A 57,671-nucleotide genomic window follows, 5' to 3' on the forward strand; every position below is an offset into this window, starting at 1 on the left:
GACATCGCAAAACAATTCAACTAATTTAATCATGCCTGTTCCTTGTTTATCCAATCGTTCTTGGTCGAAAGATCGGATCTCGGAACAGGCATTTAGTTCAATTTTCTTAAACGAGATTCAGGTTATTTAGCGCCTTTTTTATTGGCACAAATAAAAGCAGATAAATACGATTAAATAGTTTTCTCAAGCACTCTAATTTACGGCATGAGTGAATATGAGTACAATAGCGCTCTTTGTCATTTTAAAGCTAAGCCTATGTCTGCCACTACGTTCTCATCACTTAATCTCGACCCGTTGTTATTAACTGCGATTGAGCAAAATAATTACACTCAACCTACCGCAATTCAGATTAAAACCATCCCGCCTATTTTAGCGGGCAGTGATGTAATGGGCAGTGCACAAACTGGCACAGGTAAAACCGCAGCGTTTGTACTACCACTGCTACACAAACTTTTAAACACCCCTAAAAAAGATGAGCCAGGTGTTGCTCGCGTGGTAATTTTAACGCCAACTCGTGAACTTGCTCAGCAAGTATTTGCCAGCTTTGAAAAATATGCCCAAGGCACCAATATTAAAGGGGCATTAGCGTATGGCGGCGCAAGCATAGGCCCACAAATAAAAGCCCTAAAAGATGCGCAAGTAATAGTAGCCACCCCGGGGCGCTTACTCGATCATATTGTTAAAGGCAGTGTGGTGCTTTCAAGTGTTGACTCACTGGTGTTTGATGAAGCCGATCGTATGCTTGATATGGGATTTATTGACGAAATTAAACGTATATTGCGCCATATTCCAGGCGATCGCCAAACTTTGTTATTTTCGGCGACTTTTGATGACAGCGTATTTGCGCTTAGTAAAAAACTACTTAAAAACCCAGAATTAGTTGAAGTTGATAAACGCAACTCAGCAGCAGTTGAGGTTGAGCAAGTAATTTACTCAGTAGACGAGGATCGCAAGCGCGAGCTGGTATCGCACATGATCGGCATGAAAAATTGGGGCCAAGTGCTTATTTTTACCCGCACCAAACAAATGGCCGACCAACTGGCTAAAGAAATGTGTAAAGACGGTTTAAAAACCGAGTCAATCCATGGTGATAAATCACAAGGCGCACGCGACCGTGCACTACAAAACTTTAAAGAAGGCATTACCCGTGTATTAGTTGCTACCGATGTAGCCGCACGTGGTTTGGATATTCCGACACTTAGGTTTGTAATTAACTTTGAACTGCCATACATAGCCGAAGACTACGTACATCGCATTGGCCGTACAGGTCGCGCTGGTGAGCAAGGGCTTGCAATGTCGCTAGTAAGTATTGACGAGCAATGGTTACTTGAAGAAATAGAAGTACTGTTAGATACCCGCTTAACGCCACAGTGGCTAGCAGGCTACGAGCCAGATCCAAACAAAAAGCCAAAAGATAACCGCAAAAACACCAATAAATCACGAAAAGACCGCGATAAAAAACGCATTACAGGACAAAGAGAGCCAAGTAGAAGACGTAAATAACAGTTTTTTAGTCTAGCTATCAGCGGCCTGTAAGAGAAAAAGTGCCACGGCGTTAAATTCAGCGCCGTGGTTTGCTGCATATTCTTAACTCACTACCTCTACCAGTTAGTTCTTTTTAGCACACAGCTTAATAGTTAAGTTATTGTATTGTTTACATGGAATTAATAAAGTGTAATTATTTTACCGAGAATGAAATCAGATGATTAAAACGTAAAATATAAAAAGGAAGTAAATATGGATTATCTTAATTGGTTGAAAAAGGAATATTCTGGGTCAGTTACACAGAATCCGTTACAGGCTCTACAAAACTATTAATGACTATATAAACTCAGCAAAAATGGACTCTCAGCTATTTAGAGAGTTTATCAAAGTCTTAGGATTTTTAATTTTTGTGGTTCCATTCAATTTGTATCTATCTATTTCAGAGGTGGTCACTTTTAATAGTATTTACTATTGGCTTATTGTGATCTTTTCGAGTTTTATTGGAGTTCTTGTTGCATTATATTGCGAGCAAACCTTAATTAAAAAACAGCTGAAAAAAACAATCAATGCTAAACATTTAAATAAAATATAATTAAAAAATTTACTGAGTAACTACGTTACAAAAATAAAAAGGCAAGCCATAGGGCTTGCCAAAGAGTGTAAATACTAACTTGCTTATTCTGTGTAATTTATCATGATTGCTCGAACCTCGAACCCCGCAATTAAGCTATCAGTTTCTCCGCAAGATTTAATTCCATGGTGGCTTTTAATAAGCGGTATAAGTTAATTGATGCGTCAATTTCTTCTTTACGGTTAGTTAAGCTTTCTATATTTAAGCCCAGCGGCACGTTTAAATGCGCACAGCTTTTAAGTATTAAATCGAGGTTTTCGCGGCAAATACGTACCGATTCACTCAGCGTATTGTTCGCATCAAGCATGCGCCATTTAGTGGCCTCTGGCACTGAGATCCCCAACCATTGCATAAACTCTAAGGTTTTTTCGCCGCCGCACGGAGTAAAAGTTAAAATAAGGCGCTTAGGCTCAAGCCCTTGTGCTTTACAACTACGTGCATAGCTAGTAATTAACTCTATTGTTGCTTGTGCGTCGTAAACCGCTTGCGAAATAAAGAACTTACAGCCTTGAGCGGTTTTTTCTACTAGTCGCTCGTGTTCATTACGTTTATTAGAATGACGCTCTGCAATAGTAACGCCGCCTAAAAAGAAGTCATCAGATTGCTCTGCCAGCGTTTTATACGCATCTGGTAGGCTTAGTTTTATATCGCCTATCGCTGATGGGCTACCTACTAAAACAATATTTTTTAAATCGTAGTCGTTTTTAGTTTCACTTAGCCAATCTTTAAACTCGTTCGCACTGCGTTGCGCCACACTTTTATAGGTAATTACATCAAGGTGCGATAAGCCACGTAATAGGTTGCTGTATTCACGTGGATCGACAGTTTGCCTAAATGGAAACGGACGCGCTTGATTAGTACGGCTGCTTTCGTCTTGAATGTCGTAAATTATTACGCCGTCGTATTCAATTTCGTGTAGGCGACCCAATAGCTTTTCTGCAATGGTTTTTAGTTGCGCTTTATCGGTACCAATTTTTGGCGGCGTAGTACCAATAAGGTATACGCCTTGATTGCTATCTTCTATTTTCTCTTGAAGTGATAAAGCCATAATCCTCATTCCAGCTTAGTTTGTTACGATGGAATTAATATAGCAGCCATTTAGATGGCTAGATAGCTTTATTTAATGAAAGTTTTTCAATCGTAGTGAGGTTTATTCATACAAGCTCGTTACCAATTAGTAAATTTGATACAGTTGTTTACATAATAACAACGCTTTAGGCTCTTATTATTGGCGGCTTTGCGGCATAATTAGATGGTACTTTTTATTAAACTAGCTCAACGTTTAGCGATTAAAATTGATTGCTATAAAAGGAAAAACAATGAAATTTAAATTTTTAGCAACCAGTTTAGCGGTATCGCTGGCACTGTCGGGTTGCGCTATTGAACAAAATCAAACGAGCCAAGCAGTAACACAACAACAAACAAACACTACGGGCGAGGGCGTTTTTTCACAAGACTACTTACTAGAAGAGCTTGAAAATGGCTTGCGCGTTATGGTGGTTAAAACCGATTACCCTGATGTAGTCTCGTTGCAAATTCCTGTATCGGTAGGATCACGTAATGAAACGCAAGCGGGTAAAACGGGCTTTGCGCATTTTTTTGAACACATGATGTTTAAAGGCTCTGAAAAATTTCCTGAGGCTGTGTATTCAAGTATTTTAAAAAATTCTGGCGTTGATAACCGCGCTTACACCACCAACGATTACACTAACTATCATTTAAACTTTTCAAAGCAGCATCTTGATAAAGTACTTGAACTTGAAGCTGATATTTTTCAAAACTTAACCTATACCGAAGAGCAATTTAGAACTGAAGCGCAAACGGTAAAAGGCGAGTACTTAAAAAATAATGCCAGCCCAGTGCGTAAGTTACTTAGCGCAGTGCGCGAAGAGGCCTTTGAGCAACACACTTATAAACACACCACTATGGGCTTTTTTAAAGACATAGAAGCCATGCCTGATCAAATGGCTTATGGTAAAGAATTTTTTGCCAAATTTTATAAGCCCGAATATGTATCGCTTGTAATTGTGGGTGATGTAGACCCTAAAGCCACTATGGCTATGGTTAAAAAGCACTGGGGTGCGTGGAAAAAGGGTGACTATGTTGCCGACATTAAAGCTGAGCCAACACAACAAGCGCCAAAATATAGTCATCAACAAAACCCAGGTTTGCCAGGGCATTGGTTATTAGTGTCGTATAAAGGTACTGCGTGGGAGCCGGCTAAAAAAGACAGAGCTGCGCTTGATTTACTCTCACAGCTTTATTTTTCAAACAACTCAGATTTATACCAAGAGCTAGTGGTAGATAAACAAATTGCCAGCCAAATGTTTAGCTATAACCCAGAAACCAAAGATCCGGGGTTACTGCATGTATTTGTAAAAGTAGAAAAAGCAGACGATTTAGCCAAAGTACGCGATGCAATCAATCGTACCTACGCCCAAGCGCGTACTGAGTTAGTAGATAGCCAAAAACTCAGCGACTTAAAATCTAACCTTAAATACAGCTTTATAAATGGTTTAGATTCGTCGCAAGCAATTGCTGCAACCCTTGCAAGCTATATGCATTTTGAGCGTGACCCTAGGGTAATAAATCAGCTATATAAAACCTCAGATGAAATAACAGCTGAAGATATTAAAGCAATTGCTAACAAGTATTTTGTTGATAATGCACGCACTACCGTGACTATGTCGGCACTTGATAAAGCGCCAAACTTTGAGCAAGAGGTTGATTTAAACGCACTGGTTGCAAAACTGGAGCAAGCACCTCAGGCTGCTGCATTTAAAGTGCTAGATAAAACTAACAGCTCGCCATTAATTGACGTTAACTTTTTATTCAATACCGGAGCTGCTGCCGATCCGCAAGGTAAAAAAGGCCTTGGCGCATTAACTGCAGCTATGCTGGCGCAAGGTGGCTCACAATCAACAAGCTATAAAGATATTAAACAAGCACTTTATCCGCTGGCAGGTAGCTTTGGTTATCAAATAGATAAAGAAATGCTGTCGTTTCAAGGGCGTATTCATAAAGATAACGCTGCTAAGTGGTATGCATTAGTGAGCGATCAGTTACTTAATCCCGGTTTTAGAGAAGATGACTTTAAGCGCCTTAAAAAAGAGCTAATTGACGGTATTAAATCGGGCTTAAAAGCATCTAACGATGAAGAACTAGGTAAAGAAGTACTCTACAGCGCGCTTTACAAAGGCCATCCTTATGAAAGCTACAACTATGGTGATATTTCAGATTTAGAAGCACTTACGCTTGATGATGTCAAAACGTTTTATAACACAGAGCTTACGCAATCTAAGCTAACACTTGGCTTAATTGGTGCAGTACCGGAAAAACTAAAAGCCACTATGTTAGCTGATTTAGCAGGCCTGCCTAAAGGCGAGCAAAGCCGTTTAAGTATTCCTGATGCGCCTGAGCTTAAAGGCCATCATGCTACTATTGTTGAAAAGAGTGCGCAGTCGACAGCGGTATCGTTTGGTTTTCCAATTGATACAATAAGAAGTAGTGAGGACTGGACTGCACTGTGGTTAGTGCGTTCTTACTTTGGTGAGCACCGTAGTTCTAACAGCTTTTTATATGAGCGTATTCGTGAAACCCGTGGCATGAACTATGGCGATTACGCGTACATTGAATACTTTCCGCGTGGTATGTTTCAAACTAAGCCTGATGCAAACCTAGGGCGCTCTGAGCAAATATTTCAAGTGTGGTTACGCCCACTTCGCTCTAATAACGATGCGCATTTTGCGACTCGTACCGCCTTGTTTGAGCTTGATAAGCTAATTAAAAATGGCATGAGTGAAGACGACTTTGAAGCCACACGTAACTTTTTAATTAACTTTGTGCCGCAAATGGTGGCAAGCCAAAATCGCCAACTAGGTTATGCACTTGATAGCGAGTTTTACAACACCGACAGCTTTGTAAGTTACGTAACTAACAAACTTAAAACGCTAACAGTAAAGGATGTAAACCGCGTTATTAAAGATAATCTACAAACCGATAATATCCATTATGTATTTATTACCGGTGACGGCGCTGATATGCAAAAGCGTTTAGCGCCTGAGCAAACATCGCCAATGGTTTATAATACCGATAAACCAGCAGAGCTTGTTGCAGAAGATAAAGTGATTGCCGATTACAAATTAGCTATTCCGGCAAAAAATATTGCAGTAATAGCAGTAGATAAAGTATTTAAGTAAGTAATTAGTGCAACAATTAAAATTAACTTAGTAAAATACCCCGATATATTCGGGGTATTTTTTTAGTTAGTTAAAAACTGCTTTTTTGAGTTATTAATTACAGTAAATAAAGTGACATTAAATAGGTATGGAGGAGAGATGTTAGACGACAAAGTATTTTTACGATCGATATTAAATACCATACCTGATCACATTGTGGTTATTGATAAGGTTGGTGAAATTATTTATGAAAATAAAAGTTGGCAATCTTTTGGCGTACAAAATAGCAGTAATTATATAGCTATGTCACAACAGTATAATTATTTACATGAATGCAAAAAGGCGGCTGAACAAGGCGATGAGTTTGGTGTCAGTGCTTTGAAGGGAATTACTGCTGTAATAAGCCATAAACAGGCTGATTTTTATTTAGAATATCCATGTCACAGCGATGATGAACAACGTTGGTTTATGATGAGGGTGATGCCATTTAGTCATAATAACAGTGAATACTATGTTATTAACCATAACAATATAACCGAGCGAAAACAGGCCGAAAATAAAGCTAAACAGTTGGCAAGACTTGATGGGTTGACGAAAATTGCTAACCGCAGGTATTTTGATAGCGTATTAAATAGTGAGTGGAGGCGCTGCGAGCGTTTAGGTCTGCCTTTATCAATTACGATGATAGATGTAGATAATTTTAAACTGTTAAACGATACCTATGGTCATCAACAAGGTGATGTTTGCTTACAACAAATTGCTAACTTGTTAAAGCAATATAGTAAAAGGCCGAGCGACTTATGTGCACGTTTTGGAGGCGAAGAGTTTGTATTAATTTACGGCAATACAAACTCTTTACAAGCAACGGCCAACATAGATCGGATTGTTACGCAATTAAAGGCACTAAATATCGAAAATAAGCACTCATTACCAAGTAAAATAGTTACTGTAAGTGTGGGAATAGCGACCATAATACCAAGTAATAACAGCTGCGCTGAAGATTTACTTAATGAAGCAGATAAACTGCTTTATAAAGCAAAAATAGCCGGTAAAAATAGCGTGCAAGTGACAGATTTAAGCTAATGTGGGCTTTGCTGTACTACCTTATGCTCATTACGGTTATATCTAATAACCAGATAAAATAAAGAAGGAATTAACACCTTATCGGCTAAATCCGTTAAACTTAGCAAAAGGCTCTTTTTGATCAACAAAGGCAGTAATATGCGACATGAAATTTGGCAACAGCTTCGCAGCGAAGCAAATGAAGTAGTAAAACGCGAACCTCTTTTAGCGAGCCATGTTTATTCGTGTATTTTGAACCATGAATGTTTAGGGGCGGCGCTTAGTTTTATTGTTGCTAATAAATTGGCAGATGCGGTGGTGTCGGCATTTACTATTCGTGAGCTATTTGATCAGTCGTTTGTAAGGTGTGAGCGTATGCTAACGCACGTTGCTCATGATATTAAAGCGGTAAAAGATCGTGACCCTGCAGCCGAAACTTACCTTACGGTAATATTAAATTTAAAAGGTTTCCATGCTATTCAGGCGCATCGTTTAGCTAATTGTTTGTGGACGCAAAACCGTAAAGAGTTGGCGCGTTTTATTCAAAGCCGTAGCTCAGAAGTATTTGGCGTTGATATTCATCCTGCTTGTAAAGTGGGTAAAGGAATAATGTTTGACCATGCAACCGGTATTGTTATTGGTGAAACGGCGGTAATTGAAGATAACGTATCAATACTGCAGTCGGTTACTTTAGGTGGCACGGGCAATGAACAAGGCGATCGTCATCCTAAAATTAGAGCCGGGGTACTTATTGGTGCTGGGGCTAAAATATTAGGCAATATTGAAGTGGGTGCGGGCGCGCGTATTGGCGCAGGCTCTGTTGTGCTAAGTAATGTACCGCCACACACTACAGCGGTAGGTGTACCGGCAAAAATTATTGGTCGCCCAGATTGCGAATGCCCTGCAAAAAGTATGAACCAAAACTTTTTAGCTAAACCTGAGCCTGAAAATGAATCGCATACTAGCTCTATGCTATAAAGTAATGAGCAATTTAAAATGCTAAACAAAAGTAACTTACTTGGCCTGTGCTGTTTTATTCTAGGCGTAGGATTAACCAGTGGTTACTTTTTGTTTTTACATTCTATGCCTATTCAAGCGCAACAAAGCCAGCCGTTTCCTTATAAAAGTTTTGTTATAAAGCAAGCTAACGATGAGTCACTCAATAGTACTGAAGAGCATGTTAACACTGCCGATGGTAACTCCCAGGCTGAGAGTATTGCGCCATATACGCATAAAATTGCCACGCTTACCAATGAGCTTGAGCTTAAAACCAAACAACTGAAACGCGTTGAACAAGCGTTAAAATTAGCGCAACTAGATCAGCTTGATTTTGCTAAGCAGTTAGAAGAGAAGTTTATCGCTGAGGATGAAAATAGCCAGTGGAGCTACGAAGTAGAAACCGCGCTAACTGATTTTTTAATTACCAGCGATTTAAGTAATACCGCGCAACTAACTAGTTTAGAGTGCAAACAAACACTTTGTAAGTTTAGCCTAGTTGCCGATAAAACTAATCAGCAAGGACATGTGCAGTGGCGCGAGCTGAACGATAAATTAGCGCTAATGCCATGGTGGCAGCAATTTAAGCTCACTTCGTCAAATTCAACCGATGAACAGATAGATTTTATAGTGAGTACTAAAGAGTAAGACGCTGCTAACTTAGTACTTGCGAGTGTAGCGTGCCATCAACCAGTTCAGTAATTAAAGTATCTCCGACTTTTACATCCGCTACCGATTTAACCACCTTTTGCTTATCTGTTTTTGTAATACTATAGCCTCGCGCTAATACATTAAGTGGACTTACTGAATCTAGGCGACTTGCCTGCAGTGCTAAGCTATTATTAGCTTGCTGTAATTGCTGCTGTATTGCTTGGTTAAGCCGAGTTTGTAATTGCGCGAGTTGATGACTTGCTTGAGTGAGCTTTTTGTCGGGTGATTGGCGCATTAATCTAGGCGTTAAATTATTAAGGGTACGCTCTTGTTGATATAAACGATTACGCATAGCTTGTTGTAGCGCAATGCTTAGTTCATCCAAGCGCTGCGCTTTTTGATTTAACTGATTACGCGGATGGCATAAATTTAACCTGTGCTGTAGTTGTAATGCTTGAGCACGCTTTTCGCTCATATCGTGTTTAAACGCATTAGCAAGACGATTAACTAGCTGAGTTACTTTATTATGTAACTCTTGCGTATTAGGACTTACCAGCTCGGCTGCCGCAGAAGGCGTAGCTGCACGTACGTCGGCTACATAGTCGCTAATAGTAGTGTCGATTTCGTGGCCTACCGCGCTCACAATAGGCAGTTGGCTATTAAATATAGCGCGCGCCAGTTGCTCATGGTTAAAACACCATAAATCTTCTAAAGAGCCGCCACCACGCCCTAAAATAAGCACGTCTACTTCGCTGCGAATATTAGCCAACTCTATTTGTTGAATTAACTGCAGATGTGCGTCTTTACCTTGCACCATAGCAGGGTAAATAATAACTTCTAACTGCGGTGCGCGGCGTTTTAGTACGGTTAAAATATCTTTTATGGCCGCGCCAGTTGCAGAGGTTATTACCCCGATACGGTTAATGTTTTGCGGTAGAGGTTTTTTATAAACCGAGCTAAATAGCCCCTCAGCGGCTAAACGCATTTTTAGGGCGTCAAACTCTTGCTTAAGTTGTCCTTCGCCAGCAGGTTCCATATGTTCAACAATAAGTTGATAGTCGCCGCGTGGTTCATAAAGTGAAACGCGCGCTTTTACCGTTACCTGCGCACCGTTAATGGGTCGGTAACTTTGGTTACGATTATTGCCGCGCCACATGGCTGCTTTTATTTGTGCTTTATCGTCTTTTAACGAAAAATACCAATGCCCAGATGCCGGAGTAATAAAGTTCGAAATTTCGCCAGTTAGTACCAGCGAGGCAAAGCCTTGCTCGAGTAGGGCGCGTATTTCTCTATTAAGGCGTGACACGGTGTAAATCGTTTGCAAAGGCTTCGAAAACATAAAAAACTACCAAAAACTATTTATAACCCTAGTTTATCATAAATATTTACAAAATATGATTTACTAGTGCCAGCAACGCTGTTAAAATTTGGCCGCAATTCCTTATCTTAGATCCACCATGTGAGAAGTTGCCAAAATGCTTAGAATCGCTAAAGAAGCTCTTACCTTTGATGACGTACTTTTAGTACCTGGTCATTCTACTGTTTTGCCACATACGGCAAATATTTCAACTCGCTTAACGCGTGGAATCAAACTTAACTTGCCGCTTGTTTCAGCATCTATGGATACTGTTACCGAAGCTCGTTTAGCTATTGCCCTTGCGCAAGAAGGTGGTCTTGGTTTTATTCATAAAAACATGACTATTGCAGAACAAGCGAAAAACGTTCGTAAAGTTAAAACCTATGAAGCTGGTATTGTTACTTATCCTATTACAGTAACTGCCGATTTAACCATTGCAGATGCACTTGAGCTGTCGCAAGAAAAAGGTTTTTCGGGCTTTCCAGTAACTGATAGCGATAACAATCTTGTTGGTATTGTAACAGGGCGTGATATGCGCTTTGAAACTAAGCTTGAACAGCCTGTTTCTACTGTTATGACTAAAAAAGACAAGCTAGTTACTGTAAACGAAGGTGCTGCGCGCGAAGAGATTTTAGGCTTAATGCACGAACACCGCATTGAAAAAATTCTTGTGGTTGATGATGCGTTTAAACTAAAGGGCATGATCACCGTAAAAGATTACCAAAAAGCACAAGAAAAACCAGATGCCTGTAAAGACGACCAAGGTCGTTTGCGTGTAGGTGCTGCTGTGAGTGTTGGCGCAGGTACTGATGAGCGTATTGCTGCATTAGTAGAAGCAGGTATTGACGTATTACTTATCGATACTTCGCACGGCCATTCTCAAGGTGTTATTGACCGCGTTGCGAAAACCCGCAAAGAATACCCAGACTTACAAATTATTGCTGGTAACGTAGCAACAGCAGAAGGCGCTGTTGCGCTTGCAGACGCTGGAGCCGATGCGGTTAAAGTAGGAATAGGCCCAGGTTCTATTTGTACTACGCGTATTGTTACGGGTTGTGGTGTGCCACAAATTACGGCTATTTCAGATGCTGTTGATGGCTTAAAAGGCCGCGATATTCCGGTAATTGCCGATGGCGGTATTCGTTTTTCTGGCGATATTGTAAAAGCACTTGTTGCTGGTGCATCGTGTGTAATGGTGGGCTCTTTGCTTGCTGGTACTGAAGAAGCACCTGGCGAAGTAGAGCTTTACCAAGGCCGTTACTACAAATCATACCGTGGTATGGGCTCGTTAGGCGCGATGGATCAAAAAGAAGGTTCATCAGATCGTTACTTCCAAAAGTCAAACGAAGCCGACAAGTTAGTACCAGAAGGTATTGAAGGTCGCGTAGCGTACAAAGGTCCTATTGCAACGATTATCCATCAGCAAGTGGGCGGCCTGCGCAGCGCAATGGGCTTAACCGGTTGTGCCACTATTGAAGAGCTAAACACCAAACCACAGTTTGTACGTGTTACTTCAGCTGGTATGGGTGAGTCGCATGTACATGACGTGCAAATCACTAAAGAAGCACCTAACTACCGTTTAGGCTAATCAGCCGTAATTACATCAATTTATGGGCTAGTTTTACTAGCCCTTTTTAAATAGCTACTCACTATATCAGTAGCATTATTTAGCATCTGACTTTACGAGATACTCCATGAGCAAAGACATTCACGATTCACGAATTCTCATTTTAGACTTTGGTTCACAATACACTCAATTAATTGCCCGTCGTGTGCGCGAAATTGGTGTTTACTGTGAACTGTGGGCATGGGATGTGACCGAAGAGCAAATTCGCGAGTTCAACCCACAAGGTATTATTCTCTCTGGTGGCCCAGAGTCGACAACACTTGAAAACAGCCCACGCGCTCCTGAATATGTATTTAATGCTGGTGTGCCAGTACTAGGTATTTGCTACGGCATGCAAACTATGGCAGCTCAGCTTGGCGGCAGTGTACACAGCTCTGATAAAAAAGAGTTTGGTTACGCCCAAGTAGAAAAAGTGGGTAATTGTGCGTTGTTTGATGCGATAGAAGATCATATCACCGACGGCGGCAATGGCGTACTAGATGTATGGATGAGCCATGGCGATAAAGTAATGGATATTCCACAAAGCTTTAAAACCACAGCTAAAACATCTACGTGTCCGCATGCGGCAATGTCGAACGAAGAAAAACGCTTTTACGGCGTACAGTTTCATCCAGAAGTAACGCACACACATCAAGGGCAGCGTTTATTAGAGCGCTTTGCTATTGATATTTGTGGTTGTGAAAAATTATGGACTGCAGCAAAAATTATCGATAATGCCATTGAGCGCATTAAAGAAACAGTTGGCGATGACGAAGTTATTTTAGGTCTTTCGGGCGGTGTTGATTCATCGGTTGTGGCTATGCTTATTCACCGTGCAATTGGCGAAAAGCTAACTTGTGTATTTGTTGATAACGGCCTACTTCGTTTAAACGAAGGCCAGCAAGTTATGGACATGTTTGGTAATAAGTTTGGCCTAAACATTGTTAAAGTTGAAGCCGAAGAGCAATTTTTAAATGACCTTGCTGGTAAGTCAGACCCAGAAGATAAGCGTAAAGCCATTGGCCACACGTTTATTAATGTATTTGATGAGCAAGCTAAAAAGCTTAAAAATGCAAAATGGTTAGCGCAAGGTACAATTTATCCAGACGTAATTGAATCTGCGGCATCTGCCACCGGTAAAGCACACGTAATTAAATCGCACCACAATGTGGGCGGATTACCAGCAGACATGAAAATGGGCCTAGTTGAGCCACTACGTGAGTTATTTAAAGATGAAGTACGTAAAATTGGCCTAGAGCTAGGTTTACCGTACGATATGCTTTACCGTCATCCTTTCCCTGGACCAGGTTTAGGTGTGCGTGTACTTGGCGAAATTAAAAAAGAATACTGTGATTTACTGCGTCGCGCCGATGCTATTTTCATCGAAGAGCTTCACAAAGCAGAGCTTTACCATAAAGTAAGCCAAGCGTTCACTGTGTTTTTACCGGTTAAATCGGTAGGGGTTATGGGTGATGCGCGTAAATACGATTGGGTTGTATCACTGCGCTGCGTGGAAACTATCGACTTTATGACCGCGCGCTGGTCACATTTACCATATGAATTTTTAGGTGTGGTTTCAAACCGTATCATTAATGAAATTGATGGTATTTCGCGTGTTGTTTACGATATTTCGGGTAAACCACCTGCAACTATTGAGTGGGAATAATCGCGCGTTAGCTACTAGCTACTAGCTAGTATTAGCAGTATATAAAAATAAAAGCCCATGATTTCATGGGCTTTTTTGTTACTAATATTACTTTAAGTATTTTTAGATGACTTTATAAAGAACGACATAATTAACCCGCTAATCGCAAGTACAATTCCCAAAATAAACGCTGTTTGTACACCCGCTGTTAATGAGCTACTTACTGCAGAGGGCGCTGATGGATCAGCAACGTTTTCCAAAAAACTATTTTGAGAAGCCGACATGATTGTAATCGCCAAGGCGGTGCCAATTGAGCCAGATACTTGCAGTAAAGTGTTTATTAAAGCGGTCCCGTCAGCATATAGTTCTCTGGGGAGCTCATTTAAACCATTTGTTTGCGCAGGCATCATAATTAATGTTACGCCAATCATGAGAGATGAATGCAAAAAGATAACCATTGCAATAGAGGTTTCTGTGGTTACATTCGACAGATTCCATAGCGTAATAATCATAATAATAAAGCCAGGTGTAAGTAGCCACTTAGAGCCAAACTTATCAAATATACGCCCCGCGATCGGAGACAAAGCACCATTTATTATTCCACCTGGCATAAGCACAAGGCCAGCAGTAAGCGCAGTTAATCCAAGGCCAATTTGTAAATATAAAGGCAAAAGAATCATGGTTGATAAAATAATCATGAATGTGGCAGATACACTCAATAAACCTAAAGTATACTTTGGATATTTTAAAGTACGTAAATCTAACATTGGTTTATCGAGTTTAAACTGTCTTAACGAAAATATAATAAGAGAGATTAGCGCAATTATAATGGTACTAATTACCAGTAAGTTCCCCCATCCTTTTTCACCTGCAATACTAAAGCCATATACAATGCCACCAAACCCGACAGTCGATAACAAAATTGACAGTACATCTATTTTAGGCTTGCTCAAAACAGAAACGTTCTGCACATAAGCCAGCCCGTATACTAATGAAAAAACAAGAAACGGAATGAGTAACCAAAGAATCCAATTCCAGCTCAACAGCTCAATAATTAGCCCCGAAGTAGCTGGTCCAACAGCCGGTGCTGTCATCATAACAAGGCCAATTAACCCCATAATAGTGCCTCTTTTATGAACAGGGAAAATGATGAGGGCTGTATGGAACATTAAGGGAATTAATAAACCGGTTCCGATTGCCTGAATAATACGACCTAACAGCAAAACACTAAAAGAGGGGGCTATACCGGAAACTATCGCCCCAATAATCGAAAAAAGTAACGAAGCAACGAATAATTGCCGAGTACTAAACCATTGTATTAATAGTGCAGAAACGGGAATGAGGATCCCCATAGTCAGTAAGTAACCTGTTGTTATCCACTGCACGGTAGATGAAACAACATCTAATTCACTCATTAAATTGCCAAGTGCCATATTTAAAGCCGTTTCGCTAAATAAGCCAATGAATCCGGCAATTAAAAAGGATATTAGAATAGGGACTGGTCTTATAACTGTTTTATCTTGTTCATATGCAATTGTAGACATTAAAACTCTCTTCGCTGATTAACTAAATTGACCTGTGTTGATTGATACTTTATTTACTTTTTAAATTTACTTTTTAATAAGTAATGAGGGAATTTGCTCTGCTATTGTTTCAAGCGGCTTGCCCGTTTTCATTGTTAAAGCTAAGAGAATACCGCCCTCAGTTAGCGCATGAAAAACAGTAGCTAAACTTGTGGACTGTTGTTCTGTGTAGCCTGCTTCAAGAAACTTTTCAGTATAAATAGATTGCCAACTTTTAAAGGTCGCTTCACACGCCAAGCGAATAGGTTCACTAGTGGAATGTTTTTCTCCAGCAATAGTGCCAATTGGAGAGCCAAGAGGGGTTCCGCCTTGTCCAAACACTCTGGATAATTCATAAACATAAGCTTGAAAAGCATCTATTGGATTGGATACACCCGCAAAGTTTTTTTGAATATCTTCCATAACAAGTCTTTTAGTATTGTTAATTGCAGCAGTCGCCAACTGCTCTTTGCCTTTTGGAAAGTAGTAATACAAGGAGCCCTTAGGTACGCCACTTTCTTCAATTATGTCATTTAGGCCCACTCCGCAATATCCGCGCACTCTAAATAAGCGTGATGCCGTCTCAATTAGAACGTCTTTCGGCTTTACTTTTTCACTCATAACTAAAATACCTCAAATTATAACAACTGGTCTATTATTTCGATGGTAAGGAGGAATTGACTCTGTGTCAATGCTATCGGCTTTACATTTTATTTTGTGTAACCGGTAATATTATCACCAACATGGCTCTAAAAATGCGCCAAAAGGCGATAGCCAAAGGGGGGCGGAATAGTAGTACGCTTCGTTGGTATCAATATGGTTTGAAGGTGATAATTTAGCTACAAGAGCAAGTTTAAAGGGAATAGCGAAGATTTAAGAGCATGCTAAAATTAGTAAGGCAGGGAGCTTGAGTTATTCAAATTGTAAAAACTATTTAAAAAGTATCTAAAAGCTGCCTAGAAACCATCTAATAATTATCAGCAAATTATCAGTAAGTTATTAGCAAACTATCTAAATTAGTGCCTAGTTTTATTGAACCACAACAAATAGTAGTATCAGCACAGTGAGATAAAGTAAGCGACAGCACTTTATTGTTATTATATTTTTATTCACAAAACGTAAAAATAATTAATTTAGTGCTCGGCTATTAATATTTGCCTGAGTCTAAGTAATTAAAAAATGAAGAATTAGCCTGCTAATTCGTCGTTTTGTTTATTTAAAAGGCAATCAAACCAAAAAGATGATTTTTTTCTTTACCTTTGGCCAAAGGTCTCTATAATTCGTCGGTATTGCAGGGGCGTAGTTCCAATTGGTAGAACAGCGGTCTCCAAAACCGACGGTTGGGAGTTCGAATCTCTCCGCCCCTGCCATTTCTTCTTTACATCGAATTTATTACTTCTTATATTACCTTACTTACTAATTTCATCGAGTCGTTATGCATTCACGTTACGCAGCTGTTTTTGGTATAGAAAACCTCGAATTAAATCAGCATTATCAAACGGTTAATAACCAGCCAATAAATAATAAAGCAACTGACACTAAAGCAGACAGCGTCGCGCCTGAGCCTATTTCGCTCACAAGCCAGTTATTTGCAGATATAAAACGTGCCATAGCCCCCATTACCATCAATAGTGTAATACAAGGCACGGTACTGCAATTACATGGCGATAAGTTAGCTTTAACAAATTCACAGCTCAGTACTGCCGATAAACGTGCTTTATGGGCTTTAATGAGTGACCATCTTGATAAACTTTAAATCAGTAGACGCAACCGCTATACCGCAATTAATGGCTATAGAAACCGCATGCCACAGCCACCCGTGGACGTTAAATACCATGATCTCATGTATTGGCGGGCGCTATTTTAATTTAGCAGCGTTTAACGGCGATACCATGGTAGGTTTTTATATTGGCGAAAAGGCCGGGCCCGACTTTACCTTGATGGATATTTGCGTTGCCCCAAGCGAGCAAGGAAAAGGCATTGCAAAACAGCTACTGAACCAGTTTATTGAATATGGTGAGCAGCAAAATGCTGAAAATTTATTTTTAGAAGTACGCGAATCAAATACCCCCGCAATAAAGCTCTACGAAAATGCAGGCTTTATAGAAATGTCAGTGCGTAAAAACTATTACCCAAGCGACAATCCTGCTAAAAACGGATTTGAAGACGCTATTTTAATGGGCATGGCACTGGGCTTAAACTTTCAATAATATTTTGTAGTGAAGAGTTTACAGTGATAACTGTATAAAGAATATTGTTGCAGTAAGCCGATAACTTATACCTGCTTACTTTGCTCACTAATAACCTGCTCAATAGCGTTAATTAAGTTAGCTGTTAATTCGTTTAACGCGGCTTTGCTATCGCTTTTTAAATGATCTTCTAAACGCGCAGCACAGTGATAAATATCATCAAAGTTAAAACACCCAGCACTGCCTTTTATATTATGTGCTAATGCGCGTAATGCGACTAAGTTACCCGAAAATTGTAAGCTTTTTATTTCAGCTAAATAAGTTGGCAGGTTAGCGACGTAATTTGCATTTATTTGTTGGAATTTTTCACTTTTGAGTATGTCGTCCCATTTATTTTGATTGTCTTTTTCAAGGTGTAGGTAACTTACTAATACGCTTTCTAGGGCATCTTTATCTATAGGTTTCGCCAGAGCCTTGTCGCATCCTGCAGCAATATATGTATCTACGTCATGGTTCATTACATTCGCAGTGAGTGCGATTATAGGGCCGTCGTATGCTGCATGGCGTAATATTTTAGTCGCTTCTAGGCCACCCATTACTGGCATTTGCATATCCATAATAATTAACTGATAGTCGTTTACTAGCGCCATTTCTACCGCTTCAGCGCCATTGTTTGCTATGTCGGGTTCTAATCCCCAAGTTTGCAGCAGCAGCTTTATTAATAATTGATTATCGGGGTTATCTTCGGCCACTAAAATATGTGCATCAAAATTATTACTAGCGAAGGAAAGCAGCGGATCTTTTTCTGGAATGAGTTGATTGGATTGCTCTAAAAACAGGTTGTCGGCTAATGGCGTTTGTAAATTACAGGCTATGGTTATAGTAAAGCAGCTACCTACATCTAATTCGCTTTTAACGGTTATATCACCGCCAAGACGTTGTGCTAAATTTTTTGAAATACATAGCCCAAGCCCGGTGCCGCCAAAGCGACGGGTTGTGGTAGCGTCTGCTTGCTCAAAAGGAGTAAATAAGCGCTTAATTTGACTTTCAACCATACCAATTCCGCTATCTTGTATTACAAACATCAGCTCTTGGCTTGGTAGGTAATGAACCGTTAGAGATACATGGCCTTGCTCGGTAAACTTAACTGCATTGCTGGCAATGTTGATCAGTATTTGTTTTAAGCGGGTTTCGTCGCTGTTTATAGTGTGTGGTAACGGGAGTTGATAATTAATACTGAGCTTTAGCTTTTTTTGTTGTGCCAGCGGTTCAATAATTGACTCAATGTCGTGAGTTAAGCGCACTACATTTAGTGGGGCTCGCTCTACAGCAATTTTTTCGGCTTCAATTTTAGACAAATCTAAAATGTTATTTATTAACTCTAGTAAATGCTTAGAGTTGCGTAAAATAGTGCTTAAATGCTGTTTGTTGTTGGTGATTTTATCGTTATGTAAAAGCTGTTCGGTAAAGCCCATTATTGCGGTGAGTGGGGTACGAATTTCGTGGCTCATATTAGCCAAAAAGCGACTTTTAAGTTGATTTGCTTGCTCTGCTTGGCCAATCGCAAGCTCTAACTGGCTGTTCATGGTTTCTAGCGCTTTGGTGCGGCTTTCTACTTTGTCTTCGAGGTGATGTTTATATTCTTCTAACTGCTCTTGATAATGCCTAATTTGATTAACCATGTGATTAAAGTCGTTAAACAATATGCCTACTTCATCATCGGTGTGCGCGGGCAGTGAAACACCTAAATCGCCATCACCTACACGGTGGCTAGCTGCACCTAATAGCTCAATAGGATTAAGTAATAAATTACGCACTACAATAAAAATAAGTATTGGCAGCGTAATAACCGAAATAATAACAATTAAGCCGGTAATTAAGCTAATAGCCTTACCCGACTGATACAAAACGGCTTTAGGAATAGTCGATACATAATAACCACCGCTCATTTGCACCGCAAAAATCATCCGCTCTATTTTATCTATACTCGAAAGCTCTATGGTTGATAAAGAGCCAATGTCGGCTAAGTTATGTACTTGGTTGAGCTCAAATTCGCTAATATATTGGCCACGAATATTATAATCGGAACTAAATAAAATTTTCCCCTCATTACTAACGAGTAAGTTGAGAGTGTTGTTGTAAGGGGCTTCTAAAATACTGGTGTTAAGAATAGAAGGATCAATATGCAGTACTATAAAACCAAGCTGTTGTGGGCGCTTAAGATAGTAGTCAATGCTATAAATACGCTGAATAAAATACAAGCTGGTGGTGCCATCTGCTTTTTGCATCATAAACTGCTGTTGGCTTAAATTACTTTGCTGTATTTTGTCAAAAAAAGGATACGATTTTGGCGCTATGCTTAAATTACTTGAGTAGTAGGCATCGCTTTTGCCATTTACCGACATTAAGTTAATGCTAATAATATCGGGATAGGCCTCGCTATAACTGGCAAATACATCCATTAACGCACCTAGGCGATAGGTGTAGCCACCATCAGCATGTAAATCGTTAGCTAAAAAATCGTTCAATACGGGTGAGGTGGATAATAGCTTGGCAGTGGATTGAAATGAGTCAATATAGTTAAATACTTTTTGTTGTTGTTGTTCAACAAACCGGCTCATAATTAAATCAGCTTGTTTTTGTGTTGAGTTGGTTACATTAGTTAGCGTAAAACCACCTAAAAATAACAGCGGAAGTATAACTAACGGCGTTATATACCATAATAACCTAATGCTTAACTTACTGGTTTTCATTACCAAACAACACATCCTCCATGTAATGTTAGTAATAATATGTTTTACAGCTATATTACTCAAGCTTAGCGTTTGTTTATTGTGCTGGTAATATTTATAACTAAGCACAATTTAGGACAATAATTGAGTAAATACGCGCTCTGGGAGAGTTAATAAAAAAAGAATCAGTTAATAACTAAGCATTGATTGTTTATAGAGTGAAGATCAGCGAAAATAGTCTTCAATTACGATTAACATAACGGATCGCGTGTGAGGAGCCAAATTGGGTTCTTCCTAGGGTGTGTTGAGCTTTCGGGGTTGAGCAATATTAGCTCTGAAACGTCAGCATACATAAATGTCCGTATTCAAACTAAAAGAACTTTTTTAATGGCAGAGCAAAATCTCCTCAGTGAAATTAATAAACGACGTACCTTCGCGATTATTTCGCATCCAGATGCGGGTAAAACCACCATCACCGAAAAAGTACTCTTATTCGGACAAGCTATCCAAAAAGCCGGTACAGTAAAAGGCCGTGGCTCTAACCAGCATGCTAAATCTGACTGGATGGACATGGAAAAAGAGCGTGGTATTTCTGTTACTACCTCAGTAATGCAGTTTCCGTATAAAAACGCCTTGGTTAACCTGCTCGACACACCTGGACACGAAGACTTCTCAGAAGATACGTACCGTACCCTAACAGCAGTCGATTCGTGCTTAATGGTTATTGATGCGGCCAAAGGTGTAGAAGACCGTACGCGTAAATTAATGGAAGTAACACGCCTGCGTACTACGCCAATTGTTACTTTTATGAATAAATGTGATCGTGATATACGCGACCCAATGGAGCTGCTTGACGAAGTTGAAACCGAGCTTAAAATAGCGTGTGCGCCTATTACTTGGCCGATTGGGAGTGGTAAAGGCTTTAAAGGCGTTTATCATATTCATAACGATGAAGCGGTTTTATATAAAACTGGCCAAGGTCATAAAATTCAAGACGTGCGCACCATTAAAGGGATAGATAACCCAGAACTGGTTGATGCTATTGGTGACGATCTTGCCGCGCAATTACGCGATGAGCTAGAGCTGGTTATTGGCGCATCAAATGAATTTGATTTAGAGCTGTTTTTAGCCGGCGAACTATCGCCAGTTTATTTTGGTACAGCACTAGGTAACTTTGGTGTTGACCATGTACTTGACGGCTTAACTAAATGGGCGCCAACGCCATTACCACGTGAAACAGAAGACCGCCAAGTAGTTGCCACTGAAGAGAACTTTACTGGCTTTGTATTTAAAATTCAGGCCAATATGGACCCGAAACACCGCGACCGAATTGCCTTTATGCGCATAGTGTCGGGTAAATACAGCCAAGGCATGAAAATGAATCATGTGCGAATTGGCAAACAAGTAAGTATTTCTGATGCGGTTACGTTTATGGCTGGCGATCGTGAGCGCGCAGGTGATGCATTTGCTGGCGACATTATTGGTTTACATAACCACGGTACGATTCAAATAGGTGATACTTTTACTCAAGGTGAAAAGCTTAAGTTTAGTGGTATCCCTAACTTTGCACCGGAATTATTCCGCCGTATTCGTTTACGTGATCCGCTTAAGCAAAAGCAGTTATTAAAAGGCTTAGTACAACTTTCAGAAGAGGGTGCTGTACAGGTATTTAGACCGCTAATAAACAACGATTTAATTGTAGGCGCAGTAGGTGTACTTCAGTTTGATGTGGTTGTAGCGCGCTTAAAAGCAGAATATAACGTAGATGCAATTTACGAAGGTGTTAACGTAAATACAGCCCGCTGGGTAAGTAGCGACGATGTTAAAAAGTTTGAAGACTTTAAGCGTAAATGTGAAAGCAACCTAGCCTTAGATGGCGGCGATAATTTAACTTACATAGCGCCAAGTCGTGTAAACCTTAATTTATCAGTAGAGCGCTACCCAGAAGTCACCTTTAGCCATACACGCGAAAACTAAAGCCAGCTTAGTAAAATTTTAAAAGCCTGCTTTGGCGGGCTTATTAAGGTAAAAAATATGAACATTCGTACTATTTTAGTAGAAAAAGCCATTGCCGCTATGACAGCTGTAGGCTTACCAGCAGATACTAACCCAGCAGTTACACAAAGTACTCGTCCACAATTTGGTGACTACCAAATTAATGCTGCCATGGGCGCGGCTAAAAAAATGAAAAGTAACCCACGTGAGCTTGCACAAAAAATTATTGATAACCTAGATGTAAGCGACATTGCCGAAAAAACTGAAATTGCTGGTCCAGGGTTTATTAATATTCATTTAAAGCCAGAATTTTTAGCGCAAAGCGTTAAAGCCGCTAATAGCGATGCCAAGCTTGCCGTAAACGAGCATGCCAACCCACAAAAAGTGGTTGTTGATTACTCATCGCCAAACCTTGCTAAAGAAATGCACGTAGGCCATTTACGCTCAACCATTATTGGTGATGCGATTGTGCGTGCGCTTGAATTTAGAGGCGACAGCGTTGTGCGTCAAAATCACATGGGTGATTGGGGCACACAATTTGGTATGTTGATTGCGCATTTAGAAGATCAAATTAGCCAAGGCGTAGATTTAGATACAGTAGCACTTGCCGATTTAGAAACCTTTTACCGCGACGCTAAAAAACGTTTTGACGATGAAGAAGGCTTTGCCGACAAAGCACGTAATTATGTAGTTAAATTACAAGGCGGCGACGCGCATTGTGAAAAACTGTGGAAGCTTTTTATTGCCACTTCAGTTAAGCACTCTGAAGAAGTATATAAGCGCTTAAATGTAACGCTTACACAAGCTGATATTATGGCTGAAAGCGCATACAACGCTGAGCTAAATGACATTATTAGTTTATTAAAAGATAAAAATATTGCCGTGGAGTCGCAAGGCGCACAGGTTGTATTTTTAGATGAACTAGCAAACAAAGATGGCGAACCATCGGCGTTTATTGTACAAAAATCGGGTGGCGGCTTTTTATATGCAACTACAGATTTAGCCGCATGTGATTACCGCTCAAATAAGTTGGGTGCCGATCGTATCTTAATTTTTGTTGATGCGCGCCAAAGCCTGCACTTTAACCAAGTAGAGCTTACAGCACGTAAAGCTGGTTTTTTACGCGATGAAACTAGCTATGAGTTTTGCCCGTTTGGCACCATGATGGGCGCCGACAACAAACCATTTAAAACCCGTACCGGTGGCACAGTTAAACTTGCCGATTTACTCGAAGAGTCGATTAATCGCGCAGCAATAAAATTAGCCGAGCGTGAATCTGATTTATCAGAGCAAGAGCGCAGCGAAATTGCCCGCAAAGTAGGTATTGGCGCAGTTAAATATGCCGACCTTTCTAAGCACCGCACCAGTGATTATATTTTCAACTGGGACAGTATGCTAAGCTTTGAAGGCGCAACAGCACCTTACTTACAATATGCCTATACGCGTATACGCAGTATTTTTCGTAAATCAGGCGTTGATGCAGCTACACTAAATTCAAACGTTACTATCGTAGAACCGCAAGAAAAAGCGCTAGCGCTTAAGTTACTGCAGCTTGAAGAAGTACTTGATTTAATGATCACTGAAGCCACACCACACGTACTATGTGGTTACTTATATGAACTAGCAAGCTTATATATGACGTTCTACGAAGCCTGCCCAGTACTTAAAGAAGGCGTAGAGCCAAACGTACGTGATAGCCGTTTAGTGTTATGTAATTTGGTTTCTAAAACATTAGAAACGGGATTAGACTTACTAGGCATTGAAGTCATGGAACAAATGTAATCACCGTCGTATTTTAACCTAATACTGCGTTATCCAATCCGACTTACCCTAATCACATACAAACCGTATGCTCATAGGGATAAGCCGGATTGGACGCCTTGTCTTAGGCTAAACTACTTAGGTGAACTGTCTGCTGCGTGTAGTTCGCTTTAGCTGCGTTGATAAAACTATTTAGCCTAAGTCACATACAAACCGTATGCTCCTTGGCATAAATAGTTTTACCGCCTTGCTAGCACTCCTACACTTGCAGATGTAACGCTTTACAGCGTAGGTTGGGTTGAATGAAACGAAACCCAACGATACACCTGAGACTCTGTGTTTATTGCTATCGAATGTACCTAAAGCTTGATGTTTGTTGTTACTAGCATCACTATTTAAGCTCGTTACTCTAAGCTCTTTTCTAACGCTTTATTTAAAGGATTTATTATGAAACTCGAAGATATCCGTCGTGAATACCTGCAAAACGCGTTAAGCGAAGATAACTTGCTTGATGATCCGTTTAAACAGTTTGAAACCTGGCTTGAGCACGCTGTAGCAAGTAATTTACCTGATCCAACCGCTATGGTAGTGGCGACAGTTGATGATACCGGGCAGCCTTCGCAGCGCATTGTATTGCTTAAGCATTTAGATAATGATGGTTTTGTGTTTTTTACTAATACAGGTTCGCGCAAAGCGCAGGAGCTTAAAGGTAATAATAAAATATCGCTGCACTTTCCTTGGCACCCTATGGAACGCCAAGTAATTGTGTATGGCGAGGCTAAACCTTTACCTACTTCTGCGGTGGCTAAGTACTTTTTATCTCGCCCTAAAGAAAGCCAGCTAGCAGCCTGGGCATCAGCACAAAGTCGCCCAGTTTCATCGCGTAAAGTGTTGATGGAAACCTTTGCCAATATGAAAAACAAGTTTGCTAAAGGTGAAATTCCTTTACCTGACTTTTGGGGTGGCTATTGTGTTGTACCGCAAAAAATTGAGTTTTGGCAGGGCGGGGCACATCGCCTGCACGACCGTTTTATGTATCAGCGCCAAGCAGACAACAGCTGGCAAGTTACTCGCTTAAATCCATAAAGCTAATATATAACTAATATAAAAATAGACGGGCAAGTAACAATGCAATTTATTGACTCTCATTGCCACCTCGACTTTAGCGAGTTTGACTCAAACCGCGAGTCACTCATTAACGAGTGTGCAGCAAAGGGAGTTAAGCAGTTTGTGGTGCCCGGTATTAGTTTGGCCCAATCGCGTGCATTACTTGAATTTAAAACTAACTTTGCAGGCGTAAAAATAGCTGCAGGGCTGCATCCTTACTTTTTAAATCAACACCAAGAATCACACATAGAACAGCTATTTACATTTGCTACAGCCAATAAAAACCAGCTGGTGGCAATTGGCGAATGCGGTCTAGATCGAAGTATTGAAAACCTCTCCAAACAAACCTTTTTATTTGAACAACAAATAGCACTGGCTAATCAGCTAGGGTTACCGTTAATTGTGCATCATAGGCAAAGCCATGATTTAATTGCGCAGTCGTTTAAGCGTTGTAAGCCTAAATATGGTGGGGTAATTCATGCGTTTTCGGGATCACTTCAGCAAGCTCAATATTATATTAAGCAAGGTTTTAAGCTCGGTGTAGGCGGTGTTATTAGCTACCCGCGAGCGGTTAAAACGCGCGATGTAATTGCCAATATAAATACATCGCACCTAGTGCTTGAAACCGACTCGCCATCAATGCCGCTATGTGGTTATCAAGGGGAGATCAATACGCCGCTGCAAATAGTGCGGGTATTTGATGTATTGTGTGAGTTAAAGCCCAAACAACACAAAGAGCAACTAGCTACAGAGCTTTACGACTCATGTTGTGATGTTTTTTGTATATAACGATTAACCTGCCATATTTTTAAGCCACGACCAAGTTGCCAAGTAAAAATACATGCAATTACTAACATTAATAACACTTGGCGACCTAAGTCATGAAAATGATTATGACTAGATGTAACTGCTGCACGGGTTAAGTAAGTAACAGATACAAAACCAACGGGTCTGTCGTCGTCACTTACGACGGGTTCTATAAATGGTGTTTTAAGTTTGCTAACACCAGGAGTTGATTCAGATAGCTGGCCGCTAATATGTAACGATTGCCAATTATCGCTACTGGCTATAAGCATGCCTTGCTGGTCGTAAATTGTGGCTGAAAGTACAAACTCATCTTTGCTTATGTTGTTACATAGTGCATTAAGTTGCGGTTTGTTTTTTTCAATTAACGGGGTTTTAGCATTTAATGCCATAAATTTGGTAAGCGATTTTGCAGTACTATCGGCACTGTCATAAAGTAATTGATGGCTTTGAAAACTACTATTAATGCCCACCCAGCTCAGTAATATTAAGCAGGCAGTAGCAAGCAATAAACGCACTAAGCGTTTTTTTTGTGAGGCAGTGATAGGGTTTTTAAGATGGTTATTTTTCATAGTCACCGTATATACTACTGACAGCATTTTGATTTGATGTTACAAATGCTATACCCAAGTTGTTTGGGTATACTATAACCTTAAACCCCACCTGATGGCGAATTTAGCGCAAGTAATATATTTAACATTTTGTAAGTAGCTATCAGGATAACAAAAAAATTCACGGAGAATCCATGTCGCAAACGAACATGGCACAGCCTGGTGCTGAGCAACCATTAACGCAGTTAGTATTAAATAAATGGTTTAGCTATCAGGATGAGGTGTTTTTACCGTTAAAAAACCTACCTAATAAACACCAAGGTTTATTTAGTATTGCCTTTGCTGGCAATTTTAGTATTACCCATATTAAAGCCATAATAGATTTTTTTGCGAAGCATAATCAAACCGTTACAGGGCTTTGCCAGTATCAGCCCGACTTAAGTTTACCAGCGGCACTGTGTTTTTATATTAAGCAAGCAGAGCTGCCGATTAACCCGCTAGTATTACAACAATTTTCCAGCACACTTGATTTTCAGCTAGTGCAAATAGCTTGCCCACCCAACTTGTATGAGCCAGGTTTATTGGTAATGGATATGGATTCAACCGCTATTACTATTGAGTGCATAGATGAAATTGCACGCTTAGCTAACGTATACGATGAGGTTGCTTCGGTAACTGCACTGGCAATGGCTGGTAAGCTTGATTTTAGTGAAAGCCTAAATCAGCGCGTCGCTAAACTTACCGGAATTGAAAAAAGCTTAATAGATGAGTTAAAAAATAATTTACCTTTAATGCCGGGTATTAAAATGCTTTGCCAAATACTTAAACAGCATCAGTGGCACTTAGCCATTGCGTCGGGTGGTTTCGTACCCTTTGCAGAGCAAGTACAAGCGTTAATCAATTTAGATGAAGTACACGCTAATGTGCTTGAATTTAAAGATAATAAGCTCACAGGTAAAGTATTAGGAACAATTGTAGATGCACAGCAAAAAGCCGTTATTTTAGAGTCATTACAGCAACAGCTGGGATTAATAAAGTCGCAAACAGTGGCGATTGGCGATGGGGCTAACGATTTAAAAATGATGGCAACAGCAGGGCTAGGTGTAGCAGTACATGGTAAAGCAAAAGTGGTTGAGCAAGCCCAAGCAGCTATTTGCCAAGGCTCGTTATTACAATTACTGTATATGCTAGCTATACCATTAAATAGTGTGGCTACTGTTTAACGCAGGCGGTTTAGCCAAAGCAGTTTGCGGCGACCCATTTGGTCAACTTGTTGCTGTTCAAGTTTTAAATGGCTTAAGGCTTCTTCGGTGATATCGACAATATCACCGACACCCGCTACAGACCACAATGCCTCTTCTAATTCCCTTGCTTTATGCAGCGCATATTGACTCACATATTTTAGTTCGTTAGATAAATAATCGGTATCTGGGCGTCCAGTACGTGATATATACAAGCGCATAACAAAAATAAGATTCGACTTTAAGCCTTTGCTTATTTGTTCCTGAAAATCATTATAATCCTCACCTGCTATGCAATAACTGGTAGTAGACTCTGAAATACTGCCCTTACGGGGATCAAAATTAATCACAAGTGTAAAGGCGCTTGGCGGATCTTGGCGGCTAAGATCTTTTATCTGTGGGGTGATCACATTAACGATTTGCTCATCAGTAATAATGCTCGATAAATCGGTTTTATTACCCAACAAACCAAAGTTTTGTAAAAGCACATGTAGTGGGCTAGGGTATAAGCCAAAGCCAATTGCACCTGCTTTAAAGTGCGCTCCTTCTTTATGTAAATAAAGTGGGAACTGGCAAACGCTTTTAGTTACCATATTTCTAAGTGCTGTAGAGAGCCCTGGCACTTTAGGCGCTTCTTCTGACACTTTTAGTTTATCTTTATTACTGTTAATTAACTGCGTAAAAAACAGCACTCCAGCATGGGGTAAGTCGGCAACTCGGCTGGCTTTTAAATTAATAATAGTGAACGACTTATTTACAGCCATCACTTCGTACTTTAGCTCACTAAGCTGATATGTTTTGGTTATTTTTTGTAAGTCAGGAAACGAGAGTAAAACAATGTCGCCTTTTTTTAAGCTTACTGGTTGTTTGCATTCAAGCTGCAAGCCCATAACCGAAAAGTCGCGAGTAAGGCCATGTACTACCTCATCGTTTACGCTAATCGACACATTCGTTTTATATAAGTAGCGCTTATCAGAGCGAAGATTTACATACTCTAAAGGTACAATATCTAAATAAGGCGCAGACTTACTTTTGCTATGGCCAAAATTCTTCAATTGATTAATCAAAGCTTTATCGTAATTTAATTGCTGATAGTGTTGCTGTTCAGTTTTATTACCAATAGCAGTTAGTACCACCATATATTTTACATTTTTCACTAACCCTTCTACCCGAGGAGAAGGCGGCTTATTGAGCTTTTCAATATTTTTACTTACAGTGTTTGGTAACGATAAAGGAATAAATGAGTCATCTGGATGGCTTGGCATAATTTGTATTTTAAAGCACTGCCAAGTGTCTTTTTGACTGCCAAAACCTAAAAATAAGTTTTTTAGCTGAGGGTTTTGTTCAAGCTCATTACGTGTTGCAGAATAATAATAAATTTTGCCCGCTGAAATATGAGTAAAAGTATATAAATAATCTTCTTTAACTGGAGCCTGTTTTAAAAGTAATGCATTAATGCGTTGCTCATTAAGCACACTGTATAAACAAGGGGTTTGGCGTTCATCGGTAAAGTAACGTTGAATAAAAATGTTGTTTTCGGTGGTTAGACTTAAGCTAGGATAAAGTACATTGTCTTTTTTACTTAAAAACACATATAAAGAGGTGACGCGTGGAATATAGTATTGCTCGTAACCCTTAGAAACCACAGCATCGAGCGTATTATCAAGGTTTACTTTATAGCGACGTTTATTACCGTGGATAAAGCTTTCTAAAAAATTATCAAACGCTTCATTATTTTCAATAAAGGTGCGTTTTAAACGAATATGATTAAACTCTTTAGAAATATTTTCTACAGCGACAACCTCATACTGAATGCCATTTTTTAAACCTAGCTCAAAGTCTTGCTCTAAACCTACCAAACGCAAGGCGATTAAATGTCCTTTTTTTAGCACATAACGAGTGGCTAGCTTTATTTTACAACCACTGAGGGATATATCGGAAGTGCTAGCAGCAATACTTTTTTTGTCGTTGTATTCAACCGTTACTTTAATTGAATAGTTCATTCGCTCTTCAGAGCGGCTTTCATAAGAGGCAAACTTTATAACATTTGTATTAAGGGAGTCATCAATGGCTTGCTCTGCAATTTTTTCTGTGGTTTTGCGTTGTAACACCCGATGATTATTTTCGGTGTTCATCACTGCCTCATAAACGGCAAGGGTATAACCACCGTGTTGTTTTAGCGCAGCTTCAAATACTTCAATCGCTGTTTCATCCATGAAATGTTGTTTGCCATTGTGATCATAAGGCTTTACCTGCCCAGTCACCAAACCACGTAAGTCAATAAAGCGCGCTATCGGCTGAGATAAGCGTGTCATTTCCATTTTCATTAAAAACTGTTCAGGCTTTGTAAGCCCAGCTATTTTAGACTTAAAAATTAAATCAAATTTAGGGTTGCCTAAATAATGTTTTAATTCAGATATAAGATCTTCGTGCTTGAGCAGTATGTCTTCAGCCATTTATAAAACCATCACCGTCTAATTAAAAAAGTAGGTATACTATTAAATCCATTTATTAGAAAACTCAATAAATGTCGTATCGTGTTATTGTTATTAATATAGGTACGATTATTCGAGTAACTACAGTTTAGCGCTTGTTATTATGTGTTAAATACCAATTTATTGGCAAGTTACTTTAAACTATTATTCAAGCAATAAGTATGCCCTAAAGTATAGTAAAAAAGAAAACAGCATTTATAGATAATAATAGTAGTGCTAAATTATCTTGTTGGCATGACTCATTGTTAGGCGAAAGTTTAAAATGATAAAATAAGCACTTAACATTAAGTATTTTTAAAATTAAAGAATAGTAGGTAAAGTTATAAATGGCTAAAGCGGCAAAAGTAGAGTTTGTTTGTACCGAATGTGGCATGAACTACCAACGTTGGCAAGGTCAATGCCGCTGTGGTGCATGGAACACATTAGCAGAATTTAAACCGTCAGCAGGGCAAAGTAAAAAAGCATCGGCACGCGTAAGTGTAGGTGGTTATGCTGGGGGGATTGGTGGCGGTTCTAAAAAAATTAATGATATTGCTACCGCAGAAACCGAAAAACAGCTCACTGAAATTGGCGAGCTCGATCGTGTTTTAAGTGGCGGTGTAACAACGGGATCAGTTAATATAATTTCAGGCGATCCTGGGGCCGGTAAAACAACCTTGTTATCTGATTTAGTGGCGCGAATGTCACAACGTATGCCCTCACTTTACTGTACCGCAGAAGAATCTTTATCGCAGTTTAAAAACAGAGTAAATCGCTTAAAGCTAAACTATAACCCTGATGCGCTTTATTTACTTTCCGAAACCAGTGTTGAAACCATCATTGAAGAACTCGATAAAAATAAAATTAAGTTTGCAGTAATAGACTCCATTCAAGCAGTGGTCACCGACACAGCTAACGGTAGCCCAGGCTCGCCTTCGCAAGTGAAAAGTGCCGCGCAAGCACTTACGCAATACTGTAAGCAAAATGATGTCACTATGTTCATTATTGCCCATGTAAATAAAAACAACGAAATAGCTGGTCCGCAAACGCTGGTGCATATAGTTGACGCTCTATTGCATATAGATACTAACGATGGGCAAATTCGTACCTTACGAGCAAATAAAAACCGCTTTGGTGATATAGATACAGTCGGTATTTTTAGAATGTGCGAACGCGGTATGCTCAGCGTTGATAACCCCAGCGAAATATTTTTATCAGGCTCAACTACAGATTCACCTGGCTCTGCAATTACGTGTATTCGTAAAGGTAATCGTAATTTATTACTCGAAATTCAATGTTTAACCACTGAGATTGAGGCGGAATTTCCGCAGCGTGTTTGCGTTGGTTTAAACATGAACCGAATAAAAATGCTCACCGGCATACTGCGTAAGCACACAAAAACTAAAATATTTCACGATACGTTTTTTAATATAGTGGGTGGCTTAAAAATTGATGAATCAGAAACCTGTATAGATTTAGCGTTGGTTGCTGCGCTACTTAGCAGCTTAAATGATTTTGTGGTGCCACGTACCACTTGTATTATGGGAGAGCTGAGTTTAAATGGCGACGTACGCCCAATAGACAGTGGCGTACCGCGCGTTAAAGAAGCTGCGCAGCATGGCTTTACGGAAATATTTATTCCATTTCGTAATTACCATAAATCAATGGAAGGGCTGGGCGCTAAGATCACCCCGATAAAAACAGTACATGAGTTACTTAGTTTAATTAATTAGCAAAAACGCTTATCGGTGATGTTCTGCAATGTTACTCTTGAGCTGAAACAATTTATATAAAGACTTAAATAAGGAAATAACATGAAAAAGTTAGTTATAGCTGCAGCAATTGTAGCTGCCGGTGTTGGTGGCGTAAGTTATGCAAATCACGTAGCCACTAAAGAAGTACGTGCAGAAATAGATAAGCAACTAGCACTAGTGAGCGAGCAAACCGGCGCTACATTTAAGTATGCAGACTTATCGGCTAGTGTTATTTCCAATAGTGTAGAAATTAGCAATATGGAAGTCATTAGTTCTGAAGGCGATAATGTTGCCAGTATTCAAAGCATTGAAGTGACAGGCTACGAAACCGATAAAATTTCACCACACACTACATTTGATGTAAAAAGCTTTCAATTTAATAAAGACTTTGTGGCTAAATTACCAGCCGATACAAATACTATGTTAGCGTCGGCCAGTTACGATTTACATTCATCACTTGATTACGATGAAAAGTCGGGCGACAGCGATGTGGTTGTTAAGTTAGATGCAAAAGACATTGTTAGCTTTAATATGAATATGGGACTGGCAAACACACAAGCACTTATGGATGCATCGCTTGCGATTAGTAAAGCGCAGCAAGCAGCGGGCAGCCAGCCTTTAACTTATGAGCAAGAATTACAGCAGCAAACGCTAATAATGAAAGCCATGAGTAAGTTAGAGCCGCGCAGTGTTAACTTTGAACTTAATAACCAAGGCGAGCTTAAAGCGTTGCTAGAAAGTGAGCTTGTTAAGCAAGGTATGAATGTTGAGCAAATGCAAATGATGGTTGAGCAGCAACTACAGCAAGCGCCAGTAACCGAAGAGATTGCAGAGGCGATTAGCGGCTTTGTTAAAGGTTTAAATTCATTTAGCGTGTCGGCAAAACTACCTGAAGGCAAAACTATGATGGAAGTTAACCAACAAATAATGATGCTAATAGGCCAGCCTGAAAAACTTGTAGAGTACATTAATTTAGAAGTTAAAGGCGACTAAAAGTCGCTCTAGCAATCGTGCTATCAGTTAAAAATAATAGTACGACGCACATAATTAAAGCGCGAGTTTAACTCGCGCTTTTTTATGCGTAAATTTTACGTTTATACTAGGTGTTAACGCTCAAGAATTAACAATTAGTTTACCGGTACTTATTTAATCGTTAGTATTCATTACTATAAAAGCTGTTATTTATCGTATTAAATAGCCATTAAGGCTCAAACTAATTACTTAAAGTTGAACGGGGTTACAGGGTTACAGATGGGAAAAGGTCGATTAGAAGCTTTTAGTGGTGGTGTGTTAGCAATTATTATTACCATTATGGTATTGGAGCTAAAAATACCTGAAGGCGCAGGAATTGAAGCACTTGTGCCTATGCTCCCTAACTTTTTTAGTTATGTTTTAAGTTTTGTATACGTAGGAATTTACTGGAATAACCACCATCATTTATTACACGCTGCTGGCAGTGTTTCGGGTGGGGTATTGTGGTCAAATTTAAATTTACTTTTTTGGTTATCATTATTCCCGTTCTCGACCAGTTGGATGGGAGGTAATCACTTTGAGCCGCTACCTACCGCGACTTATGGTGCCGTGCTGTTTATGGCGGCGATTGCGTATAATATTTTACAACGCAGCATAATGGCAACAGATGGCTGCAGCTCTGTTTTACGCAAAGCAATCGGCGCAGATTGGAAAGGCAAAGTGTCTATGGCGCTTTACTTATCGGCAGTTGGTGTAGCATTTGTAGCACCGTGGTTAGCACAAGTAATATATGTGGCAGTGGCGCTGCTATGGTTAGTGCCTGATAAAAGAATAGAGCAGACAGTTAATCAAAATTAAAATATATTCCTATTTTAATTAGTTTTACCGCTAAGCAGGGGAATAAAAAAGCCGCGTTTACTATAAAGTAAACGCGGCTTAAAATTTTCTAAAGCTTAAATTAGTTAGTGTAAAATACGTGCTCTTATCGTGCCTTCAACAGCGCTTAGCTCTTTAAGGGCAACTTCTGAGTGGTCGGTATCTACATCAATAACTACATAACCAATTGATTCATCAGTTTGTAGGTACTGCGCGGCAATGTTAATACCGTGCTGTGCAAACGCTTGGTTTATTTGTGTTAATACGCCAGGGCGGTTGTGATGTACATGCAGTAAGCGACTACGATTAGCAAGCTCTGGTAGTGATACTTCAGGGAAGTTAACAGCAGTAATAGTTGAGCCGTTATCTGAGTATTTAGCTAATTTTCCAGCTACTTCAATACCAATGTTTTCTTGTGCTTCTTGAGTTGAACCACCAATGTGCGGCGTTAAAATAACATTGTCAAAATTACGCAGTGGCGATACAAACTCTTCATCGTTAGATTTAGGCTCAATCGGGAATACATCGATTGCTGCACCACTGAGTTTTTTATCGGTAAGCGCTTCTGCCAATGCGTCAATATCAACCACAGTACCGCGTGAAGCGTTTATTAAAATAGCGCCCTGTTTCATAACCGCAAGTTCGGCAGTGCCAATAAGGTTCTTAGTTTGTGGGGTTTCAGGTACATGCAAAGTAATAATATCAGAGCGTTGTAATAGCTGAGTTAAATTATGTACTTGCTTAGCGTTGCCAAGTGATAACTTATCTTCAATATCGTAAAACTCAACATGCATACCAATATTTTCGGCCATAATACCTAACTGGGTACCAATGTGGCCATAGCCAATAATACCCAATGTTTTACCACGAGCTTCAAACGAGCCGTTTGCGGTTTTTAACCAGCCGCCACGATGTGCAGCAGCATTACGCTGTGGAATACCGCGTAATAGCAATAGTATTTCACCAAGTACAAGCTCTGCAACCGAGCGGGTGTTAGAAAATGGTGCGTTAAATACTGCAATACCACGTTCGCGCGCCGCATTTAAGTCAACCTGGTTAGTGCCAATACAAAAGCAGCCAACCGCAACGAGCTTTTCAGCAGCTTCTAACACAGCTTGGTTAATATGAGTACGAGAACGAAGCCCCACAAAGTGTACGTCTTTAATACGTTCTTTTAGCTCGTCCTCAGGTAAGGATGTTTTAACATAGTCGATGTTGCTATAACCGTTACGTTTTAGCGTTTCAACAGCGCTTTGGTGAACACCTTCAAGCAAAAGAATTTTAATTTTGTCTTTTGCCAACGATACCTTACTCATAACCTCATCCTATTTAATTTGTGGCCCATTTTTAGTGCCGATAATCACTTTATCAGCGCCACGCTCTGCGAATAGGCCGTTGGTAACTACGCCAACAATTTGATTAATTTGTGTTTCAAGTTGTTTAGCTTGGGTAATTTTTAAATTATGTACATCTAAAATAACGTTACCGTTATCGGTAACTACACCTTGGCGATACACAGGATCACCGCCAAGTTTTAATAATTCGCGTGCTACGTAACTGCGTGCCATGGGTATAACTTCAACCGGCAGTGGAAAACCACCCAAGATTGCTACTAATTTGGTGTCATCTACAATGCACACAAATTGTTTAGCTACCGCTGCTACTATTTTTTCACGAGTAAGGGCTGCACCACCGCCTTTAATCATTTCGTTATGGGCGTTAATTTCATCAGCGCCGTCAACGTATACATCTAAAACATCAACGTCATTAAGTTCAAATACTTCAATGCCTAGCGCTTTTAAACGAGCAGTTGAGGCTTCTGAACTAGAAACCGCGCCTTTAATAGTGTCTTTTATTGAGCCTAGTGCATCAATAAAGTGATTAACCGTTGAGCCTGTACCTACGCCTACAATAGTGTTCTCTTTTACAAACTCTAACGCTGCCCAAGCAGCTGCTTTTTTTAATTCGTCTTGTGTCATTGTTTTATGCTCATTTATGTCAAAAATTTCTGCTGGTATACAAAGTAACGCTTTACCAACAGTAGGTTTTATTTGGGGTGATAATTGTTTTAAGTGGCACATCCCATGATTCTATGGGTAAAGCTGTTACTTTTTGGCATTCATGTGCTAAACCAATAAGTTGCGGCTTTTGCCAGTGTTGCTGGTGTAGCCGCGCCAATGTCCGATCGTAAAACCCACCCCCCATTCCTAAGCGATTACCTTGGTTATCAAATGCCACTAATGGCATAAGTAGGTAATCAAGCTCTGGTAACGGGCATATTTGAGTACAATTGAGCTTAGGTTCCAAGATACCATAGCGGTTTGCCTTCATGGGTGAGTTTTTTTCATAACGCTGAAATAGTAAATTAGCCCCGTTAAAGGGGTGGATTACAGGTAGGTAAAGGGTGTGCCCTTTATCCCATAATTCATTAATTAACAATGAGGTATCTAACTCGCCATCGTTACTAAAATAAATGGCAATATGCTCTTTTTTAGTGTTTTTTTTGCCATTTAAGTGTTGAATAAAATTCACTTTTAGCGATTGGGCGGCAATTAATTGTTGGTTGTTTGATAAATTATTACGCAGTTCGCGGACAGACGCTCTTATTGTTGCACGTTTATTGCTCACTTTAGGATTTCACCCCGTAATTAAAAAGAGAATAAGTTAGGGACGGTTAAATATATTGCTAATAAAATAAGCAAAGTAACCACAGTTGCTATGAGTGAATATAACAACACATTACTGCGTTTTTGCAGTGGCGTGAGCAACTCATCATCAAGCATAAGATCATCGTCTTGCCACTCTATGTGTTCATCGGTAATTGCTGTGGCTTCAACCTCGGGTAGGCGCTGTTCAAGCTCGTCTAGTTTTTCTTCAAGGCGAATTAAGCTACTGGTAATGTAATCAAGCGCATCAAAAATTCTGTCATCGCGCTGGCTACTCGTTGCACTTGTCAGTTGAGTATTTTTATTAGGGTTGGTAACAGCCTGCAGCTTACTTTTAATACCTAAGCTGGCAAGTAGTTTGGCTTGCTTTAGGGCTTTGTCTTTATTGCTTGGCACAAATAGCGGTTTACCATTAAAAAAAAGCGACACTTTTTCATTTGATGTTTTTAATTTAGTAGCAAGCATGGCAGTAACAGCTTTGCTGTCAACGCCCTCAGCGAGTCCTACAAAGGTAACACTAAAGTTGTCGGCCATTTTTAATTCCCTAAGCTTTTATAGTAAAACGAGTATATACCGAAAGTGCAAAACAATTCGAGAGTGATTTATGTTTCACGGCTTGAATAATAAGCTTTAGATATAAAAACGACCCTTAAAAGGGCCGTTTATATTTTTAATAGTATGTTGGCTTAAAGACCAGCAGCAGCGCGAAGTGCTTCTGCTTTATCGGTACGCTCCCAAGGGAACTCTTCACGACCAAAGTGGCCGTAAGCCGCCGTTGGAAGGTAGATAGGGCGCTCTAAATCAAGCATTTTAATTAAACCGTAAGGGCGCAAGTCAAAGTGCTCGCGAATAAGCTCAATTAAACGGCTTTCTTCTAGTTTGCTGGTACCAAAGGTTTCTACGCTTATAGACGTAGGCTCTGCAATACCAATAGCGTACGATACTTGTAGCTCACACTTATCAGCAAGGCCAGCAGCAACAATGTTTTTAGCAACATAACGTGCAGCATAGGCAGCACTACGGTCAACTTTTGATGGATCTTTACCAGAGAAAGCACCGCCACCGTGACGAGCCATGCCGCCGTAGGTATCTACAATGATTTTACGACCGGTTAAGCCACAATCGCCCATTGGTCCGCCAATTACAAAGCGACCTGTTGGGTTAATAAAAAACTTAGTCGCGCTAGTAATTAGCTCAGCAGGAAGTACCGGCTTGATGATAGTTTCCATCACCGCTTCGATTAAATCTTTTTGTGAAATATCTTCGCTGTGCTGCGTAGAAAGTACAACAGCATCAATACCTACTGGCTTGCCGTTTTCGTATGCAAACGTAACTTGTGATTTTGCATCTGGGCGTAACCAGTTAAGCTCGCCGCTTTTACGAACCTGTGCTTGGCGCTGCACTAAACGGTGTGAGTAGGTAATAGGAGCAGGCATTAGTACTTCAGTTTCGTTACATGCGTAACCAAACATTAAGCCTTGATCGCCAGCGCCTTGTTCTTCTGGGCTAGTACGGTCAACACCTTGGTTAATGTCAGGAGACTGTTTACCAATAGTGTTTAAAATTGCACATGAATCTGCATCAAAACCCATATCTGAATTAGTGTAGCCAATGTCGCGAATTGTTTTACGTGTAATTTCTTCGATATCAACCCATGCGCTAGTAGTGATTTCACCACCAACCATAACCATACCGGTTTTTACGTAAGTTTCACACGCAACTCGGGCATGAGAATCTTGCTCAAGGATAGCATCAAGTACCGCATCAGAGATTTGATCGGCGATTTTATCCGGATGACCTTCAGAAACTGATTCAGAAGTAAATAAATGTTTTGCCATTGTATTTCTGCTCACAAATATTGCGCTTCACAAACGTCGGTATTAGCGCTAAAAAATTAAGGGGCGTATTTTATCGAAAACAAAACACCTTGCATAGTGTTTTTACGCCTAGACGTCTAAATAAAATATTTAATAACTTTTCGGTCTCAAAAAATATTCATAATGACCTATTATTATGGGTTTTTAATTGCACACCGCCCCTACAATAAGTAAGAATGGAGTATACACTAGTCGCCAAGTTATACGGCGGCATAATCGAATACATAAATACCCGCGCAAAAATATATTAAGGTAGGAGAATTCATGCCATCTCGCAAAGAACTTGCAAATGCTATTCGTGTCTTGTCAATGGACGCAGTACAAAAGGCCAAATCTGGTCATCCTGGAGCCCCTATGGGCATGGCAGATATCGCAGAAGTATTATGGCGCGATTATCTAAAACATAACCCAACAAACCCAGAGTGGGCTGACCGAGATCGCTTTATATTATCGAACGGCCACGGTTCAATGCTTATTTATTCTTTATTACATTTAACGGGTTATGATTTACCGTTAGACGAAATTAAAAACTTCCGTCAAATGCATTCAAAAACACCTGGTCACCCAGAGTACGGTTATGCACCAGGAATCGAAACTACTACCGGCCCGTTAGGTCAAGGGATCACTAACGCAGTAGGTATGGCAATTGCCGAAAAAGCGCTAGCTGCACAGTTTAACCGTGAAGGTCACGATATTGTTGATCACTTTACCTATGCATTTATGGGCGACGGCTGCTTAATGGAAGGTATTTCTCATGAAGCTGGTTCACTTGCAGGCACATTAGGCCTAGGTAAACTTGTTGCATTTTGGGATGACAACGGCATTTCAATCGATGGCGAAGTAGAAGGTTGGTTTACCGATGATACGCCAGCTCGCTTTAAAGCGTACGGTTGGCATGTAATTAGCGGTGTTGATGGCCACGACAGCGATGCTATAAGTGCTGCAATCGCAGAAGCTAAAAGTGTTACCGATAAGCCATCACTAATTTGTTGTAAAACAATTATTGGTTACGGCTCACCTAATAAGTCGGGTAGCCACGATTGTCACGGTGCACCACTAGGTGAGGACGAAATTAAAGCGTCTCGCGAATTTTTAGGTTGGACTGGCGATGCATTCGAAATCCCTGCAGACATTTATGCACAATGGGATAGCAAAGAAAAAGGTCAACAGCTTGAATCAAGCTGGGATGAAAAATTTGCAGCATACGCAAAAGCATACCCAGAGCTAGCGTCAGAATACAAGCGTCGTATTAACAACGAACTGCCAGGCGATTGGGCTGAAAAATCTCAAGCATACATTGAAGAGCTGCAAGCAAACCCTGCAAACCCAGCGTCTCGTAAAGCGTCGCAAAATGCATTAAACGCATTTGGCCCGTTATTACCAGAATTTATGGGTGGTTCAGCCGATTTAGCAGGCTCAAACCTAACAATTTGGGATGGCTCTAAAGGCTTAACACGCGACGATGCAAGCGGTAACTACATTTATTACGGTGTACGTGAGTTTGGTATGTCGGCAATTATGAATGGTATTGCCCTGCATAAAGGCTTTATTCCTTACGGTGCTACGTTCTTAATGTTTGTTGAATATGCAAAAAATGCTGTACGTATGGCTGCATTAATGAAGCAACCAAGCATTTTTGTATACACGCACGATTCAATTGGTTTAGGTGAAGATGGTCCAACTCACCAACCAGTAGAGCAAATTGCTAGCATGCGTTTAACGCCTAACTTATACAACTGGCGCCCATGTGACCAAGTGGAGTCGGCAATTGCATGGCAACAAGCTATTGAGCGTAAAGACGGTCCTACATCACTAATCTTTACTCGCCAAGGTTTAGAGCAACAAGCACGTAACGCACAGCAACTGAGCGACGTTAAAAAGGGTGGTTACATCCTTAGCTGCGAAGGCAATCCAGAGCTTATTTTCATTGCAACGGGTTCTGAAGTGCAACTAGCACAAGATTCTGCAAGCGAACTACGCAAGCAAGGTAAAAAGGTACGTGTTGTATCTATGCCGTGTACTGATGCTTTTGAAACGCAAAGCGCAGAGTATAAAGAAAGCGTATTACCGGCATCTGTTACACGCCGCGTAGCAGTAGAAGCAGGTATTGCTGATTACTGGTACAAGTACGTAGGCCTAAATGGCGCAGTAGTAGGTATGACCACCTTTGGTGAGTCAGCGCCTGCAGGCGAGCTGTTTGAGCACTTTGGCTTTACAGTGGCAAACATTGTAAATAAAGCAAACGAGCTTTTTTAATCGCCTTTGATTAAATAAAGTAAGCAATTGAAAAACCCGCATATGTTGCGGGTTTTTTTATGCCCGAATATGAAACAACTTCACTTAAAGCAATACTGCTTTCCTTGCAAGAAAGTAAGCTATCAGGCAAGGTAGTGCGATAAAATTTATAAATAAAAATCTTAAATTATTAGCAGGAGCTAAATATGTCAAAGTTCGAAAATGTTAGTGTAATTAAAAAAGCCAATGTGTATTTTGATGGCAAAGTGTCAAGCCGAACCGTTTTATTAGGCAGTGGTGAAGCAAAAACATTAGGCTTTATGCAACCAGGTGAGTTTGTGTTCGACACTAACCAAAAAGAATGTATGGAATTATTAGCAGGGCAGTGGGATATTTTATTGCCAGGTGAAAGCGAGTGGAAAACATTTAATGCGGGTGAATCATTTAATGTTGATGCAAACGTAAGCTTTAAGGTAAAAGTAAGCGACTTTGCTGATTATTGCTGTTCATACACAGATTAATAGCACAAATATAACGCGGTTAGTATGTTATTTAACCGCTTAAAGAGCCCGTATAATGCGGGCTTTTGCATGTTTAATGCTCAGTGAGTGATCTAAATCAGCTTTACTAACAAATATTTGCTTAAATAGTTACATTTCTCCTTGTGTTAATTCATATTGCCCCCAATACTAACTATGAAGTAACACATAAAAGGATATAAAATGAAAATTAATCTTACAGGTCACCATGTTGACGTTACTGATTCAATTAGAGAACACGTAAACGAAAAGTTTTCAAAAATAGCGAATCACTTTCCATCTTTGATCGCGCTCGACATTATTCTTTCTAAAGTTCACAACAAGCTTCAAGCGGAAATTAGCACTATTTACGAAGGTGCACGTATATCGGTTAAGGGCGAAAACGAAGTGCTGTATCCAGCAATTAGTAGTGCCGCAAAAAAACTAGATACGTCACTAAAACATCGCAAAGGGCAAATTAAAGCTAATTTGCATGAAAAACCAGAAATAACAACCCCAGAAATTGCACACGAAATCATCCAAGAGATGGATCTTCGTTAACGTTTTTAGAGTTTAGGCCCTAACTTTTAGGGCCTAAAACCATTATTTATTAGCTTCGTTTTACCCCCTCATTTATTAATACTTTTCAGCTTTCATTTTGCGTTAAAACTCTGTAATTTATTCATTATTATAAATAAACAGTAAGTACACACATGCGCTCTGTAGTATCAAATTGGCAAACTCGCTTAAATGCATTGGGGCCGGGAATTCTAATGGCAACCGCTGCAATTGGTGGTTCACATTTAGTGGCATCAACCCAAGCGGGAGCCATATTTGGCTGGCAATTATTTTGGCTTATTTTAGTAGTAAACGTTTTAAAGTACCCATTTTTTCGCTTTGGCATGGAGTACACACTCGCTACCAAAAATAGCCTAGTAGAGGGTTATAAAAGCAAAGGGCCATTTTATTTTTACAGCTTCATTGTTCTTAATGTTGTTGCCGCTATCGTTAATACTGCAGGCGTATTATTACTCACCGCAAGCTTGTTGCATTACGCACTACCTATCACAATAGAAATAACACTGCTGTGTTGGATTTTACTTGGCGTGTGCTTAACCATACTTTTGCTAGGGCACTTTAAAGCGCTAGATAACGTGGCAAAAGGCATTATGGGGCTACTTACATTAGCAACATTAATAGCACTTGCTATTGCCTTTAGTAATGGCCCAATGGCACCTGCTGACTATGTAGGCCCTTCACCGTATGAGTTAGCCATGCTTAGCTTTATGGTGGCACTAATGGGTTGGATGCCCGCCCCCATTGAAATATCCGCACTTAGCTCACTGTGGTTAAAGGAAAAACAAGCACAACAAACAATATCTAAACGCGAAGGCTTGTTCGACTTTAACGTGGGTTACTGGTTAACCGCAGGCTTAGCGCTGGTGTTTTTTAGCTTAGGTGTATTAGTGCAATACGGGCAAAGCAGTAATATAGAACTCGGTGGGGTCGCTTTTGCCAAACAGCTTATTGATATGTACGCACTTACCATTGGCGAGTGGGCAAGGCCGCTAGTATCAGCCATCGCTTTTTTATGTATGTTTGGTACCACATTAACGGTACTAGATGGTTATGCGCGTACTTTAAACGAATCGCATAAATTACTTGGTTTTAAGCAATCAAAACACAGCTTAAATACATGGCTAATACTGCAAGCACTTGCTGGTATGGCGGTTATTTTATTTTTTGAATCAGCCTTAGGTCCTATGCTTACCTTTGCCATGACACTGTCATTTGTAACCACCCCTATATTTGCATGGCTTAACTTTAGCCTAGTGCGCTCCGAGCCCAGCATTAAACACGGCGTACTACTTAAAAGTTTAAGCTGGGTAGGACTACTGTACTTGGTCGGTTTTTCTGTGGTATTTGTAGTGTGGATGATGATGTGATTTTAGGTGCGAGACGAAGGACCCATAGTAAAACGAGCAATCACTGAATACTTGATTTGGTGGGGGTTGCAAAGTTGGCAGGCCACTTGCTGTTGCTAAGCACGTAATTAATAAGTTGTAGGCTAAATTTAGCCTGCAATCTTGAAGTCTCTGATTAGAAGCTAAATACCCATAATTAGCAGCGTTGATAGTCAGCTTAGAGCGAAAACCGGTCATTGTAAAAGTTAAATCTACTCCTGTTTTGATGAATTGGGTCCTAATTTTGTCCGATAACATTATTAACCGCCGTTTTGGTGCAAAATAACATGCTTAATTCCTAGCTTTTTTAATCACTTGTTTACAAAGGTAATTATTGGTGAAATTATCAGGGTATGCAATATACGCCGTTTGAGTGTGTTGCAAACCACCAAAACGGTGTCAATAAGCTGTTATGAGTTTTCAGGATAATTATGAAAAGATATTATGAATAAATCAGATTTAGAAAATCTTGTAGATATTAGAGTTTCAGAAGCGCAAGCATTGCTAAACTCCAGAAACTTTCAAGGTGCGTATTATTTGGTGGGCTACTCGCTCGAATGTGCTTTTAAAGTATGTATCGCAAAGCAAGTTCAGCAATATGACTTTCCTAATAAACAGCTTGCTACTAAGAGCCATACTCATAATTTGAACGAGTTACTTGGTGTAGCTGGACTCAAGCAAAAGTTAACAGAAAAGGAAAATAGCGATCTTGATTTTAAATTAAATTGGGCTGTAGCAAAAGATTGGTCTGAAACTTCAAGATATGAGTGTATTATTGAAGAAAACAAAGCAGTTGATTTATTCAACGCTATTAATAAACCACAATCAGGAATATTGGCATGGCTAAAGACATTTTGGTAACTGAAAGACTTACCGATTCAATGATGAAAGCTGGTGCTGAATTGGTTGCTCGTCTTGATAAAAATAACGCAGACGTTAAGAGTGCATTTTGGTTCTTTTTATCTGAGGAACAGGTGTGGAAATTTATCGTAGCCTCTCCTCAAGTCGACACACTTGGTCCTCGTGAATATTATAAGAAAATTAATGAGGCAAACCTTCTTGCGGAAGAGGCTGAAAACGTAATATCTCTGAATGATATTAGTGTTTCGAATACTAAAAACCAAATTGTACAAATTTTAAAGATCGCAATTGGTACAGACGATGGAATATCTGGTATTCGTTTCTCTCGAAATACAATAAATGGTATGTTTATTGAAGATACATACATATATCGATCAAACTCATAACAAGAGTCTAAGGTTACGACAGTCCGCTCATGGCACTTTCCAGCCACTCGATAACATAAAATGCTGATAATAAATTGGCAAAACATTTCACAGTGTCGGATGGCGCTTCGCTTATCCGACCTACACTTGGCACTTTTTAGTCAATCGTTAATGCAAAACGCCTATGATAATTGACGCTGCCTTTTTTCGTTGGGTTTCGCTTCGCTCAAACCAACCTACCTCAATCAAGGTAAAAACTAACCGCTAAGCTTGCGTGTCACATTTGCTTATCAGAGCATTGAGCTGACATTAATAGCATTGTTTAACTTAGCTCTTTTATCGCTCTACTTATTCCATCTAAACTCAGTGCATACATGCGGTTGTTCATTAACTCTTTAATAAAACCTATTGATTGATAGTACGGCCAGTGTTCAACCGGTTGTGGGTTGAGCCAAGCCACTTTATCAAAGTGATTTGTGACACGTTGTAACCATACACTGCCGGGCTCTTCGTTGTAGTGCTCTACCGAGCCGCCGGGGTAGGCTATTTCGTACGGGCCCATAGTGGCATCGCCTACAAATATTACTTTGTAGTCGCTGGTAAACTTATTAATTAGCGTCATGGTGTCTATTACGTTTGAGTGACGGCGCTGGTTGTCTTGCCAAACATTTTCGTATAGGCAGTTATGAAAGTAGTAAAACTCTAAGTGTTTAAATTCGCCATGGGCGGCGCTAAATAATTCTTCGCAGGTATGAATGTAGTCATCCATTGAGCCGCCAATATCAAACAGTATCAGTACTTTTACTGCATTGTGGCGCTCTGGTGCCATTTTTACGTCAAGCATACCGCCTTGTTTTGCGGTAGCGCGAATGGTCTCGTTTAAATCTAGCGTGTCGCTGGCGCCAGTGCGGGCAAATTTACGCAGTTTTTTAAGGGCAAGTTTAATAGTACGCGAGCCAATTTCACGGTCGGAGTCTAAATTGCGATATTCGCGTTTATCCCACACTTTTACTGCTTGGCGGTTACGGTTGCCGTCTTGGCCTATGCGCACACCTTCGGGGTTATAGCCGTATGCTCCAAAAGGTGAGGTGCCGCCGGTGCCAACCCATTTATTACCGCCAGCGTGGCGTTTTTGTTGCTCTTCTAAACGCTCTTTTAGGGTTTTCATTAGCTCGTCGAGGCCGCCCATGGCTTTAAGTTGCGCTTTTTCTTCATCGCTAAGGTTTTTTTCAAACTCTTTACGCAGCCAATCTTCTGGTAAGTTGTGCTGTTGCTTTAAGCTCTCGAGCAAATCAAGGTCGGCAATACCACTAAAGTAGTCGCTAAAGGCTTTGTCGAATCGGTCAAAGTGCGTTTCGTCTTTTACCATTATAGTGCGTGCTAAATGGTAAAAAGCGTCTACGTCGGCAAATATAACACCCTTTTTTAAGGCGTTAATTAAATCAAGTAACTCGCGCAGGCTTACCGGTAAACGGTATTTACGCAGCGTGAAAAAAAACTGTATTAACATGTTAGGGCCTGTTTATCTTTCGAGGTTAAATTTGCAGCAGTGTGTTTGGTATTTAGGCAAGGCAGAGCCTATGTAGTGTGGTTATTCCCCATAAATAGGCGATAACGCAGCATAAATACCAAACACGCGCTGCCTGAAGGTTCGTCCTAGGGACGATTAACTCTTTGTTGCTCGGCTTTTACTTAGCCCACTAGGTTACAAACCTCGCGCCACGATTAAATCGTCCTTAGTTAGAACAAATTTTAATCCTGAAAGGTCAACAGGCCCTAGCGGCTCATAAACGCGAGTTTTTCGATTAGGCTTATGTCTTGCTCATTTTTAAGTAGTGCGCCAAACATTGGCATTAAACCGCCTTTTTTAGCTTTGTCGTGCAGTGTTTTTGCGTCTATGTCTTCTGCCATAAGGAGCTTAAGCCAGTCGAGTAATTCGCTGGTAGATGGCTTCTTTTTAAGACCGTTTGCTTCGCGTAGGTTAAAAAACACTTCGAGTGCTTGGCGTACTAAATCTTGCTTAACGTTAGGGTAGTGCACGTCAATAATTTGCTGCATTTCATCGGCAGATGGAAAATCAATGTAATGAAAAAAGCAGCGGCGTAAAAATGCGTCGGGCAGCTCTTTTTCGTTATTAGAGGTGATGATCACAATAGGGCGCTCTTTTGCTACTACTCGCTCGCTGGTTTCGTAAACATGAAATTCCATTTTATCGAGCTCTAACAGTAGATCGTTTGGAAACTCAATATCGGCTTTGTCTATTTCATCTATTAATAATACCGGGCGTTTACCGTGTTGGTCGGCGTAAGTAAATGCTTGCCACAGTTTGCCTTTAACTATGTAGTTACTAATGTTGTGCACGCGCTCGTCGCCCAGCTGGCTGTCGCGCAGGCGCGAAACCGCATCGTATTCATACAAACCTTGCTGCGCTTTGGTGGTCGATTTAATGTGCCACTGAATAAGTTCGGTATCTAAGCTTTTTGCCAGCTCTTCAGCTAGCATGGTTTTACCTGTACCCGGCTCACCTTTAATTAAAAGTGGTTTTTCGAGCATAATAGCCGCGTTTACAGCTTGCTTAAGCGCAGAGCTGGCGATGTAATTGTCGGTTGAATTAAATTGCACTTTATTACCTTCTTTTCGTCACAGGTCAGATGAGTTTTTATAATCCTATCATGCCATAGTTAACCGGCTTCACCAAGGTAGCTAAACCGAGGAATAGTTTTGCCATCTTTTTCAACTGTTTCGCTAAACATTTCTAAAGGGCGTGCCCATATACCAAACTCACCGTATAGCGCTTGGTAAATTACCAGTTGCTCACTGGTTTCGCTGTGAGTGGCTACATAAAGCACTTTGTACTGTGCCCCTTTGTAGTGTTGGTATATGCCTGATTTGAGGGAAATTGGTTTTATTGCTGTAGTCATGTTTTGATCTCTTGTATAATTTGTTTCTGCACTTTTAATGCTAACTAATTTGCCAATACTATGAACTATATTACGCTAGATGATTACAAAAAAGCATGGGTTTTTCGCCATAAAGACATGCCTGTTTCAGCCGACGATGCTGCAAACATTAAACCTATGAGCCTTGAGCGCGCAGCTGTACTGTGGACAACTATGGTGAGCCGTGAGTTTGATCACCCTGATTTTTTTGATAAAACAGATTGGTGTGGTCAAGATGAAAGTTATAGCCAAGAAGTAAACTGGGAAAGCGCATGGGAAAACGGCGATGAACAACTTCCCGAAGCTATTTTAGCGCACTTAGATTGGCAAGCTAATACCACTGTTTATTTTTGCATGGCACGCGACAATATTATTGAAACCACCTTTGATGTGTTTAAACGCAACTGGCAAAACTTTATGTTTTTAGCCGACGGCAGTTTACTCATAGGTAAAAAACGCAATACTGTAGTGCAGTTTTTAGAGTCGGGCATGGCTAAATTAGGTGAAAAGCCAAGCGCTTAATTTAGCACTCGGCGCTTAAAAATTATGCAGTACTGTGTTATAAAACATTTACCTAAGTGTTTTTGAGTACGGCAATTGGCAGCAAAAAATGAGCCTGTTGGCGCGCCACAACAAGTTGAAATGTGGCAAGCCGATGCAAAAAAAGTGTTATATGCACAATTGTGTAATGCATTTTATCAACGTGAGGTTCAGCGTTTAGTCGCTGAGCCTAATAGCGATAGGCTGCGTCGCCAATTAAAAAGTCTACCTTATTACATTGAACGTGCTGCCACATTAGTTGCTAATACAAGCTCGCCTTTTAAACTAGATTCGCAAAATGGCTCTTGGCTTGCAAAGCAAAAACCGACCCCACCAGAGATTAACATTCAAGCAAATGAACTTTTTTATCAACATAATGCCAAAGTCGGGTTAATAATCCCTATTTTAGTGCGTAGTGATGAGCAAATTCGCGTTAGAATAGACAGCCTAGACCAAGTAAGCGACAATAAAGTGCATTGTAATGAGCTAGGTTGGTTTGCGTTTTCGGGGCAGGGACTTGAGCTGCCAAACGCGCAATTATTAACGCCGAGTAAAGTGTCATTAACCGCGGCGTGTTGCGGGCACCAATGGCAGTTTTCAAAGCGTTGTTTGCCACGGGTTTTATCGCTGCGCGAAATGCTACTGGCAGGAAGTATAAATTGGCGCAATGTAAAACGATTACAAACGTAACTTGGTTAATTAAATAAGTTTATTTGAATTTAAAATAAGGAGTGTTAAATGCGGTTTTTTCAGGTTGGCTTGTTATGTTTAGCACTGTTTGTGCAGTATAGATTGTGGTTTGGCCATAATGGCGTACAAGACTACACACGTTTAAAAAGTGCGGTTGCATCTCATTTACAAACTAACGAAAAACTAATTAAACGCAATAAAGTATTAACCGCCGATATAGAAGATTTAAAGCTTGGCCATGAAGGCATAGAAGAGCGCGCACGTAACGAATTAGGAATGATTAAAGCGGGCGAAACATTTATACGTGTTTTACCAGCTCAACAATAATATGACAAATAAACCAACTATAGCTGCCATTATACCTGCTGCCGGGGTTGGTAGCAGAATGCAGCATAATGCACCTAAACAGTATATTAAATTAGCAGGTAAAACTATTTTAGAGCATACGCTCACAAAATTATCTGCTTTAGCGCAGCTTAATACAATTGTTGTAGCCCTAAATGAAAACGATCCTTACTTTGAGCAATTGCCAGTGATTGATGCGCGCATTGTGCGTACTTGTGGCGGTAAAGAGCGTGCAGATTCCGTTTTAAATAGTTTGCTTTTTTTAGCCGCCAACCCGCCTGACTGGGTACTTGTGCACGATGCTGCCCGCCCGCTAGTTACTATTGACGACATAAATACACTTATAAATGAGTGTATAAGCGCCGATGAAGGCGGGATTTTAGCCAGTAAAGTAAAAGACACTATAAAACGTGGCCATATTTATGCTGAGCAAACCGTACCCCGAGATGATTTATGGCAAGCCCTTACTCCGCAGTTTTTTAAATACGAAGATCTTAAAAATGCGCTGCAAAATGCACTGGCAAGCGGCGCAGTTATTACCGACGAAGCAAGCGCCATTGAATGGGCTAACAAGCCAGTAAAATTAATACCAGGGCGTAGCGATAATATTAAAATAACCACTCCTGAGGATTTAGACTTGGCTGGTTTTTTACTTCAAAAACAACAAAACGAGAATGCATTATGATACGAATTGGTCATGGTTTTGACGTGCATAAATTTGGCGGTGTTGGCCCATTAACTATCGGCGGCGAAAAGATTGATTATCCGCAAGGTTTTTTAGCGCACTCCGACGGCGATGTTGCTATACATGCTCTGTGCGATGCTATTTTAGGCGCGCTTGCAATGGGCGACATTGGTAAACACTTTCCTGATACGGCCAGTGAATATGAAAATATCGACAGCCGAATATTACTGCGTCATGTGGTGAGCTTAGCTAAAGAGCAAGGTTATGTATTGGGCAATGGAGATGTAACTATAGTGGCACAAGCGCCAAAAATGTTGCCTCATATTCAAGCTATGCGTAGCAACCTTGCAAGTGATTTAAACTGCGAACTATCGCAAATAAATGTTAAAGCTACAACCACCGAAAAGCTCGGTTTTGAAGGGCGAAAAGAAGGCATTTCGAGCCATGCAGTGGTAATTATGAACAAAGAGTCAATGAGTAAAACAAACGCATGAGCGATTTAAATTATTTATACGGCGCACCGTTATCAAAAGCTGACTTTAAAACCACAGCCGAAGACTTTATGGTAGATGAGGACTTAGGCATTGAGTTTACCGGTAGCGGCGAGCATGTATGTTTGCAAGTAGTAAAAAAAGGCGAAAACACCCAGTACGTAGCAAAGTTAATTGCGCAGCGAGCTGGGGTATCACCACGCGATGTAAGTTATGCTGGGATGAAAGATCGCCACGGAGTGTGTTCGCAGTGGTTTAGTGTAAAAGTACCCATTAAAAAGCCAATTGATTTTAGTGATTTAAACAGCGAAAGCGTGTTTGTTGTATCGCAGCAACGCCACGAACGTAAGCTGAGAACGGGCTGTCATAAAGGTAATAAATTTACTATTACGCTGCGCAATGTTACCGATCCTCTGGATATTTTGTGCCGTATTAATGCGGTACGCAGTGGCGTGCCTAACTATTTTGGCGAGCAACGCTTTGGCCGTGATGGCCATAACCTGGTAATGGCTGAAAAAATGTTTGCAGGTGAGCGTATTCGCGATAAAAAATTACGCGGTATTATTATTTCTGCAGCGCGCTCGCATGTATTTAATCAACTCGTAAGTTTACGAGTAAAGGAGCATGGTTTAGCTAAAACCATGCACCGTGAAGTATTTATGCTCAGCGGCAGTAACGCCTTTTTTGAAGACGCTATTAGCGATGAGAACATAGCCCGCCTAGCCTCTGGCGATATTATGATGTCGGCACCTATGGTAGGTAAAAGCGAAAAAGGGCTCACCGAACAAGAAAAAGTATGGCTTGGGCCTTATCAGTCTTGGTGCGATGGTTTAGGCGAGTTAGGGCTAAAAAATGAGCGCCGAATGCTGCGTTTAATCCCGCAAGATTTTAGCGTAGAAACCATAGATGAAAGCACTTTAAAGTTAAGTTTTGGTTTACCAAAAGGCTGTTTTGCTACGGCATTATTACGTGAGCTGGTGGATTACACAGACGCAAGCCCACGCGAGCGAAAAGAAAAGGACAGCAAAGATGAAGATCCTATTAAGTAACGACGATGGTGTAGGCGCTAAAGGTATTGCGGTGTTATATCAAGCATTAATGCAAATTGCCGAGGTCACTTTAGTTGCTCCCGACCGTAACTGCAGTGGTGCAAGTAACTCGTTAACTTTGCTTAACCCACTGCGTGCTACAAAGCTTGAAAATGGCTTTATATCGGTTAATGGTACACCTACTGACTGTGTGCATTTAGGCGTTAACCAGCTTGTTGATGAAATGCCCGATTTAGTGGTCGCAGGTATAAACCACGGCGCTAATTTAGGTGACGACACTTTGTACTCAGGCACGGTAGCTGCAGCAACCGAAGGACGCCATTTAGGTTTGCCTGCTATTGCGGTGTCTTTGTGTTCGCACCACGGCGAGCATTTTGAAACGGCAGCAGCGGTAACTATAAGTATTATTAAAGGTTTAGCGTCGCATCCGCTACCAAAAGATCAAATTATAAATATTAATGTACCCGACATTCCTCTAAGCGAATTAAAAGGCGTGCAGGTAACGCGTTTGGGTGCGCGCCATAAAGCCGAAACCATGACCAAGCAAACCGATCCTTGGGGTCGAGATATTTACTGGTACGGATCTTTAGGGACAGAAAGTGATGCAGGTGAAGGTACCGATTTTCATGCAATTAATAATGGCTATGCCTCGGTTACCCCACTGAGTGTTGATATGACCGCTAACGAGAGTATTAAAGCGGTAGGGGAGTGGTTAGCTGATTTGGAGATAAACCGTGCTGGCTAATTATACCCGCAGCGCCAAGGCGCTATCAGCGCTATTACAGCGTGAAGGTGTTGAGGATACGCAAGTACTAGATGCGATTGCACAAATACCACGACATATATTTGTGGGTGACGTGCTGCAACATAAAGCGTATCAAAATACTGCGTTACCAATAGGCCAAGGGCAAACTATTTCGCAGCCTTATATTGTGGCGCGTATGACCGAACTGTTGCAATTAGCTGGTGTGCGCGACAAGGTGCTAGAAATAGGCACAGGATCGGGCTATCAAACGGCAATACTGGCTAAAATATTTACCAAGGTTTACTCAGTAGAGCGTATTAAAGCATTACAATGGCAAGCTAAGCGCCGTTTACATCAGCTCGATTTATATAATGTGGCAATGAAACATGGCGATGGCTGGCAAGGTTGGGAGTCGCAAGCGCCGTTTAACGGCATTATAGTCACCGCAGCCGCGGCTAAAATCCCGCAAGATCTATTAGCTCAATTAGCTGATGGTGGTGTGTTACTTGCCCCAATAGGCGAGCAAGAGCAAAAATTAACTATGGTTATTCGCAATGGCAATAACTACACAGAACACGTAATTGCGCCGGTTAGATTTGTACCGCTAGTCGCTGGTGATATTGAATAGGAATTCATTTTGAAGTTGTTTACTAAGTTATACGATATGGCTCTAGTGTGGGCTAAGCACCGTCATGCTGAGCGTTATTTAGCTGCAATGAGCTTTGCAGAGTCTGTGTTTTTTCCTGTCCCTCCTGATGTAATGCTGGCACCAATGTCGCTTGCTCAGCCTAAAAAAGCATGGCGGTTTGCAAGTTTTGCCACTATAGCGTCTGTTGTTGGTGGCATAGTAGGTTATTTACTTGGCTTTTGGTTATTTGAACCGGTTGTTGAGCCACTTATAGTACAAATGCACTGGCAAGATAAATTTGATATTGCACTTGATTGGTTTAAAAACTATGGCGTGTGGGTGGTATTTATAGCCGGTTTTTCGCCTATTCCTTATAAAGTATTTACTATAGGCGCAGGGGTATTACAAATGGCATTTTTGCCGTTTTTAATTGCGTCTGCAGTAGGGCGAGGCGCTCGGTTCTTTTTAGTTGCTGCACTGATGAAGTGGGGCGGTGTTAAAATGGAGCAAAAATTACGTCAATACATTGAAGTGCTTGGATGGGCAGTTGTGCTTTTAATTGCAGTTGCATACATTTTATTACGTTAAGCACTATAAAATAATGTTATTAACATAAGGAGCTAAATACAGTGAATAAACAAATAAAATGTTATGTTGCTTTATTTATTAGTATTTTGCTCTTTGCTTGCTCGTCTAGCCATGTTCCGGCGCCTGTCAGTAGTTTAAATAATGATGTTAATAATTACGGAAGAAAAATTAACATTAATGGCGATAAATATACTGTTCAAAAAGGCGATACACTTTATTCAATTGCATTTAGTGCAGGCCAAGATGTTAGAACCTTAGCAAAAAATAATTCAATACCAGCACCTTACACAATATTCCCCGGGCAGAGTATTTCCTTTTCTGCCATAGCAAAAAAATACAAAAAGACAAAAAAATACACTCCTCCTATTAAAAAAGTCGCAAAAACTTCACAAAAAAATAACAATAAATCAAAGAAAGAGCTTGATAAGCCTAAACAACGAGGGTATGTTCAGAAACAAGCCAATAAAAAAATTAGTAACTCTAAGCATTTGTCGAGTAGTAAAGTGCAGTGGTTTTGGCCAGCAAAAGGCAAAATAACACAACGCTTTTCGAACAAGGAAAATGGCTACAAAGGCTTACAGATTGCTAATAAAAAAGGGGCTGCCGTTTTAGCCGCCGCACAAGGAACAGTGGTTTATGCGGGTAATGCGCTTCGAGGTTATGGTAGTTTAATTATTTTAAAACATAATGACGACTACTTGAGTGCTTATGCACACAACTCGAAACTACTTGTTAAAGAAAAACAGGAAGTTAAGGCTGGACAAAAAATAGCAGAGATAGGAAATACAGAATCTGCGGTAACGGCACTTCGTTTTGAAATTCGCTACCGAGGGCAAGCTGTAAATCCTGCTAAGTACCTTCCCTAATTTTTAAAGATATTGATAACTTGCTCAGGAGAAGTCTTATGGCTGATGCAGCAAAAGTTGATAAAAACACCCTCGTAGATAATAAATTAGATGAAACTGCTGTTGATGATGATTCAACACCGCTGCTTGAAGCTGTGGATGATGACGTTTTTGTCAAAGAAGAAGTCACTAAAAATTTAGATGCTACTCAGCTTTATTTAGGTGAAATTGGTTTTTCTCCGTTGTTAAGCGCTGAGGAAGAGGTGTTTTTTTCTCGTAAATCTTTAAAAGGGTGCGAAGCGTCTCGCAAGCGCATGATTGAAAGTAACTTGCGCCTTGTAGTAAAAATTGCTCGTCGTTATAACAACCGAGGTTTAGCGTTACTTGATTTAATTGAAGAGGGTAACTTAGGCTTAATTCGCGCCGTAGAGAAGTTTGATCCTGAGCGTGGCTTTCGATTTTCTACTTATGCAACATGGTGGATACGCCAAACGATAGAACGCGCCATTATGAATCAAACGCGCACTATTCGCTTGCCAATACATGTAGTAAAAGAACTTAACGTATATTTACGTACCGCGCGCGAGCTAACTCAAAAATTAGATCATGAACCAACCGCCGAAGAAATAGCAGCTTGTTTAGATAAGCCGGTTGAAGATGTCACCAAAATGCTGCGCTTGAATGAAAAAATAGCCTCGGTTGATATGCCGATCGGCGGCGAAAACGATACCGCTTTGCTCGATATTATTGCCGATGACAACAATGTTGGTCCTGAGGGCGAAGTACAAAATAACGATATGAATAAACACATTGTTGACTGGTTAGGAGAGCTAAACCCAAAGCAGCGTGAGGTGTTAGCCCGTCGCTTTGGTTTATTAGGCTATGAGCCATCAACGCTTGAAGATGTTGGCCGTGAAATAGGATTAACCCGTGAACGCGTTAGACAAATTCAGGTAGAAGCATTACGTCGTTTAAAAGATATTTTGCAACAAGAAGGCTTAAGCACAGAGAGTTTATTTGAGCACTTTGCGTAAGTTTTAATAAAGTACCATGTTATGTGTAAAAAAGCTGAAGGTTTTATTCTTCAGCTTTTTTTTGTTTGTAAATTAAAGAAGTGCTTTTAATTTATAGAGTAAATCGTGAGCTTGTCGCGGTGATAGATTATCAGGATCGATAGCCGTTAACTGCAATTCTACTTCAGAAGGGCTAATTTGTTGGGCTTGATTGTTAAAGGTAAATGCTTGCTGCTCAATATTAGGCGCGGTGACACTTTGGTGATTTTCGAGTAGTTTAAGCTTTTGTTTTGCCTGATTTATTACAGACTTAGGTACGCCAGCAAGTGCAGCAACTTGTAAGCCAAAGCTTTTACTTGCTGCGCCATCAAGTACCGTGTGCATAAAGGCAATAGTGTCGTTATGCTCTATGGCATCAAGGTGCACATTTACCAGCCCAGGCGTTTGCTCTGCAAGCTCGGTTAGCTCAAAGTAGTGGGTGGCAAACAAGGTTTTTGCTGATATTTTTGACGCTAAATGATCGGCAGTAGCATACGCAAGCGAAAGCCCATCGTAAGTGCTTGTTCCGCGGCCAATTTCATCCATTAATACCAAAGATTGCGCTGTGGCATTATTTAAAATCGTGGCGGTTTCGGTCATTTCTACCATAAAGGTAGAGCGCCCTGATGCGAGATCGTCACTTGCGCCAATACGAGTAAATATACGGTCAATATTGCCTATTTTAGCGCTGTCTGCGGGTACGTAACTGCCAATATGAGCCATTAGAACTATAAGTGCAGTTTGGCGCATATAGGTTGATTTACCACCCATGTTTGGACCGGTAATTATTAACATTTTACGTTGTGCATTTAGCTCTACTGGGTTGGCAATAAAGGGTTCTTTCATTACTTGCTCAACCACAGGATGACGACCTTGTTTAATGCTTATGTTGTCGTTATCGCAAAGTATCGGCTTAGCGTAGTTAAGTGTAAGTGCACGCTCTGCTAAGTTATTTAGCACATCTAAGTCGGCAAGGGCGGCTGCCATTATTTGTAATTGCTCAATATGCGGCGCAATAAATCTAAATAGCTCTTCGTAAAGCTGCTTTTCGAGCGCTAATGCTTTTGACTGGCTGCCAAGTACTTTGTCTTCGTGCTCTTTTAGCTCAGGAATAATATAGCGTTCATTATTTTTAAGTGTTTGGCGGCGAATATAATCGGCAGGCACTAAATGCGCATTGGCGCGACTAACTTCAATAAAAAAGCCGTGTACTCGGTTATAACCAATTTTAAGGGTGCTGATCCCTGTACGTGCACGCTCTCGTAACTCTAACTGATCAAGCACATCGGTTGCGCCTTTGCTTAAGTTACGCCATTCATCAAGCTCGCTGTTATAACCAGGGGCAATTACACCACCGTCGCGAATAAGCACCGGCGGGTTTTCGATTACTGCACGCTCTAATAGCGCTTGTAAATCAGGTAGCTCAGGCGATTGCTTAATAATGCTGGCAATGCGCGGATCGCTGGCATCGTTTAATAAAGTATGCAGCGGTGCAAGTGCTTGTAAGGCGCTGCGCAAACGAGTTAAATCGCGAGGACGAGCAGTGCACAAAGCAAGGCGGGCAATAACACGTTCTACGTCGCCAATTTCTCTTAATGATTCGTGTAGCTCACCACAAAGCTGTACATCTAAAATTGCGCTAATAGCGTTTAACCGCGAGTTTAGCTCGTCTTTATTACGCACCGGGGTATGAATACGGCGCTTAAGTAAACGAGATCCCATAGGGGTTGCTGTTTTATCAAGTACTTGCGCTAGCGTGTTTTCAAATCCACCTGATAAATTAACGGTCAGCTCTAAATTTTTACGAGTAGCAGCATCTAAAATAACGGCATGCTCGTTGTGTTCAAGAGTAATGGCACGAATATGGGGTAATGCAATACGTTGAGTGTCTTTAACGTATTGCATTAAACAACCTGCGGCAACTAAGGCGCAGTGGGCTTTATCAACGCCAAAACCGACTAAATCTTTTGTACCAAATTGCTCACACAATAAATGCTGGGCGGTGTCTAAATCAAATTCCCACTCAGGGCGGCGACGCGCGCCTTTAATGTGCTCAATTAAATGAACATTTTCGAAGCTTTCGCTATACAGTAATTCTGCAGGGGCGAGGCGTTGAATAGTTGAAGTAAATGCCTCGTCGGTATTAACTTCTACAACGTTAAAACGACCCGAGTTAATATCAAGATAAGCAATGCCATAAGTACCATTTTTACTCTGCCATACGCTGGTAAGTAAGTTGTCTTGGCGCTCTTGCAGTAGGGCTTCATCAGAAATAGTACCTGGGGTGACAATACGCACCACTTTGCGATCAACAGGCCCTTTACTGGTAGCCGGATCGCCTACTTGTTCGCAAATAGCAACAGATTCGCCCATTTGCACTAAACGGGCTAAATAGTTTTCTACGGCATGATAAGGTACACCGGCCATAGGAATAGGATCGCCACCGGCTTTACCGCGCTGAGTTTGCGAAATATCGAGTAATTGAGCGGCGCGTTTTGCGTCATCAAAAAAGAGTTCATAAAAATCCCCCATCCGATAAAACAATAAAATATCGCGATGCTCTGATTTTATTTTTAGATACTGCTGCATCATAGGGGTTTGTTGTTTTATAGTGTGTGGAGCATAAAGATCAAACGACATGTATTTACCCAAAGGCTGAATATGGAATTACATCAAGAGATTAAAACACTTGCTGCGCAATTAGGCGCTATTTTAACGGATAAATGCTTATGGATCACTACTGCTGAGTCATGTACTGGTGGCGGGGTAAGTTATGCACTTACCGACACCCCTGGAAGCTCTGCCTATATTGACCGTGCATTTGTAACTTACAGTAACCAAGCAAAGCAAGATTTACTAAATGTAAGTGCCGCCACATTAACGCAATATGGGGTGGTAAGCGAGCAAACGGTGCGTGAGATGGCTTTAGGCGCAATTGCAGCAACTAATGCCGATATTG

The 57,671-nt window shown here is 40.5% G+C and carries 51 protein-coding genes and 1 tRNA gene (1 of these 52 running past the window's edge); 36 read left to right on the top strand and 16 right to left on the bottom strand.

Annotated elements, in window-relative coordinates:
* Nucleotides 1–255 precede the first annotated feature (255 nt).
* The gene (locus tag H5058_RS08710; protein WP_182677705.1) at nucleotides 256–1,503 is read left to right on the top strand and encodes a DEAD/DEAH box helicase; all 1,248 of its coding nucleotides are present in this window, start codon (nucleotides 256–258) and stop codon (nucleotides 1,501–1,503) included.
* A 704-nt stretch (nucleotides 1,504–2,207) separates the two neighbouring features.
* Here H5058_RS08710 and H5058_RS08715 read toward each other — a convergent pair.
* Nucleotides 2,208–3,164, bottom strand: coding sequence for a methylenetetrahydrofolate reductase (locus H5058_RS08715; protein ID WP_182677707.1), 957 nt, complete (start codon nucleotides 3,162–3,164; stop codon nucleotides 2,208–2,210).
* A gap of 271 nt (nucleotides 3,165–3,435) precedes the next feature.
* Between H5058_RS08715 and H5058_RS08720 the strand changes: the two genes are divergently transcribed.
* From H5058_RS08720 to H5058_RS08735, 4 genes are all read left to right on the top strand, one after another.
* Nucleotides 3,436–6,315 carry a pitrilysin family protein gene (locus H5058_RS08720; protein WP_086997831.1) on the top strand — a complete coding sequence of 960 codons (2,880 nt, stop codon included), beginning with the start codon at nucleotides 3,436–3,438 and terminating at the stop codon, nucleotides 6,313–6,315.
* Nucleotides 6,316–6,453: 138 nt separating this feature from the next.
* Nucleotides 6,454–7,377 carry a sensor domain-containing diguanylate cyclase gene (locus H5058_RS08725; RefSeq protein WP_182677709.1) on the top strand — a complete coding sequence of 308 codons (924 nt, stop codon included), beginning with the start codon at nucleotides 6,454–6,456 and terminating at the stop codon, nucleotides 7,375–7,377.
* A gap of 138 nt (nucleotides 7,378–7,515) precedes the next feature.
* The gene (gene cysE, locus H5058_RS08730) at nucleotides 7,516–8,334 is read left to right on the top strand and encodes a serine O-acetyltransferase (RefSeq protein ID WP_011327343.1); all 819 of its coding nucleotides are present in this window, start codon (nucleotides 7,516–7,518) and stop codon (nucleotides 8,332–8,334) included.
* Between the two features lie 18 nt (nucleotides 8,335–8,352).
* Nucleotides 8,353–9,000 (top strand): hypothetical protein, encoded by a 648-nt coding sequence (locus H5058_RS08735; RefSeq protein WP_182677711.1) that lies wholly within the window; start codon nucleotides 8,353–8,355, stop codon nucleotides 8,998–9,000.
* A gap of 7 nt (nucleotides 9,001–9,007) precedes the next feature.
* Here the strand turns inward: H5058_RS08735 and xseA are convergent, their stop codons facing one another.
* A complete protein-coding gene (xseA, locus tag H5058_RS08740; RefSeq protein WP_182677714.1) occupies nucleotides 9,008–10,342 on the bottom strand; it encodes an exodeoxyribonuclease VII large subunit in 1,335 nt (444 codons plus the stop codon).
* 136 nt (nucleotides 10,343–10,478) lie between these two features.
* Between xseA and guaB the strand changes: the two genes are divergently transcribed.
* Nucleotides 10,479–11,948, top strand: coding sequence for an IMP dehydrogenase (guaB, locus tag H5058_RS08745; protein ID WP_011327346.1), 1,470 nt, complete (start codon nucleotides 10,479–10,481; stop codon nucleotides 11,946–11,948).
* 106 nt (nucleotides 11,949–12,054) lie between these two features.
* Nucleotides 12,055–13,632 (top strand): glutamine-hydrolyzing GMP synthase, encoded by a 1,578-nt coding sequence (guaA, locus tag H5058_RS08750; protein ID WP_011327347.1) that lies wholly within the window; start codon nucleotides 12,055–12,057, stop codon nucleotides 13,630–13,632.
* Nucleotides 13,633–13,724: 92 nt separating this feature from the next.
* On the opposite strand, the gene H5058_RS08755 is transcribed toward guaA, so the two are convergent.
* Together H5058_RS08755 and H5058_RS08760 are read right to left on the bottom strand one after the other, a co-directional pair.
* The gene (locus H5058_RS08755) at nucleotides 13,725–15,155 is read right to left on the bottom strand and encodes an MDR family MFS transporter (protein ID WP_011327348.1); all 1,431 of its coding nucleotides are present in this window, start codon (nucleotides 15,153–15,155) and stop codon (nucleotides 13,725–13,727) included.
* A gap of 66 nt (nucleotides 15,156–15,221) precedes the next feature.
* Complete coding sequence (locus H5058_RS08760) at nucleotides 15,222–15,794, bottom strand: TetR/AcrR family transcriptional regulator (RefSeq protein ID WP_011327349.1); 573 nt, start codon at nucleotides 15,792–15,794, stop codon at nucleotides 15,222–15,224.
* 672 nt (nucleotides 15,795–16,466) lie between these two features.
* Between H5058_RS08760 and H5058_RS08765 the strand changes: the two genes are divergently transcribed.
* The 3 genes from H5058_RS08765 to rimI all read left to right on the top strand — a co-directional run bounded on the left by H5058_RS08765 (nucleotide 16,467) and on the right by rimI (nucleotide 17,383).
* Nucleotides 16,467–16,543: transfer RNA gene (locus H5058_RS08765), tRNA-Trp, on the top strand.
* Nucleotides 16,544–16,608: 65 nt separating this feature from the next.
* A complete protein-coding gene (locus H5058_RS08770) occupies nucleotides 16,609–16,929 on the top strand; it encodes a hypothetical protein (protein ID WP_182677716.1) in 321 nt (106 codons plus the stop codon).
* The gene (gene rimI / locus H5058_RS08775; RefSeq protein WP_182677767.1) at nucleotides 16,916–17,383 is read left to right on the top strand and encodes a ribosomal protein S18-alanine N-acetyltransferase; all 468 of its coding nucleotides are present in this window, start codon (nucleotides 16,916–16,918) and stop codon (nucleotides 17,381–17,383) included. The genes H5058_RS08770 and rimI overlap by 14 nt, the downstream gene beginning before the upstream one ends.
* Before the next feature lie 65 nt (nucleotides 17,384–17,448).
* On the opposite strand, the gene H5058_RS08780 is transcribed toward rimI, so the two are convergent.
* The gene (locus tag H5058_RS08780) at nucleotides 17,449–20,115 is read right to left on the bottom strand and encodes an ATP-binding protein (RefSeq protein WP_182677718.1); all 2,667 of its coding nucleotides are present in this window, start codon (nucleotides 20,113–20,115) and stop codon (nucleotides 17,449–17,451) included.
* 366 nt (nucleotides 20,116–20,481) lie between these two features.
* Between H5058_RS08780 and prfC the strand changes: the two genes are divergently transcribed.
* From prfC to H5058_RS08800, 4 genes are all read left to right on the top strand, one after another.
* On the top strand, nucleotides 20,482–22,071 hold the full coding sequence (gene prfC / locus H5058_RS08785) for a peptide chain release factor 3 (RefSeq protein ID WP_011327353.1): 1,590 nt from the start codon (nucleotides 20,482–20,484) through the stop codon (nucleotides 22,069–22,071).
* 57 nt (nucleotides 22,072–22,128) lie between these two features.
* Entirely contained in the window at nucleotides 22,129–23,871 is a 1,743-nt protein-coding gene (argS, locus tag H5058_RS08790; protein WP_086997856.1) for an arginine--tRNA ligase, read from the top strand.
* A gap of 426 nt (nucleotides 23,872–24,297) precedes the next feature.
* Complete coding sequence (gene pdxH / locus H5058_RS08795) at nucleotides 24,298–24,936, top strand: pyridoxamine 5'-phosphate oxidase (protein WP_179808047.1); 639 nt, start codon at nucleotides 24,298–24,300, stop codon at nucleotides 24,934–24,936.
* 42 nt (nucleotides 24,937–24,978) lie between these two features.
* On the top strand, nucleotides 24,979–25,746 hold the full coding sequence (locus H5058_RS08800; RefSeq protein ID WP_179808046.1) for a TatD family hydrolase: 768 nt from the start codon (nucleotides 24,979–24,981) through the stop codon (nucleotides 25,744–25,746).
* Here H5058_RS08800 and H5058_RS08805 read toward each other — a convergent pair.
* Complete coding sequence (locus tag H5058_RS08805) at nucleotides 25,713–26,333, bottom strand: AhpA/YtjB family protein (RefSeq protein WP_179808045.1); 621 nt, start codon at nucleotides 26,331–26,333, stop codon at nucleotides 25,713–25,715. The genes H5058_RS08800 and H5058_RS08805 overlap by 34 nt on opposite strands.
* A 173-nt stretch (nucleotides 26,334–26,506) precedes the next feature.
* On the opposite strand from H5058_RS08805, the gene serB reads away from it, so the two are divergent.
* Nucleotides 26,507–27,535: a phosphoserine phosphatase SerB gene (serB, locus tag H5058_RS08810; RefSeq protein ID WP_182677720.1), complete on the top strand. Its 1,029-nt coding sequence runs from the start codon at nucleotides 26,507–26,509 to the stop codon at nucleotides 27,533–27,535.
* Here the strand turns inward: serB and H5058_RS08815 are convergent.
* Nucleotides 27,532–30,009: a PilZ domain-containing protein gene (locus H5058_RS08815; RefSeq protein ID WP_182677722.1), complete on the bottom strand. Its 2,478-nt coding sequence runs from the start codon at nucleotides 30,007–30,009 to the stop codon at nucleotides 27,532–27,534. The genes serB and H5058_RS08815 overlap by 4 nt on opposite strands.
* A gap of 365 nt (nucleotides 30,010–30,374) precedes the next feature.
* Here H5058_RS08815 and radA point away from each other — a divergent pair, with 365 nt between their 5' ends.
* The 3 genes from radA (at nucleotide 30,375) to H5058_RS08830 (ending at nucleotide 33,611) form a co-directional block, all read left to right on the top strand.
* A complete protein-coding gene (gene radA, locus H5058_RS08820; RefSeq protein ID WP_011327360.1) occupies nucleotides 30,375–31,760 on the top strand; it encodes a DNA repair protein RadA in 1,386 nt (461 codons plus the stop codon).
* A gap of 81 nt (nucleotides 31,761–31,841) precedes the next feature.
* Nucleotides 31,842–32,774, top strand: a complete 933-nt coding sequence (locus tag H5058_RS08825; protein WP_182677724.1) for a hypothetical protein — start codon at nucleotides 31,842–31,844, stop codon at nucleotides 32,772–32,774.
* A gap of 258 nt (nucleotides 32,775–33,032) precedes the next feature.
* The gene (locus tag H5058_RS08830; RefSeq protein WP_182677726.1) at nucleotides 33,033–33,611 is read left to right on the top strand and encodes a TMEM175 family protein; all 579 of its coding nucleotides are present in this window, start codon (nucleotides 33,033–33,035) and stop codon (nucleotides 33,609–33,611) included.
* A gap of 104 nt (nucleotides 33,612–33,715) precedes the next feature.
* On the opposite strand, the gene serA is transcribed toward H5058_RS08830, so the two are convergent.
* The 5 genes from serA to metK form a co-directional block, all read right to left on the bottom strand.
* Entirely contained in the window at nucleotides 33,716–34,945 is a 1,230-nt protein-coding gene (gene serA, locus H5058_RS08835; protein ID WP_182677728.1) for a phosphoglycerate dehydrogenase, read from the bottom strand.
* Nucleotides 34,946–34,954: 9 nt separating this feature from the next.
* A complete protein-coding gene (gene rpiA, locus H5058_RS08840) occupies nucleotides 34,955–35,608 on the bottom strand; it encodes a ribose-5-phosphate isomerase RpiA (RefSeq protein ID WP_182677730.1) in 654 nt (217 codons plus the stop codon).
* A gap of 52 nt (nucleotides 35,609–35,660) precedes the next feature.
* Nucleotides 35,661–36,257 carry a 5-formyltetrahydrofolate cyclo-ligase gene (locus tag H5058_RS08845; protein ID WP_182677732.1) on the bottom strand — a complete coding sequence of 199 codons (597 nt, stop codon included), beginning with the start codon at nucleotides 36,255–36,257 and terminating at the stop codon, nucleotides 35,661–35,663.
* Between the two features lie 20 nt (nucleotides 36,258–36,277).
* On the bottom strand, nucleotides 36,278–36,829 hold the full coding sequence (locus H5058_RS08850) for a hypothetical protein (RefSeq protein WP_182677735.1): 552 nt from the start codon (nucleotides 36,827–36,829) through the stop codon (nucleotides 36,278–36,280).
* Nucleotides 36,830–36,981: 152 nt separating this feature from the next.
* Nucleotides 36,982–38,133 (bottom strand): methionine adenosyltransferase, encoded by a 1,152-nt coding sequence (gene metK, locus H5058_RS08855; RefSeq protein ID WP_011327367.1) that lies wholly within the window; start codon nucleotides 38,131–38,133, stop codon nucleotides 36,982–36,984.
* Nucleotides 38,134–38,436: 303 nt separating this feature from the next.
* Between metK and tkt the strand changes: the two genes are divergently transcribed.
* The 6 genes from tkt (at nucleotide 38,437) to H5058_RS08885 (ending at nucleotide 44,136) form a co-directional block, all read left to right on the top strand.
* Nucleotides 38,437–40,428 carry a transketolase gene (gene tkt / locus H5058_RS08860; protein ID WP_182677737.1) on the top strand — a complete coding sequence of 664 codons (1,992 nt, stop codon included), beginning with the start codon at nucleotides 38,437–38,439 and terminating at the stop codon, nucleotides 40,426–40,428.
* Nucleotides 40,429–40,613: 185 nt separating this feature from the next.
* On the top strand, nucleotides 40,614–40,928 hold the full coding sequence (locus H5058_RS08865) for a pyrimidine/purine nucleoside phosphorylase (protein WP_011327369.1): 315 nt from the start codon (nucleotides 40,614–40,616) through the stop codon (nucleotides 40,926–40,928).
* 201 nt (nucleotides 40,929–41,129) lie between these two features.
* A complete protein-coding gene (hpf, locus tag H5058_RS08870; RefSeq protein WP_011327370.1) occupies nucleotides 41,130–41,486 on the top strand; it encodes a ribosome hibernation-promoting factor, HPF/YfiA family in 357 nt (118 codons plus the stop codon).
* Between the two features lie 212 nt (nucleotides 41,487–41,698).
* A complete protein-coding gene (locus H5058_RS08875; protein ID WP_404936296.1) occupies nucleotides 41,699–42,871 on the top strand; it encodes an NRAMP family divalent metal transporter in 1,173 nt (390 codons plus the stop codon).
* 462 nt (nucleotides 42,872–43,333) lie between these two features.
* Complete coding sequence (locus H5058_RS08880) at nucleotides 43,334–43,750, top strand: DNA-binding protein (protein ID WP_182677741.1); 417 nt, start codon at nucleotides 43,334–43,336, stop codon at nucleotides 43,748–43,750.
* On the top strand, nucleotides 43,729–44,136 hold the full coding sequence (locus H5058_RS08885) for a hypothetical protein (RefSeq protein WP_182677743.1): 408 nt from the start codon (nucleotides 43,729–43,731) through the stop codon (nucleotides 44,134–44,136). Before H5058_RS08880 ends, H5058_RS08885 begins: the two co-directional genes overlap by 22 nt.
* A 301-nt stretch (nucleotides 44,137–44,437) precedes the next feature.
* Here H5058_RS08885 and H5058_RS08890 read toward each other — a convergent pair whose 3' ends face one another.
* From H5058_RS08890 to H5058_RS08900, 3 genes are all read right to left on the bottom strand, one after another.
* A complete protein-coding gene (locus tag H5058_RS08890; protein WP_182677745.1) occupies nucleotides 44,438–45,625 on the bottom strand; it encodes a VWA domain-containing protein in 1,188 nt (395 codons plus the stop codon).
* 266 nt (nucleotides 45,626–45,891) lie between these two features.
* Nucleotides 45,892–46,737, bottom strand: a complete 846-nt coding sequence (locus H5058_RS08895) for a MoxR family ATPase (RefSeq protein ID WP_011327376.1) — start codon at nucleotides 46,735–46,737, stop codon at nucleotides 45,892–45,894.
* 59 nt (nucleotides 46,738–46,796) lie between these two features.
* The gene (locus H5058_RS08900) at nucleotides 46,797–47,036 is read right to left on the bottom strand and encodes a DUF1653 domain-containing protein (protein WP_011327377.1); all 240 of its coding nucleotides are present in this window, start codon (nucleotides 47,034–47,036) and stop codon (nucleotides 46,797–46,799) included.
* Between the two features lie 60 nt (nucleotides 47,037–47,096).
* Between H5058_RS08900 and H5058_RS08905 the strand changes: the two genes are divergently transcribed.
* The 11 genes from H5058_RS08905 to rpoS all read left to right on the top strand — a co-directional run bounded on the left by H5058_RS08905 (nucleotide 47,097) and on the right by rpoS (nucleotide 54,694).
* Nucleotides 47,097–47,576, top strand: a complete 480-nt coding sequence (locus H5058_RS08905) for a DUF2947 domain-containing protein (protein WP_086997423.1) — start codon at nucleotides 47,097–47,099, stop codon at nucleotides 47,574–47,576.
* A gap of 75 nt (nucleotides 47,577–47,651) precedes the next feature.
* Nucleotides 47,652–48,284: a hypothetical protein gene (locus H5058_RS08910; protein ID WP_041454349.1), complete on the top strand. Its 633-nt coding sequence runs from the start codon at nucleotides 47,652–47,654 to the stop codon at nucleotides 48,282–48,284.
* A gap of 48 nt (nucleotides 48,285–48,332) precedes the next feature.
* Complete coding sequence (ftsB, locus tag H5058_RS08915) at nucleotides 48,333–48,611, top strand: cell division protein FtsB (RefSeq protein ID WP_011327380.1); 279 nt, start codon at nucleotides 48,333–48,335, stop codon at nucleotides 48,609–48,611.
* 1 nt (nucleotide 48,612) lies between these two features.
* Entirely contained in the window at nucleotides 48,613–49,314 is a 702-nt protein-coding gene (gene ispD, locus H5058_RS08920; RefSeq protein WP_041454350.1) for a 2-C-methyl-D-erythritol 4-phosphate cytidylyltransferase, read from the top strand.
* The gene (ispF, locus tag H5058_RS08925; RefSeq protein WP_011327382.1) at nucleotides 49,311–49,808 is read left to right on the top strand and encodes a 2-C-methyl-D-erythritol 2,4-cyclodiphosphate synthase; all 498 of its coding nucleotides are present in this window, start codon (nucleotides 49,311–49,313) and stop codon (nucleotides 49,806–49,808) included. The genes ispD and ispF overlap by 4 nt, the downstream gene beginning before the upstream one ends.
* Complete coding sequence (gene truD, locus H5058_RS08930; protein WP_011327383.1) at nucleotides 49,805–50,854, top strand: tRNA pseudouridine(13) synthase TruD; 1,050 nt, start codon at nucleotides 49,805–49,807, stop codon at nucleotides 50,852–50,854. The genes ispF and truD overlap by 4 nt, the downstream gene beginning before the upstream one ends.
* Nucleotides 50,835–51,599, top strand: a complete 765-nt coding sequence (gene surE / locus H5058_RS08935; protein ID WP_011327384.1) for a 5'/3'-nucleotidase SurE — start codon at nucleotides 50,835–50,837, stop codon at nucleotides 51,597–51,599. Before truD ends, surE begins: the two co-directional genes overlap by 20 nt.
* Entirely contained in the window at nucleotides 51,589–52,227 is a 639-nt protein-coding gene (locus tag H5058_RS08940; protein ID WP_011327385.1) for a protein-L-isoaspartate(D-aspartate) O-methyltransferase, read from the top strand. Before surE ends, H5058_RS08940 begins: the two co-directional genes overlap by 11 nt.
* A gap of 9 nt (nucleotides 52,228–52,236) precedes the next feature.
* Complete coding sequence (locus tag H5058_RS08945; protein WP_041454351.1) at nucleotides 52,237–52,815, top strand: YqaA family protein; 579 nt, start codon at nucleotides 52,237–52,239, stop codon at nucleotides 52,813–52,815.
* Between the two features lie 41 nt (nucleotides 52,816–52,856).
* Nucleotides 52,857–53,681: a peptidoglycan DD-metalloendopeptidase family protein gene (locus H5058_RS08950; RefSeq protein WP_011327387.1), complete on the top strand. Its 825-nt coding sequence runs from the start codon at nucleotides 52,857–52,859 to the stop codon at nucleotides 53,679–53,681.
* 38 nt (nucleotides 53,682–53,719) lie between these two features.
* Nucleotides 53,720–54,694, top strand: coding sequence for an RNA polymerase sigma factor RpoS (gene rpoS / locus H5058_RS08955; RefSeq protein ID WP_011327388.1), 975 nt, complete (start codon nucleotides 53,720–53,722; stop codon nucleotides 54,692–54,694).
* A gap of 72 nt (nucleotides 54,695–54,766) precedes the next feature.
* On the opposite strand, the gene mutS is transcribed toward rpoS, so the two are convergent.
* The gene (gene mutS, locus H5058_RS08960) at nucleotides 54,767–57,352 is read right to left on the bottom strand and encodes a DNA mismatch repair protein MutS (protein WP_182677747.1); all 2,586 of its coding nucleotides are present in this window, start codon (nucleotides 57,350–57,352) and stop codon (nucleotides 54,767–54,769) included.
* 21 nt (nucleotides 57,353–57,373) lie between these two features.
* Between mutS and H5058_RS08965 the strand changes: the two genes are divergently transcribed.
* Nucleotides 57,374–57,671, top strand: the 5' portion of a protein-coding gene (locus H5058_RS08965) for a CinA family protein (protein WP_182677749.1). It continues 191 nt past the right edge of the window; only the first 298 of its 489 coding nucleotides appear in the window; its start codon is at nucleotides 57,374–57,376; the stop codon falls past the right edge of the window.

Source organism: Pseudoalteromonas sp. SR45-4, assembly GCF_014163535.1.
Lineage (GTDB): Bacteria > Pseudomonadota > Gammaproteobacteria > Enterobacterales > Alteromonadaceae > Pseudoalteromonas > Pseudoalteromonas nigrifaciens.

What these genes read in the sequence shown, in the direction of transcription:
- H5058_RS08710 (WP_182677705.1), top strand. Translation starts at nt 256, where the DNA reads ATGTCTGCCACTACGTTCTCATCACTTAATCTCGACCCGTTGTTATTA.
- H5058_RS08715 (WP_182677707.1), bottom strand. Translation starts at nt 3,164, where the DNA reads ATGGCTTTATCACTTCAAGAGAAAATAGAAGATAGCAATCAAGGCGTA.
- H5058_RS08720 (WP_086997831.1), top strand. Translation starts at nt 3,436, where the DNA reads ATGAAATTTAAATTTTTAGCAACCAGTTTAGCGGTATCGCTGGCACTG.
- H5058_RS08725 (WP_182677709.1), top strand. Translation starts at nt 6,454, where the DNA reads ATGTTAGACGACAAAGTATTTTTACGATCGATATTAAATACCATACCT.
- cysE (WP_011327343.1), top strand. Translation starts at nt 7,516, where the DNA reads ATGCGACATGAAATTTGGCAACAGCTTCGCAGCGAAGCAAATGAAGTA.
- H5058_RS08735 (WP_182677711.1), top strand. Translation starts at nt 8,353, where the DNA reads ATGCTAAACAAAAGTAACTTACTTGGCCTGTGCTGTTTTATTCTAGGC.
- xseA (WP_182677714.1), bottom strand. Translation starts at nt 10,342, where the DNA reads ATGTTTTCGAAGCCTTTGCAAACGATTTACACCGTGTCACGCCTTAAT.
- guaB (WP_011327346.1), top strand. Translation starts at nt 10,479, where the DNA reads ATGCTTAGAATCGCTAAAGAAGCTCTTACCTTTGATGACGTACTTTTA.
- guaA (WP_011327347.1), top strand. Translation starts at nt 12,055, where the DNA reads ATGAGCAAAGACATTCACGATTCACGAATTCTCATTTTAGACTTTGGT.
- H5058_RS08755 (WP_011327348.1), bottom strand. Translation starts at nt 15,155, where the DNA reads ATGTCTACAATTGCATATGAACAAGATAAAACAGTTATAAGACCAGTC.
- H5058_RS08760 (WP_011327349.1), bottom strand. Translation starts at nt 15,794, where the DNA reads ATGAGTGAAAAAGTAAAGCCGAAAGACGTTCTAATTGAGACGGCATCA.
- H5058_RS08770 (WP_182677716.1), top strand. Translation starts at nt 16,609, where the DNA reads ATGCATTCACGTTACGCAGCTGTTTTTGGTATAGAAAACCTCGAATTA.
- H5058_RS08780 (WP_182677718.1), bottom strand. Translation starts at nt 20,115, where the DNA reads ATGAAAACCAGTAAGTTAAGCATTAGGTTATTATGGTATATAACGCCG.
- prfC (WP_011327353.1), top strand. Translation starts at nt 20,482, where the DNA reads ATGGCAGAGCAAAATCTCCTCAGTGAAATTAATAAACGACGTACCTTC.
- argS (WP_086997856.1), top strand. Translation starts at nt 22,129, where the DNA reads ATGAACATTCGTACTATTTTAGTAGAAAAAGCCATTGCCGCTATGACA.
- pdxH (WP_179808047.1), top strand. Translation starts at nt 24,298, where the DNA reads ATGAAACTCGAAGATATCCGTCGTGAATACCTGCAAAACGCGTTAAGC.
- H5058_RS08800 (WP_179808046.1), top strand. Translation starts at nt 24,979, where the DNA reads ATGCAATTTATTGACTCTCATTGCCACCTCGACTTTAGCGAGTTTGAC.
- H5058_RS08805 (WP_179808045.1), bottom strand. Translation starts at nt 26,333, where the DNA reads ATGAAAAATAACCATCTTAAAAACCCTATCACTGCCTCACAAAAAAAA.
- serB (WP_182677720.1), top strand. Translation starts at nt 26,507, where the DNA reads ATGTCGCAAACGAACATGGCACAGCCTGGTGCTGAGCAACCATTAACG.
- H5058_RS08815 (WP_182677722.1), bottom strand. Translation starts at nt 30,009, where the DNA reads ATGGCTGAAGACATACTGCTCAAGCACGAAGATCTTATATCTGAATTA.
- radA (WP_011327360.1), top strand. Translation starts at nt 30,375, where the DNA reads ATGGCTAAAGCGGCAAAAGTAGAGTTTGTTTGTACCGAATGTGGCATG.
- H5058_RS08825 (WP_182677724.1), top strand. Translation starts at nt 31,842, where the DNA reads ATGAAAAAGTTAGTTATAGCTGCAGCAATTGTAGCTGCCGGTGTTGGT.
- H5058_RS08830 (WP_182677726.1), top strand. Translation starts at nt 33,033, where the DNA reads ATGGGAAAAGGTCGATTAGAAGCTTTTAGTGGTGGTGTGTTAGCAATT.
- serA (WP_182677728.1), bottom strand. Translation starts at nt 34,945, where the DNA reads ATGAGTAAGGTATCGTTGGCAAAAGACAAAATTAAAATTCTTTTGCTT.
- rpiA (WP_182677730.1), bottom strand. Translation starts at nt 35,608, where the DNA reads ATGACACAAGACGAATTAAAAAAAGCAGCTGCTTGGGCAGCGTTAGAG.
- H5058_RS08850 (WP_182677735.1), bottom strand. Translation starts at nt 36,829, where the DNA reads ATGGCCGACAACTTTAGTGTTACCTTTGTAGGACTCGCTGAGGGCGTT.
- metK (WP_011327367.1), bottom strand. Translation starts at nt 38,133, where the DNA reads ATGGCAAAACATTTATTTACTTCTGAATCAGTTTCTGAAGGTCATCCG.
- tkt (WP_182677737.1), top strand. Translation starts at nt 38,437, where the DNA reads ATGCCATCTCGCAAAGAACTTGCAAATGCTATTCGTGTCTTGTCAATG.
- H5058_RS08865 (WP_011327369.1), top strand. Translation starts at nt 40,614, where the DNA reads ATGTCAAAGTTCGAAAATGTTAGTGTAATTAAAAAAGCCAATGTGTAT.
- hpf (WP_011327370.1), top strand. Translation starts at nt 41,130, where the DNA reads ATGAAAATTAATCTTACAGGTCACCATGTTGACGTTACTGATTCAATT.
- H5058_RS08875 (WP_404936296.1), top strand. Translation starts at nt 41,699, where the DNA reads ATGGCAACCGCTGCAATTGGTGGTTCACATTTAGTGGCATCAACCCAA.
- H5058_RS08880 (WP_182677741.1), top strand. Translation starts at nt 43,334, where the DNA reads ATGAATAAATCAGATTTAGAAAATCTTGTAGATATTAGAGTTTCAGAA.
- H5058_RS08885 (WP_182677743.1), top strand. Translation starts at nt 43,729, where the DNA reads ATGGCTAAAGACATTTTGGTAACTGAAAGACTTACCGATTCAATGATG.
- H5058_RS08890 (WP_182677745.1), bottom strand. Translation starts at nt 45,625, where the DNA reads ATGTTAATACAGTTTTTTTTCACGCTGCGTAAATACCGTTTACCGGTA.
- H5058_RS08900 (WP_011327377.1), bottom strand. Translation starts at nt 47,036, where the DNA reads ATGACTACAGCAATAAAACCAATTTCCCTCAAATCAGGCATATACCAA.
- H5058_RS08905 (WP_086997423.1), top strand. Translation starts at nt 47,097, where the DNA reads ATGAACTATATTACGCTAGATGATTACAAAAAAGCATGGGTTTTTCGC.
- ftsB (WP_011327380.1), top strand. Translation starts at nt 48,333, where the DNA reads ATGCGGTTTTTTCAGGTTGGCTTGTTATGTTTAGCACTGTTTGTGCAG.
- ispD (WP_041454350.1), top strand. Translation starts at nt 48,613, where the DNA reads ATGACAAATAAACCAACTATAGCTGCCATTATACCTGCTGCCGGGGTT.
- ispF (WP_011327382.1), top strand. Translation starts at nt 49,311, where the DNA reads ATGATACGAATTGGTCATGGTTTTGACGTGCATAAATTTGGCGGTGTT.
- truD (WP_011327383.1), top strand. Translation starts at nt 49,805, where the DNA reads ATGAGCGATTTAAATTATTTATACGGCGCACCGTTATCAAAAGCTGAC.
- surE (WP_011327384.1), top strand. Translation starts at nt 50,835, where the DNA reads ATGAAGATCCTATTAAGTAACGACGATGGTGTAGGCGCTAAAGGTATT.
- rpoS (WP_011327388.1), top strand. Translation starts at nt 53,720, where the DNA reads ATGGCTGATGCAGCAAAAGTTGATAAAAACACCCTCGTAGATAATAAA.
- mutS (WP_182677747.1), bottom strand. Translation starts at nt 57,352, where the DNA reads ATGTCGTTTGATCTTTATGCTCCACACACTATAAAACAACAAACCCCT.